General features: G+C 60.7%; 40 protein-coding genes and 11 pseudogenes (1 of these 51 running past the window's edge). 15 read left to right on the top strand and 36 right to left on the bottom strand.

Going from position 1 to position 57671, the window contains the following annotated elements; translation table 11 throughout:
* Positions 1 to 358, top strand: partial view of a DNA ligase D gene (gene ligD, locus EN869_RS27575; protein WP_126101818.1) — the final stretch only. It extends 1583 nt beyond the left edge of the window; 358 of the gene's 1941 nt are visible here — the last part of the coding sequence; its start codon lies beyond the left edge, outside the window; it ends in the stop codon at positions 356 to 358.
* A 12-nt stretch (positions 359 to 370) separates the two neighbouring features.
* Here ligD and dinB read toward each other — a convergent pair whose 3' ends face one another.
* Positions 371 to 1444 carry a DNA polymerase IV gene (gene dinB, locus EN869_RS27570; RefSeq protein ID WP_245460077.1) on the bottom strand — a complete coding sequence of 358 codons (1074 nt, stop codon included), beginning with the start codon at positions 1442 to 1444 and terminating at the stop codon, positions 371 to 373.
* 237 nt (positions 1445 to 1681) lie between these two features.
* Between dinB and EN869_RS27565 the strand changes: the two genes are divergently transcribed.
* The 3 genes and pseudogenes from EN869_RS27565 to EN869_RS27555 form a co-directional block, all read left to right on the top strand.
* Entirely contained in the window at positions 1682 to 2443 is a 762-nt protein-coding gene (locus EN869_RS27565) for an ImuA family protein (protein WP_126101820.1), read from the top strand.
* Positions 2358 to 3676 (top strand): annotated as a pseudogene (locus EN869_RS27560) (DUF6504 family protein). The gene EN869_RS27565 and the pseudogene EN869_RS27560 overlap by 86 nt, the downstream one beginning before the upstream one ends.
* Positions 3673 to 6815 (top strand): annotated as a pseudogene (locus tag EN869_RS27555) (error-prone DNA polymerase); the annotation flags it as partial. The pseudogenes EN869_RS27560 and EN869_RS27555, both read left to right, overlap by 4 nt.
* Before the next feature lie 120 nt (positions 6816 to 6935).
* On the opposite strand, the gene EN869_RS27550 reads toward EN869_RS27555, so the two are convergent.
* From EN869_RS27550 to EN869_RS35570, 22 genes and pseudogenes are all read right to left on the bottom strand, one after another.
* A complete protein-coding gene (locus tag EN869_RS27550; RefSeq protein WP_126101821.1) occupies positions 6936 to 7667 on the bottom strand; it encodes an AbiV family abortive infection protein in 732 nt (243 codons plus the stop codon).
* Between the two features lie 73 nt (positions 7668 to 7740).
* The gene (rlxS, locus tag EN869_RS27545) at positions 7741 to 9711 is read right to left on the bottom strand and encodes a relaxase/mobilization nuclease RlxS (protein ID WP_126101822.1); all 1971 of its coding nucleotides are present in this window, start codon (positions 9709 to 9711) and stop codon (positions 7741 to 7743) included.
* A 180-nt stretch (positions 9712 to 9891) separates the two neighbouring features.
* Positions 9892 to 10575, bottom strand: a complete 684-nt coding sequence (locus EN869_RS27540; protein ID WP_126101823.1) for a lytic transglycosylase domain-containing protein — start codon at positions 10573 to 10575, stop codon at positions 9892 to 9894.
* The gene (locus EN869_RS27535) at positions 10563 to 11111 is read right to left on the bottom strand and encodes a S26 family signal peptidase (protein WP_126101824.1); all 549 of its coding nucleotides are present in this window, start codon (positions 11109 to 11111) and stop codon (positions 10563 to 10565) included. Before EN869_RS27535 ends, EN869_RS27540 begins: the two co-directional genes overlap by 13 nt.
* On the bottom strand, positions 11108 to 11368 hold the full coding sequence (locus EN869_RS27530; protein ID WP_126101825.1) for a helix-turn-helix domain-containing protein: 261 nt from the start codon (positions 11366 to 11368) through the stop codon (positions 11108 to 11110). Before EN869_RS27530 ends, EN869_RS27535 begins: the two co-directional genes overlap by 4 nt.
* Before the next feature lie 151 nt (positions 11369 to 11519).
* Positions 11520 to 11843: a DUF736 domain-containing protein gene (locus EN869_RS27525; protein WP_126101826.1), complete on the bottom strand. Its 324-nt coding sequence runs from the start codon at positions 11841 to 11843 to the stop codon at positions 11520 to 11522.
* A gap of 535 nt (positions 11844 to 12378) precedes the next feature.
* The gene (locus EN869_RS27520) at positions 12379 to 14109 is read right to left on the bottom strand and encodes a ParB/RepB/Spo0J family partition protein (RefSeq protein ID WP_127229475.1); all 1731 of its coding nucleotides are present in this window, start codon (positions 14107 to 14109) and stop codon (positions 12379 to 12381) included.
* Between the two features lie 79 nt (positions 14110 to 14188).
* The gene (locus EN869_RS27515) at positions 14189 to 14608 is read right to left on the bottom strand and encodes a DUF2958 domain-containing protein (protein WP_126101827.1); all 420 of its coding nucleotides are present in this window, start codon (positions 14606 to 14608) and stop codon (positions 14189 to 14191) included.
* A gap of 213 nt (positions 14609 to 14821) precedes the next feature.
* Positions 14822 to 15784: a zincin-like metallopeptidase domain-containing protein gene (locus EN869_RS27510; protein ID WP_126101828.1), complete on the bottom strand. Its 963-nt coding sequence runs from the start codon at positions 15782 to 15784 to the stop codon at positions 14822 to 14824.
* A 787-nt stretch (positions 15785 to 16571) separates the two neighbouring features.
* Positions 16572 to 17723 carry a porin gene (locus EN869_RS27505; protein WP_126101829.1) on the bottom strand — a complete coding sequence of 384 codons (1152 nt, stop codon included), beginning with the start codon at positions 17721 to 17723 and terminating at the stop codon, positions 16572 to 16574.
* A gap of 316 nt (positions 17724 to 18039) precedes the next feature.
* Positions 18040 to 18696 (bottom strand): hypothetical protein, encoded by a 657-nt coding sequence (locus EN869_RS27500; protein ID WP_127229476.1) that lies wholly within the window; start codon positions 18694 to 18696, stop codon positions 18040 to 18042.
* Between the two features lie 1093 nt (positions 18697 to 19789).
* Positions 19790 to 20923, bottom strand: a pseudogene (locus tag EN869_RS27495) (CaiB/BaiF CoA-transferase family protein); the annotation flags it as partial.
* Between the two features lie 15 nt (positions 20924 to 20938).
* Complete coding sequence (locus EN869_RS27490; protein WP_126101831.1) at positions 20939 to 22192, bottom strand: methylaspartate ammonia-lyase; 1254 nt, start codon at positions 22190 to 22192, stop codon at positions 20939 to 20941.
* A 336-nt stretch (positions 22193 to 22528) separates the two neighbouring features.
* Entirely contained in the window at positions 22529 to 23692 is a 1164-nt protein-coding gene (locus tag EN869_RS27485; protein WP_126101832.1) for a M20 aminoacylase family protein, read from the bottom strand.
* 139 nt (positions 23693 to 23831) lie between these two features.
* Positions 23832 to 24170, bottom strand: coding sequence for a hypothetical protein (locus EN869_RS34840; RefSeq protein ID WP_135897370.1), 339 nt, complete (start codon positions 24168 to 24170; stop codon positions 23832 to 23834).
* Between the two features lie 242 nt (positions 24171 to 24412).
* Positions 24413 to 25066, bottom strand: a pseudogene (locus tag EN869_RS34830) (hydantoinase B/oxoprolinase family protein).
* Positions 25067 to 25174: 108 nt separating this feature from the next.
* Positions 25175 to 25501 carry a hypothetical protein gene (locus tag EN869_RS34820; RefSeq protein ID WP_210211891.1) on the bottom strand — a complete coding sequence of 109 codons (327 nt, stop codon included), beginning with the start codon at positions 25499 to 25501 and terminating at the stop codon, positions 25175 to 25177.
* Positions 25498 to 27025: pseudogene (locus tag EN869_RS27475) on the bottom strand (hydantoinase B/oxoprolinase family protein). The gene EN869_RS34820 and the pseudogene EN869_RS27475 overlap by 4 nt, the downstream one beginning before the upstream one ends.
* 62 nt (positions 27026 to 27087) lie before the next feature.
* Entirely contained in the window at positions 27088 to 27579 is a 492-nt protein-coding gene (locus EN869_RS35250; RefSeq protein WP_245460082.1) for a hypothetical protein, read from the bottom strand.
* 28 nt (positions 27580 to 27607) lie between these two features.
* The gene (locus EN869_RS35245; RefSeq protein WP_245460083.1) at positions 27608 to 28192 is read right to left on the bottom strand and encodes a hydantoinase/oxoprolinase family protein; all 585 of its coding nucleotides are present in this window, start codon (positions 28190 to 28192) and stop codon (positions 27608 to 27610) included.
* 193 nt (positions 28193 to 28385) lie between these two features.
* A pseudogene (locus EN869_RS35575) lies at positions 28386 to 28490 on the bottom strand (hypothetical protein); the annotation flags it as partial.
* Positions 28491 to 28600: 110 nt separating this feature from the next.
* A pseudogene (locus EN869_RS35570) lies at positions 28601 to 28879 on the bottom strand (hydantoinase/oxoprolinase N-terminal domain-containing protein); the annotation flags it as partial.
* 131 nt (positions 28880 to 29010) lie between these two features.
* Between EN869_RS35570 and EN869_RS27465 the strand changes: the two are divergent.
* The gene (locus EN869_RS27465) at positions 29011 to 29676 is read left to right on the top strand and encodes a TetR/AcrR family transcriptional regulator (RefSeq protein ID WP_126101833.1); all 666 of its coding nucleotides are present in this window, start codon (positions 29011 to 29013) and stop codon (positions 29674 to 29676) included.
* A 76-nt stretch (positions 29677 to 29752) separates the two neighbouring features.
* Here the strand turns inward: EN869_RS27465 and EN869_RS27460 are convergent, their stop codons facing one another.
* Positions 29753 to 30919 (bottom strand): Xaa-Pro peptidase family protein, encoded by a 1167-nt coding sequence (locus tag EN869_RS27460; RefSeq protein ID WP_126101834.1) that lies wholly within the window; start codon positions 30917 to 30919, stop codon positions 29753 to 29755.
* Between the two features lie 1143 nt (positions 30920 to 32062).
* Entirely contained in the window at positions 32063 to 32455 is a 393-nt protein-coding gene (locus tag EN869_RS27455) for an ABC transporter permease subunit (protein WP_245490130.1), read from the bottom strand.
* On the opposite strand from EN869_RS27455, the pseudogene EN869_RS27450 reads away from it, so the two are divergent.
* Positions 32454 to 33672 (top strand): annotated as a pseudogene (locus EN869_RS27450) (IS256 family transposase). The gene EN869_RS27455 and the pseudogene EN869_RS27450 overlap by 2 nt on opposite strands.
* Positions 33673 to 33703: 31 nt before the next feature.
* Positions 33704 to 34045 (top strand): annotated as a pseudogene (locus EN869_RS27445) (transposase); the annotation flags it as partial.
* 414 nt (positions 34046 to 34459) lie between these two features.
* Here the strand turns inward: EN869_RS27445 and EN869_RS35235 are convergent.
* Positions 34460 to 34780: an amidase family protein gene (locus EN869_RS35235; protein ID WP_245490127.1), complete on the bottom strand. Its 321-nt coding sequence runs from the start codon at positions 34778 to 34780 to the stop codon at positions 34460 to 34462.
* 698 nt (positions 34781 to 35478) lie between these two features.
* Here EN869_RS35235 and EN869_RS27435 point away from each other — a divergent pair.
* Positions 35479 to 36288: an IclR family transcriptional regulator gene (locus EN869_RS27435; protein WP_127229477.1), complete on the top strand. Its 810-nt coding sequence runs from the start codon at positions 35479 to 35481 to the stop codon at positions 36286 to 36288.
* 400 nt (positions 36289 to 36688) lie between these two features.
* Here the strand turns inward: EN869_RS27435 and EN869_RS27430 are convergent, their stop codons facing one another.
* The 6 genes from EN869_RS27430 to EN869_RS27400 form a co-directional block, all read right to left on the bottom strand.
* The gene (locus EN869_RS27430) at positions 36689 to 38803 is read right to left on the bottom strand and encodes a S9 family peptidase (RefSeq protein WP_126101837.1); all 2115 of its coding nucleotides are present in this window, start codon (positions 38801 to 38803) and stop codon (positions 36689 to 36691) included.
* Between the two features lie 1190 nt (positions 38804 to 39993).
* Positions 39994 to 40995 (bottom strand): ABC transporter ATP-binding protein, encoded by a 1002-nt coding sequence (locus EN869_RS27420; protein ID WP_126101838.1) that lies wholly within the window; start codon positions 40993 to 40995, stop codon positions 39994 to 39996.
* Positions 40988 to 41998 carry an ABC transporter ATP-binding protein gene (locus EN869_RS27415; RefSeq protein ID WP_126101839.1) on the bottom strand — a complete coding sequence of 337 codons (1011 nt, stop codon included), beginning with the start codon at positions 41996 to 41998 and terminating at the stop codon, positions 40988 to 40990. Before EN869_RS27415 ends, EN869_RS27420 begins: the two co-directional genes overlap by 8 nt.
* A complete protein-coding gene (locus EN869_RS27410; protein WP_126101840.1) occupies positions 41995 to 42927 on the bottom strand; it encodes an ABC transporter permease in 933 nt (310 codons plus the stop codon). The genes EN869_RS27415 and EN869_RS27410 overlap by 4 nt, the downstream gene beginning before the upstream one ends.
* The gene (locus EN869_RS27405; protein ID WP_126101841.1) at positions 42924 to 43919 is read right to left on the bottom strand and encodes an ABC transporter permease; all 996 of its coding nucleotides are present in this window, start codon (positions 43917 to 43919) and stop codon (positions 42924 to 42926) included. The genes EN869_RS27410 and EN869_RS27405 overlap by 4 nt, the downstream gene beginning before the upstream one ends.
* A gap of 1 nt (position 43920) precedes the next feature.
* Positions 43921 to 45591: an ABC transporter substrate-binding protein gene (locus EN869_RS27400; RefSeq protein WP_126101842.1), complete on the bottom strand. Its 1671-nt coding sequence runs from the start codon at positions 45589 to 45591 to the stop codon at positions 43921 to 43923.
* Positions 45592 to 46191: 600 nt separating this feature from the next.
* Between EN869_RS27400 and EN869_RS27395 the strand changes: the two genes are divergently transcribed.
* The 4 genes from EN869_RS27395 (at position 46192) to EN869_RS27380 (ending at position 48869) form a co-directional block, all read left to right on the top strand.
* Complete coding sequence (locus tag EN869_RS27395; protein WP_126101843.1) at positions 46192 to 46545, top strand: transposase; 354 nt, start codon at positions 46192 to 46194, stop codon at positions 46543 to 46545.
* Positions 46542 to 46889, top strand: coding sequence for an IS66 family insertion sequence element accessory protein TnpB (gene tnpB, locus EN869_RS27390; RefSeq protein WP_126101844.1), 348 nt, complete (start codon positions 46542 to 46544; stop codon positions 46887 to 46889). Before EN869_RS27395 ends, tnpB begins: the two co-directional genes overlap by 4 nt.
* Positions 46890 to 46955: 66 nt before the next feature.
* Positions 46956 to 48633, top strand: a protein-coding gene (locus tag EN869_RS27385) for an IS66 family transposase (protein ID WP_127229478.1) whose coding sequence is annotated in 2 segments (ribosomal slippage) — positions 46956 to 48269 and positions 48271 to 48633 — 1677 coding nt in all. Because the reading frame shifts where the segments join, the coding sequence is not laid out codon by codon here.
* Positions 48634 to 48635: 2 nt separating this feature from the next.
* Positions 48636 to 48869, top strand: coding sequence for a hypothetical protein (locus tag EN869_RS27380; RefSeq protein ID WP_126101846.1), 234 nt, complete (start codon positions 48636 to 48638; stop codon positions 48867 to 48869).
* 384 nt (positions 48870 to 49253) lie between these two features.
* On the opposite strand, the gene EN869_RS34620 is transcribed toward EN869_RS27380, so the two are convergent.
* Entirely contained in the window at positions 49254 to 49520 is a 267-nt protein-coding gene (locus tag EN869_RS34620; RefSeq protein ID WP_167498733.1) for a hypothetical protein, read from the bottom strand.
* Between the two features lie 81 nt (positions 49521 to 49601).
* Here EN869_RS34620 and EN869_RS27365 point away from each other — a divergent pair, with 81 nt between their 5' ends.
* From EN869_RS27365 to EN869_RS27355, 3 genes are all read left to right on the top strand, one after another.
* Positions 49602 to 50507 carry a LysR family transcriptional regulator gene (locus tag EN869_RS27365; protein ID WP_126101848.1) on the top strand — a complete coding sequence of 302 codons (906 nt, stop codon included), beginning with the start codon at positions 49602 to 49604 and terminating at the stop codon, positions 50505 to 50507.
* Positions 50508 to 50587: 80 nt separating this feature from the next.
* Complete coding sequence (locus EN869_RS27360) at positions 50588 to 52669, top strand: hydantoinase/oxoprolinase family protein (protein WP_126101849.1); 2082 nt, start codon at positions 50588 to 50590, stop codon at positions 52667 to 52669.
* Complete coding sequence (locus EN869_RS27355; RefSeq protein WP_126101850.1) at positions 52669 to 54417, top strand: hydantoinase B/oxoprolinase family protein; 1749 nt, start codon at positions 52669 to 52671, stop codon at positions 54415 to 54417. Before EN869_RS27360 ends, EN869_RS27355 begins: the two co-directional genes overlap by 1 nt.
* Positions 54418 to 54689: 272 nt before the next feature.
* Here the strand turns inward: EN869_RS27355 and EN869_RS35230 are convergent.
* The 3 genes and pseudogenes from EN869_RS35230 to EN869_RS27335 form a co-directional block, all read right to left on the bottom strand.
* Positions 54690 to 55178 (bottom strand): annotated as a pseudogene (locus EN869_RS35230) (IS21 family transposase); the annotation flags it as partial.
* A 219-nt stretch (positions 55179 to 55397) separates the two neighbouring features.
* A pseudogene (locus EN869_RS27345) lies at positions 55398 to 55682 on the bottom strand (transposase); the annotation flags it as partial.
* 574 nt (positions 55683 to 56256) lie between these two features.
* Positions 56257 to 57366 (bottom strand): succinylglutamate desuccinylase/aspartoacylase family protein, encoded by a 1110-nt coding sequence (locus EN869_RS27335; RefSeq protein WP_245460084.1) that lies wholly within the window; start codon positions 57364 to 57366, stop codon positions 56257 to 56259.
* Positions 57367 to 57671: the final 305 nt, after the last annotated feature.

Raw genomic sequence — 57671 nt, 5'->3', positions numbered from 1 at the left:
AGCCGACTGGGAAGAGGTCAAGAGCTTCTGCCAGGACTTCGCCGAATTGCTGGCCCGCACGGATCCGGCCCGCTTCGTCGCGAACATGAGCAAGGCGAGGCGCAAGGGCCGTATGTTCCTCGATTATCTGCGCAATGGCCAGGGTGCCACGGCAATATGTCCCTGGTCGACCCGAGCCCGGTCTGGAGCGTCCTGTGCCGTACCCGTCACCTGGGATGAATTGCCGGCCTTCAAAAGCGCCAGCGCCTTTGACGTCTACGCGTCCGCTGCGCGAGCTCGGCAGTCCGACGACGCGTGGGAAGGCTATTTCGACGTCGAACAAACCCTGACCGAGCGGATCCGAAAAGCAGTCCGGTAACAGCAGCCAGTCCTAGATGGTCAGCGACATCTGGCCGTCTGCCTCTGCTCGCGTTCCGCTCAAGTTCGAAAGCGTCACCCCAAGCAGGCGTATCCCCTTGGTGACGGGAAACACCTGTTCGAGGAGTGTGCCGCTGACGGTCGCCAGGTCCGTCTCCGTCTCGATGACGCCACCGATCGTTCGGCTGCGTGTGATCTGCTGAAAGTCGGCGAACTTCACCTTGAGCGTCACGGTCCGGCCATGGATCGATCGCTCCGCACAATAGCGCCAGACCTTTCGGACCAATGGCGCCAGTTCCCTGCGAGCACTTTCGAGGTCAAACAAATCGTTCACGAAGGTGTCCTCGGCCCCCACCGACTTGCGCTCGCGATCGGCCCGCACCGGACGCTCGTCGATGCCGCGGGCTATCCAGTAATAGTACGGGCCTGCCTTCCCGAACTTCTCCTCCAGGAACACCAGGCTCTGCGCACGCAGGTCAGCGCCTGTCTCGATGCCGAGCCGGGCCATCTTGTCGGCGGTCGCCGGGCCAACGCCATGAAACTTCCGCACGGGCAATGCCTCGACAAAAGCCGGCCCCATTTTCGGAGTGATGACGAACAGCCCATCTGGCTTGTTCTGGCCAGAGGCGAGCTTGGCCAGGAACTTGTTGTAGCTGACGCCGGCTGACGCTGTCAGACCGGTCTCGGACTTGATCTTCGTGCGGATCATCTCCGCGATCGTCGTGGCGACCGGGATGCCCTGAAGATTGTCGGTGACGTCCAGATAGGCTTCGTCGAGCGAAAGCGGCTCGATCAGTGGCGTGTGCTCGGCGAAGATCGCGTGTATCTGCTGTGAGACGGCCCGGTAGGCGTCAAACCGCGGCGGCACGAAGATCAGTTCGGGACATTTGCGCTTCGCGGTGATCGAGGGCATGGCCGATCGCACCCCGAACTTTCTGGCCTCATAGCTGGCGGCGGCCACGCCCCCCCGCGCCGCCGAGCCACCAACCGCCACAGGCTTGCCACGCAGGTCCGGTTTGTCGCGCTGCTCGACCGAGGCGAAGAAGGCATCCATATCGACATGGATGATCTTGCGAAGAATGGCCATGCCTTTCGCCTTCGGCGCATCAGCTTCTTGGCCGTTGTCAATTCGCTCGCCCATAACGCCCTTTCCCGCATCGCCTGCCGCATATGAAAATAGACCGCAACGCGATGGAGTGCAGTCTGCGATCCAACTTTCGAAGCGACGCAACGACCCCGATCGACTCATCAGCCCCAAGAGAACAAATAAGGAACATATCAGCCCCGAAATTCGTTGGGAAGACAGTTTGAGAGTGGTTCGTCCATGGGTCAGCCGGCCGCCAGCCCTGCTATCGCCGCGCTTCGCGAGCGAATCGCGCGCCTCGAGGGCGGGCCGACGCGTAACCGTGCGTCGCTTCCCTTCGGCGTTCCCGCCATCGACAAGGTCCTGCCGGGAGGCGGGCTGGCGCTCGGCGCGCTGCACGAGATCGCCGGCGGCCGAAACGGAGCGATCGATGGCGCCGCGGCGGCGCTTTTTGCCGCCGGCATTACCGCTCGAACCAAGGGCAAGGTGCTGTGGTGCGTTACGCGGCAGGATCTCTTTGCGCCCGCCCTCGCCCAGGCCGGTCTGCTCCCAGGCCGCGTCGTCTATGTCGAGGCCGGCGACGAAGCTTCCGTGCTCGCCTGTTTCGAGGAAGGGCTTCGCCATGGCGGGCTCGGGGCCGTCGTTGCCGAACTGGCTCGGCTCTCAATGACCGCCTCCCGCCGACTGCAACTTGCCGCCGAAACCTCCGGCGCCATCGGCATCGCCATCCGCCGTTGGCGCCGACAGACCGAGGCGACCGATTTTGGACAACCAACCGCTGCGGTCACCCGCTGGCGGGTCACCGCGCTCCCCTCCCGCCCCCTGCCGGTCCCCGGTATCGGCCGCGCTCGCTGGCAGCTCGAGCTGATCCGGGTGCGGGCTGGAGAAAGCGCCGATTTTGAAGTGGAAGCCTGCGATGACAAGGGTCGTCTCGCTCTATTTTCCGACCTGGCCGACCGATCGCCTGCGGCGCGCCATGGGCCAATCCGCGCCCTCGGTTGAAACCCCGGTCATCATGCTCGGCCGGCAGGGAAACCGGCGGCTCGTGCTGGCCACCGATGCGGGGGCGCGCGCGGCCGGCCTGCGCGTCGGCATGCCGGCGAGCAAGGCCCAGGTGCTGGTGCCCAACGTGCAGAGCTTCGACCTGGATGCCGCCGGCGATAACGCGGCACTCGATAGAATGGCGCTCTGGTCGCTGCGCTATGCGCCAATCGTCGCCGCCGATCCGCCCGATGGCCTGATCATCGACACCACGGGCACCGACCATCTGCATGGCGGTGAGGACGCCATGCTCGAGGGACTCGTCTCGCGCATGGCGTCCTCCGGTATCGAGGCGCGCGCCTCTCTCACCCTGCGCTTCGGGCCCGAACTCGGCCGTCGCCTGGACCAGGCCATGGGGCGGCGAAGCGAACCCTTCGAGCCCGCCCGCTCTCCCGAACTCATCGAGGTTCGCCGGGCCTTCGGCGAGCCTATCGGCGCCGCCGAGACCATAGCCCGCTATATCGGCAAGCTCGTCGCGGCGCTTTGCGAAGCGCTCGAGGCCAAGGGGCTCGGCCACGCCGGCTAGACCTCCTGTTTCATCGTGTCGACAACCGCATCGAGGCCATTCGCGTCGGCACCGCCGTGCCAGTGCGCGATGTCAAACGGCTGACCCGTCTCCTTACCGACCGGATCGAGAGCGTCGATCCCGGTTTCGGCATCGAGGTGATGACCCTGGCCGCAACGCTCGCCGAGCCCTTCGGAGCCAAGCAGATCATCTCCTCACTGGTCGAGGAGCCGGAGCCCGACATTACCGATCTCATCGACGTGCTTGCCAACCGTATCGGCGAGCAGCGGCTCTACCGCTTTGCCCCGGTCGAGAGTGACGTGCCCGAACGCTCAGTCCGCCGCATCGCACCGAATGCGCCGGACGACGGGACGAGTTCGCCCAGTGACTGGCCTCGCCCGGCGCGTCTGCTGACCCACCCCGAACCCATTGAGACCATGGCGCTGCTACCCGACCATCCGCCGGTCTGGTTCAGTTGGCGCGGCATCCGGCATCGCGTCGCGCGGGCAGACGGTCCCGAACGCGTTTTCGGTGAATGGTGGCAGCGCGACGCCGAACTAATCGCCGTGCGCGACTATTTCCAGGTGGAGGACGAGTCCGGCGAGCGCTTCTGGATCTACCGCGCCGGTGACGGCGAGGATCGCGAGACCGGCTCGCACAAATGGTTCCTGCACGGGGTCTTCGCATGACCACCCCGCGCTATGCCGAATTGCAGGTGACCAGCCATTTCTCGTTCCTGCGCGGCGCCAGCTCTTGCGTTGAGCTGTTCGCGCAGGCGGCGGCGCTCGGCATTGAGGCCTTGGCTGTAGTCGACCGAAATTCTCTAGCCGGCATTGTGCGGGCACATCAGGCCGCCAAGGACACCGGCGTCAGGCTCGTCGTCGGCTGTCGCCTCGATCTCGTCGACGGCATGTCCCTGCTCGTCTATCCCACCGATCGGGCCGCCTATTCGCGTCTGTGCCGGCTGCTGACCCTCGGCAAGAAACGCGGCGGCAAGGCCCAATGCCATCTCGAATGGAGCGACCTGGCCGACTATGCCGAGGGCCTGATCGCCGTTCTCGTTCCCGATCGGGCTGACGACAACTGCGCGATGCAACTGCGTCGCCTGCGGGAGACCTTCAGCGATCGCGCCTATCTGGCCCTCACCTTGCGTCGCCGACCCAATGACCAGGTCCGGCTGCACGAACTCGCAAACCTTGCCGTCCAAATGAGGGTGCCGACGGTGGTGACGAACGACGCTCTGTTTCACGAGCCCGGCCGGCGCATCCTCCAGGACGTAGTGACCGCCATTCGCCACAACATCACCATCGACGAGTTGGGGTTTCGGCGCGAGCGCCACGCCGACCGCTATCTCAAGCCGCCCGAGGAGATGGAACGCCTGTTTTCGCGCTATCCGGAGGCGCTTGCGCGTACGGTCGAGATTGCCCGGCAGTGCCGCTTCTCGCTCGACGAACTCGCCTACCAGTATCCCGAGGAAAAGATGCTGCCCGGGCTGACGGCGCAGCAGGCGCTCGAAAAGCTCACCTGGGAAGGCGCGGAGCGCCGCTATCCCGAGGGCGTCCCCGACAAGGTGGTGGCTGTCATCAAGCATGAACTGCGCCTGATCGAGATCCTGCAATACGCCCCATACTTCCTGACCGTGAACGCCATCGTGCAGTTCGCGCGCAGCAGGGACATCCTGTGCCAGGGCAGAGGGTCGGCAGCGAACTCCGCCGTGTGCTACGTGCTTGGCATCACCAGCATCGATCCCGAGCGCAACAATCTCCTTTTCGAGCGCTTTGTCTCGCAGGAGCGCAACGAGCCCCCGGATATCGATGTCGTTTTCGAGCATGAGCGGCGCGAAATCGTCATGCAGTGGGTCTATGAGACCTATGGCCGCGACCACAGTGCCCTCTGCTCGACCGTGGTGCGCTATCACACCAAAGGTGCGGTCCGCGACATTGGCAAGGCTCTCGGCCTGCCCGAGGACGTCACCAAGTTGCTCTCGCCCCAGGTCTGGGGCCACGGCGAAGGCATCGACGAGACGCGCGCTCGAGAGCTCAATTTCAACGTGGCCGATCGGAGGCTGCGGCTGACGCTCGAACTGGCGCAACAGCTCGAGGGCACGCCCCCGCATCTGTCACAGCATCCCGGCGGCTTCGTTCTGACCAATGACCGGCTCGACGACTTGGTGCCGATCGAGCCCGCCCGCATGGCCGATCGCCAGGTCATCGAGTGGGACAAGGACGACATCGACATTCTCAAATTCATGAAGGTCGACGTCCTGGCGCTTGGCATGCTCACCTGTATGAAACGCAGCTTCGATCTGCTGGCCGAGCACAAGGGCATGACCCTCGACTTGGCCACCATCCCGGCCGAAGATCCGGCGACCTACGCCATGATCCGCAAGGCGGACACGATCGGGGTCTTCCAGATCGAGAGCCGCGCCCAGATGTCGATGCTGCCCCGCATCAAGCCGCGCACCTTCTATGACCTGGTGGTCGAGGTCGCCATCGTCCGCCCCGGTCCGATTCAGGGCGACATGGTCCACCCCTATCTGCGCCGCCGGGAGGGCAAGGAGCCGGTCGAGTTCCCGACCCCCGAGCTCGAGCGCGTGCTCGGCAAGACCTTGGGCGTCCCTCTGTTCCAGGAGCAGGCCATGCAGGTCGCCATGGTCTGCGCCGGCTTCAGTGCCGGCGAGGCCGACCAGCTGCGCCGCGCCATGGCGACCTTCAAGCACACTGGCGGCGTAAGCAGATTTCGCGACAAGCTGATCGGCGGCATGATCGCCAACGGCTATACGCCGGAATTCGCCGCGACCACCTTCAAGCAGCTCGAAGGCTTTGGCAGCTACGGCTTTCCCGAAAGCCATGCTGCCAGCTTCGCGCTCATCGCCTATGCCTCGAGCTGGATGAAATGCCACCATCCCGAGGTCTTCTGCTGTGCGCTGCTCAATTCCCAGCCAATGGGCTTTTACCTGCCGGCCCAGATCGTGCGCGATGCCCAGGCCCACGGGGTTGAGATCCGGCCGGTCTGCATCAATGCGAGCCGGTGGGATTGCACGCTGGAGCCGATTGGCGAGGACGGACGCTTCGCCGTCCGCCTCGGCCTGCGCCTCGTCAAAGGGCTAGCCAATGCGGACGCGGCGGCGATCGTAGCAGCCCGGACTGACGAGCCCTTCGCATCCATCGACGATCTCTGGCATCGCGCTGGCATGCCGTCGGCAGCTCTGGTCCAACTGGCCGAGGCGGATGCCTTCCGTTCCAGCCTCGGTCTCGCGCGCCGCGAAGCTCTATGGGCACTCAAGGGGTTGCGCGACGAACCCCTGCCCCTCTTTGCCGCCGCCTCGGCGCGCGAACAGAAGACAGTCTCGGAAATCCATGAGCCCGCTTTGTCGCTTCGGCCGATGACGGCCGGTCGGGAAGTGGTCGAGGATTACGGCATGTCGGTCTCACCCTGCGCAACCATCCGCTCTCGTTCCTGCGCAGTGACCTTGCCCGGCGCGCCATCGTCACCTGCAGGGAAGCGATGCAGGCGCGCGACGGACGCTGGCTGGAGGCGGCCGGCCTTGTTCTTGTCCGTCAGCGGCCCGGCTCGGCCAAGGGCGTGATGTTCCTGACGATGGAAGACGAGACCGGCTCTGCCAATGTCGTCGTCTGGGTCAAGGTTTTCGAGAAGTATCGCCGCGTGCTGCTCTCCTCCTCTATGCTCAGCGTTCGCGGCAAGATTCAGCGTGAGGGCGAAGTGGTCCATCTCGTTGCACACCAACTCATCGACCTTTCGGGGGACCTTGCCAGTGTGGGCAACCGCGAGACGCCGTTTCCCCTTCCGCATGGGCGAGGCGACGAAGCTCGTCACAGGGGACCGGGAGTCGATCCGCGGAGCTTACCCAGGGGCTTCAGACCACGTGACCTCGTTGACCCCACGTTGCAAATAGGTGAGGAGCCGGGATTTTCACTAAGCGACGCCCTAGCCCTTCAGTTCGCGCATGCCGGCTTCAAGGAAGCTCGACAGCAATGCCTCCATCGCTTCCATTGGGTTGTCCTGCTTTTCCTCGCGGAGCTTTTCGACCTGCTCAACGAACCCCGAAAGCAGGCCTCGCATCTTGTCTGGCGATTCTTCCAAACGTCTCAGCATCTTCAGCGAATTGTGGCTGTTACCGAGAAACTCTGCGTTCCTTTCAGTGATCTCGGCCAGCATCTCCTTGCTGATGCGTTCACTCGGGGCGGCAAACTCACCGTCGATCCAGTCGACGTAAAGTGAGGCGTTCTTGGCTTGATTTGATCTCTCGTGAAACGCCTCCTGGCTGTCCTTGAATGCCGCCATCGCGCCGTCCCAGTCACCACGCAATCTGGCCTCACTCTCCGCCTCGGATGCCTTGAGCATATACGCATTGGACTTGTTCTTCGACGCATGACGCGCGAAGGCGGACAGGACCTTCTTCTGATCGACGTCAAAACCGACAACCAGGCTGACTGCCCAGGCACCGAGGCTGTCGACCTTCGAGCATTCCTCGAGCGATATCTGATGCAGACACAGCGCCCGTGCCACAGCGCCTGCTTTCGCCAAGAGCTCCGCCTCGACAAAAAGGCGTTCCGCGTTGTCGAATGTCTTTTCGGCTCCTCGGACGAGAATGTTCAACGATACCCGATCCGACTTCGCCGCTTTCTCCACTATGCCGTCCCGCTCTTTATCGCTCATCCCTTGTCCAGCTTATTCCAGTCCGCCGCGCCCGTCACTTCGGGCGCGCCGGCGACGATTCCGTGCAGCCATGTCACGATACAGTAGGCCCGCTCCTCTGCCGGCCGATGGTCCATGAAATCCCCTCCCCGCTCACGATCCCGGAAACCTCCTTGCCGATGTGCCGCTCGAGCACCGGCCGCCATGGCACCAGCGTGAACTCTCGCGACTTTTCAAGGACGGCATTATTTTCCGCTGGCAAGCTCGACGGAGCGACGGAGCCTACCCTCCACTCGTCTCCAGACCGGGCTTCGACATAAGACAGTCCAAGCTCCTCCGACAGCTGCCCGGCAACACGGTTCAGTTCGCGCTGCCGTAACATCGAAAGCATGTTGGCGCGATAGACGATCCGATCCTGCTCTTCATGCGCGAGGCCTTGCGCGATCAGCCACTGCCGCCGGCGGGCTTGCGCCTCGCGAACCTCACGCCCGAACCCAGAGTCGCGCAACGCCTCCGGTCTCTCCGCACCCAGCTCCCGGTCGAGCCAGGTGGCGCCGTCGAAGGTAACTTGGCGCTCCAGCGGCATTGATGAGAGCTTGTCGACAACGACAGGCTCGGCCCTGGCCCGCTGGCGCTCGTATTCCGTGACACGATCGAGATGGTCTGGCGAGACGAGCCAGGTGCCGTTCGGCTCTCGCTCGACGCCGCCGGTCGCGCGGCGGATCGCCTCCAGCCGCCGTACATGCGTTTGCGCAAAGCTCTCGGTGGCGGATGTATCATGCCTCAGATGGATATCGACGTTGTAGCGACCGCCATGCGCGCCGGCGACTTCGGCGACGGTGCGGTCAACCCGCCTCGGCTCGGTGTTCCTCGGCGCGACACGCACGATGCAGCCATCAGGCATCGGTTCTATCGCCTCGCCTCTGCCGATGTCGATCCAATGGCTCTTGCCGTCGACGCCCTCGACGATCAGGTAATGCCGGTCATTGATTTCGTCGGCCAGCCCGCGCGCGACGACGCGACCGACGAGAAGTTGGATCGGCTCGCCGGATCGATCGTGGATTGCCCAATCGGCGGCACTGCGGGCGAGCCCCTTGCCGCTCAGCTCGCGGTGCATGGTCTTGATGATGTCGCCGCGCTCGCCAATACGGCGCAGCGTCGTTTCGAGCTCATCACCGAGACGCCAGGCGCCAGCGCCGACTTCCTCGGCCAGCCCCATGCGCTCGAGCTTGCGCAGGCGGCCTTGGTGCAGCGTCTGCCGAAAGGCGTCGCCGCTCGCCGGCGAGACCAGGCCGTCATCATCCCGAATGCTGAGCAGCCGACGGTCGATGCTGGTAAAGCGTTCCTGCTCGATTTCCTGGCGCAGGCGCTGCTCGATCTCGCGATCGGTGCGTGGACCAAGATCGAGGCTGACCAGCTCGGCGGCGCGCTCGCGGATGCCGCTCGAAATATACTCACGCGCGATGACGAGATTGTCGCCGCGGTCGTCCTTGCCGCGAACGATGATATGGCTGTGCGGATGGCCGGTGTTGAAATGGTCGACGGCCACCCAGTCGAGCTTCGTGCCGAGGTCTTCTTGCATCTGCGCCATAAGGCGCCGGGTGAGCGGCTTGAGGTCCTCGTACTCGATGCCGTCCTCGGGTGCCACGATAAAGCGGAACTGATGCCGGTCGCCGTTTGCGCGATCGAGGAACGCCTTGCCGTCGACGCGGTCGCTGTCGGCGCCATAGAGCTCGCCAGGTTCGCCCTCGCGGGTGACGCCGTCGCGCTGCAGATAGCGCAGGTGCGCACGCGCCCCGTCCGCGCCCTTGCCGGCGAGCTTGACGATCCGCGCCTTGACGACGACCCGCCGCTGCCGGAAGGCGGCATAACGATCGCGCGATTTAAGCAGCGCCGCGGCGGCCCCGCCGCGCCCTGCCCGGCTTCCGGTGAAGCGTCCGCCGTGCTGCGGCCGGCCGCCGGCCCTGTTGATCGCCGCACGGAGCTGGCCGGCATAGCGTTTGCCGGCCTTGGAGCCGCGGGCGCCTATCTTGCCGAGCTTCGGTCGGAACTCGTCATCCTTCATGCCCAGCCTCCGGCCGCAACAGAGTCGAATCAGCCACTTGCGGGTCCCTGCTCTCCTGACGCAGGAGGGAGCCTCCAGTAAAAACGATGTGCAGACAACGACTTGGCCGGCTCGTGGAGGCGGTGCCTTTATCTTGCCTTACGCGCCCCGCCCCCTCTGGACGCGCCCCGCCCGCCACCGCTAGTGATCCGGCTCTTTCGGCAGCCCGCCTTCCTTGCCGAGCGGGACGAAGAGATCCGCGTTTCGCGCGCGGGCGCGAATACCATCCTGGAGGAAGAACAGCGACCGTCCGGAGGGAGCGTTTTGCGCCTTTGGAGCGACAGATTTGCCGTTGGACTTGTCGATGTCGTCGCCTGAAACTCCGGCCGCCTTGAGCTGTTTGAGATAGTCGACGGTCTCCCTTGGCAGGAGTTTTCCATGCTGCAAATGGTCGTCGTAGCGCGCGGGGCCTGCGTTGTAGGCGGCAAACAGGCCTGGAAATCCGAAGCGGTCATACATGGCGCGCAGATAGGCTGTTCCGGCGAGAATATTGTCGCGCGGATCGTGCGGATCAGGCCCAAGGCCGTGTTCGACCCGCATCTCCGCATAGGTGCCGGGCATCACCTGCATGAGGCCGACCGCGCCGGCGCTCGAGGTGATGGGGTGGCCATCGCGCATCGTGTTGCCGCCGCTTTCGGCATCCATGACGGCGTAGATCCAGGCCTTGGGAAGACGAAAACGCCGGCTCGCTTCCGCCACGAACTCCTGCCAGTTTCGCAGCTGCGGAGTTTGGGAGATGGCGACCGGCTCGGCGCCGGTCGAGGCGGAACAGGCGCATGGCGCGATAGCGAGCACGCCGAACAGCAGGAGGGTCACTCGGTCCATAGCGGCACGAGCCTCCCGATGACATTTTCGGCCGACACCGGCCCGAAATAGCGACTATCGAAGGAGTGATTTGTCTCACTGCCGAGCAGGAACACCTCGTTATGGCCGAGCGCCCGGCAGCCATTCCACCAGGGCAAAGTTCGGCCCTTGGCGTCGACCTTGAGCCGGCGCGCGACGATGTCGCCGCCGATGATGATCGCGTCGTGGAAGGCGCAGACATGCTCGCCGGGCAGCGCGGCAAGGCGTTTAACCAGCGGTATACTGCGGGGCAGATAGCCGCGTTGGTCGGCGAGATAGGCCACGAAATCGGGCGTGCGGACGAGCACGAGATCGTCGCGCGCGGGGGCTCCGGCAGCGACTCGATAAAGCCCGACCGGCGCACTGGCGGAGGCGTTCCAGACCAGCAAGGGCGTGGGTTTTGCGAGCGTGGTGAAGCCCAGAAGGCCGAGGCCAATCGCGGCAATGGCGATCGTCTTGCGGGCGCGAACGCGCCGCAAGGCGCTGCCGATCAGACGGATGGAAGGGCTCCGGTTCACGACTGGCCTCCCTCGTCGGACGGCGCGGAACCGTGCTCGGAAGTAGCGTCCTGGGGATGGCCTTTCGACCATTCGTCGAGCTCGTCGATGTGATAGCGGACATAGCGGCCGTGCTTGCGGAATTTCGGGCCGCCGCCCTTGAGCCGCATCTTTTCGAGCGTGCGTTGGGAGAGCCCGATATAGAAGGCGGCTTGCGCTGTGTTCAGAAACGGGCTGCCCTTCTTGGCGCGGGCGGCGCGTTCGTTTTCGTCGTCCATGATGATCCTCGTGTCTTCAAGGAGAAGCGACGGCGAGGATGGGCGAGCGGGATCGCGTCGGGGACGGGCGAAGAGTCGGGGGCGAGTTTTCGCCGCTTTTTTTGAGGTGAGCCCCGCGCCGGCTGCGGCGCGAGGCTCCAGTGTCCGCCGTTCAGTCGACGGGATTCCAGATAATGGCGTAGGTGTCGTCATCGTCCTGGCCGGCGGCGCGGCCGAGATTGGCGTAGAGCTTGCGCGGGCCGAACTCCGGGGCGGCGATGGAGAGGCTCACATAGTCCTTGCCGGAAGCCTCGCCGATGCGGATCCAGCCGGCGCCGACTTCGACGCCTTGGGTCAGCACCCGGAAGTCGGGATGGGTGTCGGCGCTCTTGGCCTGGTTGGGCACGATGTCGATGTCGGCGCGGACGCTGAGCGTCTTGAGCTGGCCCTTGTAGCCGCCATTGTCCTGCTTGGTGACGTATCCGATCGCGGTCATGTTGGTCTCCTGTTTTGCTGTCGCCGGGGACCATTCCCCTGCGATGGCGGACCGTGATGGGCGCATCCGGCCCGCCTGAACCCGATAGGGCCGCAGCGGCAGCGAAGGACCCGAGCGGGCGGCTTTTTTGAAGCGAAGCGGCGCGAGGAGCCGCCGCAGGCGGCGGGGAAAAAAGCCGCCGGCCGAGGGTTTCGGGCGGGCCGGATCGCCCATAGGTCGACAAGCCAGCCGCAGGGAAATGGTCCTAAAACACGCTTGGGAGACAGTTGCGCGATCGGCTGACACGGCAAGCAGGCGGCGCGGCGGGTACCGAGCTTGGCACGGCTTCAGACACCGCAGCCAGCGGGGACGTGCTTATCCGAGATGCGCCTCTGCGAGCATTCCCACGTGGCGCAGGGCTGGCGAGATGCATCGAACTGACGTCGAGATTGCGCGTACGGTGCGCACCGAAAAGTCCCAAAAGTGCGGCCGGTACCGCCCGAGAAGGTGCCCCAAGCGGCGGCTCTCGAAGTGCCGCCGCCTGGGGCTTGGTCGATTATTCCGACACGAACAGGTGCCGTACCTTGGCCCACTGGTCGGCGGTGCGGAAGCCGCCGCGATTGGTGTAGCTTTGGGCAGGGAATTTCATCCAGCGCGGCAGCCAGGCGTCGACTTTTTCCCTGCCGTTCTCGCCCGCGAGAAAGTCGCGGATGATCTTCTTTTGCGTCTTCACCTTCTCCGAAACATTGCCGTCGGCGACAGGCTTGCCGCCGATATCGGCGAGCATCAGATTGGCGATTTCCCTGTCGCGCAACAACTCGAAAAACGCGTCGTCGGCCTGCCAGCAAGCGGACATGTCGACATTCAGATGATTGCCGAGCGCCTCGATGACGGCGCTGCCGGCTTCGAGCGTCTCGGCCATGACGATGGCGAGAACGCGCAAGACATCGTCGTCGGAGAGCGCCACCAGCTTTGCTAAGACGCTGGCGAGGGCGAAGGCGTCGCCATTGCCGCCTGCGACCGCGCCGTCCTCGTCCGGTTGCCCGAGCAGCGCCAAAACCTCGCGCCGCTTTTCGGCAAAGGCGGCTTCGGCCTTGCAGGCCGCCACGCTGGCGCCGACCGTCTCGTTGGCGGCGCGCTGCGGCTCGCAGCGCACCTGCCACAGGCTTGAACCGGCAATCGCATGCGCCACCATGAGGCGCAGGGCAATGGCGGGATGGTCGAGCAACGCGGTGCGCACGGCGGCATGACGGTGCAGGTCGACATAGTTCTGCATCGGTCCGGTGAGTTCAGGTCGTGACGGCTTTGCGACCTGTTCTTCCTGCTCGCCGCCCCCTTCATTGGCGCGGGCGCGGCGCGCTTCCTTGCGCGACAGCCAGCCCTCGTGACACTCGACCTCGCCGCGATGCGAGACGGTAATGACGACCTTGCCGCCCTTTTTCTTCGGCGTCTTTTCGTGGTCCCATGAGTGGAAATACTGGCCGGGTTCGAGCACGTTCACTTGCGCCCATCCGGCCTCAAGATAGGCGTCGCGTCGGGCGGCAATCGCCTCGTTCTGCTTTAGCCAGAACAGGTCGGCATCGGCAAAATAGCTGTCCTCGCCGAACAGGTCGGAGACGATGAGGCCGGGATAGTCCTCTATGGCGAACAGCGCCACCTTGGTGGAGATCGACTGGCCGCCGAACAGCCATTGCTTCAACTGGAAGCCGCGCGGCGCGTATTGTTCGGGATCGGCATAAAGCGCCAGCCAGTCCTTCTGCTGCGCTTTGGACGCCATGGTGAGATAGCGCGCCGTCTCGGCGTCAATTTCCTCGCGGCGGTAGGCTTCGCGAATTTTGGGCAGAAGCTCGCCGAGCGCCAGAACGCGTTTCACCTGAAGCTCGGTGAGGCCGAAGGTGGCTGCGATGTCGGCAATGGCGCGGCCTTCGCGGATCAGACGGGAGAAGGTTTCCCATTGCGAGACTTCGTCGGGATCGAGGCGGGCGATGTTTTCGATGAGCGAGGCTTCGAGCGCATCGGCGTCGTCGCCATCCTCCATGATGGCGCAGGGCAAGGCATCGCTTTCGCCGCGCTCGTCGGCGAGCGATTTGGCGGCGAAATAGCGTCGCCGTCCGGCGACGATCTCGAAGGTTTCGGGCGAACCGTTGGGCCGCACCAGAAGCGGCACGAGGACGCCGCGCGCGCGAACGGACGGCAGGATATCGGAGATATCCGGCGCGCGTTTGCCGTGGCGCATGTTGAGTGCGGAAATGTTCAACCGATCAATTGGGATATGGGCAAGCTGCATGATTTGTCTCCTTCGGTTTGGTTGAGGTTTCCCCGCCGCAAAGGCCACGAGGCCGGCGCGGGCGGGACGGTTTTCGCACCTAGCGGCGCGTCTGTTCCGCCGTATCCGGCGGAAGCTCGGAATGGGGTTTTGCAAGCCCGTCTGCTGCCTGTTGCAGCAGACGCTCCTCCTCGGTGATGTGGCCGGCGTGGCGCGCGGCTTCGGCATAGACAGAGAGCGGAAACCGCCCCTGAAAATAGAGGTCGCGCTCGATGCCGAGCCCAAGCCGGCCCTTGACGCTTTCAAGTTCGGCAAGGCTGACGTTGCCGAGTTCCGGAAAGCCGAATCCGAGGTCGCAAAGCCCGAACAGTGTGTCGCCGTCCATATCGAGTTCGGTCAGAAGCCAGGTCGCCGGCCCGGTCGGATCGAACAGTTTCAGCACCGGAACATGGTCGTTTTCCTTGTCGGCCGCGCCATTGGCGAGCAGTTGGGCGCAAAGGTCGTCGGTGATCAGGATCATGGCAAAGTTCCTTGTCAGAACAGGTCGGTTTGGTTGCGTATGCACTCGTCCAAGAGGCCGAGATCGGGTGATTTCTGCTCCGCGCGCGGGCGCATCGGCGCGTTCGTGAGAAGGCAAAATCGGTCGCGCGTGTTGACGGGCCGCTCACCGGAATGAGGGTCTCGTCGCCTTCCGGCGTCGTCTCGGTCGGCAGCGTTTGGGGATTGCGCGCACTCATGCCGCGATCTCCTGCTGATCGCTGCCTTGGGCATCGGCGTTAGCGCCGAGCAGGAAATCGGCGGCTTTCGAGGCGTAGCTGGCGGCGCGGAAGATGGCGCGGTTGTCCTCGCGCAGCACCGTCAGCCATGAGCCGATGTAGTCGGCATGGCGCACGGTCGGCTCGATGCCGAGCGTGGTACAGACAAAGGCGGCGGCGATTTCGGCGACCAGTTCCTCGCGCGCATAGGCCTTGCAGCCGAACGAACCGGAAAGATCGCGCGCAAGCCGCGTCGGGTGTCCGGTCCAGTGGCCAAGCTCGTGGAAGCAGCTGCGGTAATAGTCGATCTGGTGGAAGAAAGCGGGCTGCGGCGGCACCTGAATGAAGTCGCTGCCCGGCATGTAGAAAGCGCGATCGCAGCCGATGCGAAAGTCAGCGCCGGTTGCATGAATCAGCGCCTCGGCCTGCGGGATCATCTCGCGTTCTGGCAGCGGTTGGGCGGCGGCATAGAGGTGGTCGGGCAGGTTGTCGCACTGCGCGACATTGAAGACGGTGAAGCGCTTCAGATAAGGCACCGCCTGCGGCTCGTCACCATCGGCCTTGGCGCGTTCCTTCTCGTCCTTGGGAACAAAGCGGTCGGCATGGACGATGGTGGTGCCGTGTTCGCCCTTCCTGACATTGCCGCCAAGCGCAAGCGCCTGGCGGAAGGTGAGCCAGTTCTGGCTACAGAAACCGCGCTCGATGACCGCGCCCCAAAGGATCAGGATATTGATGCCGGAATAGGCGCGCCCGCTGGCCGCGTTCTTCGGCAGGCCGAGGCCGGCCTTTGCGCTGCCCCATGGCTTGACCCATGGCACGGTGCCGCGCTCCAGTTCGGCGATGATGCGGTCGGTGATTTCCTGATAAAGGCTGGCACCCGTGCGCCCGCCGCTGCCCGCGCCAGCCTTTCGGCTGCCGGAACGCTTGCTGTTTGCACGCATCGTCTGGTCCTCCGCTCTTCAATTCCGCGCCCTCCCCGGAAGCGGGGTGGGCGGCGAAAGCGACCGGAAAGGCCCGACGTCAAAGGCGAACCGCATCCGAAGGACCGGAACGAAGAGGAGGACCCGGAGCGGCAAGCGAAGGGTTGCGGGATGCCGCGGCGGGCCTAGAAGGGAGTGCCGCCCACCCCGCGCCACCGGGGAAGGCCAGCACAAAAAACCACGCCGGCCGAGAGGCCGGCGACCGTCAGCAGCCGAAAGGCTGCCTCTCGCCAGGGGGCGAAGCCGCAGGGCCGAGACCGCCTGAGCTTGCCGAAGACAAGCGGGCTCGGTTCACGAGCACCCGGCGCGCGCCACAAGGCGCGCGGGCGCCCCTATGCCGGCTAGTTGCAAATGTCCCTTCGGCGCGGTGGTTTATGAGGTCGCAAGCTCGGCCAGATGGCAAAGATCGCCGAGAAAACCAGTGCCACTCGTCCAAATCTGACGGACCAGGCATGGGAACTGATCTGAGCGTTGAGCCGTCCGCTCGAGGGTGAGGTGATCAATGCGATGCGCTACCGGCTTGCGGCCGGATGCTGCCGATCTGTCTCGCTCACGCGAGTCTGATGACGACCCGCAAAAAAAGGGCGCCCGGGAACAGGGCGCCCCTTCTCATCGACGAAATGCTCGGATTGGAGGTCCGTGATCAAGCACTTCCCCGACAATTTCTTCAAGCCTCACCACAATGGTTCAGCCACAAATTGAAGGCTCGCAGTTACCGCTTCGAACGCGGCGAACGGCCCTTCAATCCTCAGAACGAGCGCTGGAAGCGGAGGAGGCCGCCGATGCTGTTCTTCTTGTCGGCAGCGGTCCAGTTGCCGAACGGCGTGCCGTCGTTGAAGTGACCGTAGTGATCGTAGTCAACTTCCGCGGTGACCGTGAGACCGGGGACGACGTCGTAAGCGACGTTAGCCGCCACGCCATAGTTCTTGTCCTGGTCACCCGAAACCTGCAGGTTGAACGACGTCTTGGGATTGAACTTGTAGGTACCGCCGGCCCACCAGGCCCAGTGACCGCCCCACTGCTTGTAGAAGTCGCGACCGCTTGCGAAATCGAGCGAATTCTTGTCGGTGCCGTAGCCGAACATGGCGAACAGCGACAGCTCGCTGGTCACGTTGAAGTCAGCTCGAACCTTGCCGGCCCATTCTTCGTAGTTGCTGTCATAGGCGACGACGCCGGCGATGGCACCCCAGCCCTGCGTGTACTTCACACCGCCGACGACATGCGGAACATAGCTGTCGATCGTGCCCACGTAGAAGACATTATTGACGTCGACCGAACCTTCTTCGAGCGAGATCACGGCCGAGAAGCCGTTGCCGGCATCAAAGTTGTACTGGATGAGGTTCGTGGAGAAATCACCATAAGGAACGATGGTGTCGTTGAGAACGTTGCCGGCATAGCCGATGAACGAGTCAAAGGCCGAATCATCCAAACCGACCCGGAGCCCACCAAGCTGGATCCAGGCAAAATCCATCGTAACGCCCTTGTTGTGGGCCTGATTGCCGTCTTCGCCAGCGTAGTAGGCGCTGTTGCCGAAGTTGAATTTCGTCTGGGTGTAGGTCTTCAACGTGCCGAGCTCAGTTTCCTGGCCGGTCCAGGTCTTCAGCGCGAAGCGGGCGTTCTTGTGCCAGGTGCCCTGGTCCTTGCCGTTGAGAACGTCTGTCGAACGTGCGCCATCGAAGCTGCCGACATCGCCAGCGCTGATGTCGTAACGGACATAGCCGCCAATGCGCAGGCAGGTTTCGGTGCCGGGGATGTAGAAGTAGCCAGCGCCGTAGACGTCGCAGATCTTGACGTATTCAGCCGGTTCCGGCTCGGCGACGACGACGGCGTCGGCGGCGCGCGCACCGGAAACTGCGATCAGGGCCGCAGCGGAGCCGAGAAGTAGGCTCTTGATGTTCATACTTGATCTCCTTGAATGATTTGAAAAGGGCGAGGACGTCGATAGACGAACCGTTCCCTATCCCCACGATCGAAAAAGATGCGCATCGCGATGCATCCTTCCCGGTTCGAACGCTATTCACCGGGCGGAATAGCGCAAGTTCAAATTCCGTTCCACTGCAATATGTACCAGTATTAGTTGTATTTTTATCACTAAATAGCCGTTATTACTTGCACAAATTGAACAACTATACATTTGTACAAACCGCACAATTGGCACATTCACTGCTTGCGGCCACATCGAGCGTGCGCGAACAGCCAACGACGCCGACGAATCGTCAGATAGATCCAATCAGAGAAATAGCCTGGGCGGCCGACGCAACAGCTTCTGTGTTCATGCCTTCCCTGAGCAATTCGACAGGAACACGACCCTTGAGCAGAGGCGACGGGCTGATCAGCCACAGCCAAGCCAGTCTGGGATCGGAGATCGAGGAAAGGACCTCCCGGATTCCGGGCATAGGCCTGCCGTCGATGAACTGAGCCAGGGGAAATACATGCTTGCGGGAGCCTCTGCGAAAGGCAACCACATCATTGTGCCGCTGCCACCAATGTAGCGTTGACCGCGGTATTCCAAAACGTCTCTCGAGATGCGTCGACCCCGCAACTGGACCGGCCCACTCAGCAATGCGGGCGCCTTCTCTGGGATGATCTTTCAGAAGCGGATGCCCAAGGGGATGATCGGCGGGCCGCGGTCGCGAAGCGATCTCACACGCCTGAGCATCCAGCCGTCGCGCTGCTTCGGCCTCGAGTCTGCCAAGAAATTCGGCGACCACGGCGGTCGAGTTGTCGGAAGGAGAACCCGAAAGCGCGCCAGCAGCCTTGTCGCCCTGCTTTGCCTCATCGCATTGGGCAAGAATGCGCTGCACCTCCTTCAAGACAAAGCTTGAAAGCTCGCTCTGGCGTTTTTCATCCGCAAGATCACTCGGTCCGGACATAGGTGGCTTTCCCAATAGGATTCCCTCAACAGGCCGCCGAAAGAGCGTTGAAGACATGAAGTTTGGAGAACTGCGATGTATTGCGTTTTCGCACGCATGCGAACTAGCAGCCGTCTCGCGGCCTCAACCTGGTGCCTCTCAACAAAAAGGGGAAGAACGTCGATTGACGACCATCTTTGCCCCGACGACCGAAACGGACGCACATCGCAGTGCATTCTTCGCAGCGCGAAGCTACCCATGGCTCCCATTTGCGCAAGGGCAAAGTTTATCTTTCAGAGCTATATAAATTAGACGTTGCTTTTATGCAACTATGTCTCGAATTTTACTTGGACAAATTGAACGTTTGCACATTTATAGGTACTATTTTCCATATAAACTTTGTATATGGCATTTAACAGCGCATACATGCTTCACTGTTGCCGAATTACCTTGGTCAGTGCGCGGCACCTCTCTCATGCCAAACGTAAAAGCCGGTCCTCAGGACTTCTCATCATGCCAGATCGCTCGATCCACTCATGCGGGCTTCCCCGGCAGCGAGAGCAGGTTTTTCCGGTGCTTCAGCGGTCTGGGTCTGCAACCAAAGGACCAAGCGAGGCTTCCTCATTCACCAGCAGGACCCATGCTCACGCCAGTCACATCGAGATCGAAGGTAAGATGTGGCATTTCGCTTATTGCAGGCGCCGGAGCATATCTCTGCGGGCGGGCGTTTGTCCCGCTAGCTGCGAGTATGCGCGACGTGGTGTTCAGTTCGCCAATATAAAATTCTGGACGATATCATCGCGTTTGCAGATGGCCCGTCCCTAGGAAACCGCGCTGCTTCGCCGCTCGCAAGGTCGTCCTGAATGAAACACTCTCCCGCGCCGCGCGAACGACGCTCAGCGCCGTCTCGTAAGTTGGTTCATGGTGGTACAGCGAGGAGGGAAATATATGACACCGGCGGCCGGAGAAGGTCCTCTGGGTCTCCAGGTGATGATCTCATGGTTAAGGGCTGGGCCCCGAGCCGCCCGACTTCCTTCGCTAGCCCCTCGGCCGCGCAACGCTTGGTATTTTCCCGCATGGCCGAGACCGCAGAGCTGCCAGAAACGTGGCCCGTATCGCGCAAACGCCCCAGAACCTCTTCCCGGATAGTCTCTGTATGCGCGCCAAGACCCGGCACTGGGCGCAGCGAGGGGCGCTCCGAGTTGAAGATCGCCGCAGGCGCTATCGTCTCGACAGTTCCTTCGGGTGTGACGACCTCGACCCTGCGAAGATGGGGATGCTTTGAAAGATCCGCCACTTCGTTCAGTCGGCCATATGCCAAACCGGCTGCCTCAAGCTCCTGCATTGCTTCGTGGCAGGATAGTTCGGAAAAACGCAGTTCAATGATCTCATCAAGTTGCGCCCCGTGACCGAGGCGCTCCATATTATCGGCAAAACCAGGTGCGCGCGTGAGCGCCGGCTGCTTCAGGAATTTCTCGCAGAAATTTACCCATTCGCGGTCATTCTGAACCGAAAAGATGACGTCTTTGCCATCGGCACAACGATAGGCGCCATACGGCGCAAGCGACGGGTGTTTCACGCCAGCGCGTGCCGTGTGGTAGCCGCTATAGTCATGTTGCAGAACCGGCACGTTCATCCAGTCGGCGACGGCATCGAACAGTGACACCTGAATGCTGGTCCCTTTGCCGGTAACCTCGCGGTAATAGAGTGCCTGAAGAATGGCACTATGCGCCGTCATGCCCGCCGAGATGTCGCAAACCGAGACCCCTACACGCGCCGGTCCCTGTTGGGTGCCGGTGATCGCGCACAGACCTGTTTCAGCCTGGACGATGAGATCATAAGCCTTCAAATGGGCATACGGGCCTTTCTCCCCGAAACCAGAGATGTCGCAGGTGATCAGCCGCGAAAAACGACGACGGAGATCCGCAGACCCGAAACCCAGTTTTTCGATGCTGCCCGGCTTCAGATTCTGGATAAAAACGTCAGCACTGGCAACGAGCGTGTCCAGGACGGCGCGGTCCGCCTCCGACCTCAGGTCCAGACAGACCGACTCCTTACCCCGGTTGAGCCAGACGAAGTAAGCGCTCTGTTCCCGCACCAGTTTGTCGTAGTTGCGCGCGAAGTCCCCTTCGGGCCTTTCGACTTTGATCACCCGGGCGCCGGCATCGGCAAGGCGAGACGATGCATAAGGCGCGGCCACGGCCTGCTCCACGGCTACGACAGTGATCCCCTCAAGAGCGTTTTGCATGCGACACCGTGCTTTTCATCCAACGTTTATGGCTTGAGACCGGCGACGGTCCAGCATCGCAAGCAACCGGCTTTGTTCGTTCCCGACAATTGAGAATGCCTCGTCGACACCCATTCCGGGCTTTGCAAGCATCATGTCGGCCTGGGTTGCCACGGATACGTGGACAGAAGCTTGGGCGGAGAGATCTGTCTCGGTACAGCTTCCTCCGACATACGCTCCGACCTTGTTTTTCTTGCAGAGGAGAACGGCCCGCGCTGTGTCGGCAATTGAACCGACATCGGGCGTCTTGATCTGGACAAGATGCGTGGCTTTCGCTTCTGCGAAGAGCCGAATATCTTCAAGCGTATTGCATCTCTCATCCACGACAAGGCGTGCGTTGGAGCCCCGGTTGTCCAAGATCGATACGATCTTGGCGTAGTTCTCAATTTGAGCTTGCGTCGAACCAAAATCCGCCGGGGACTCGATGTTGAGCGTGAAATCCGGGACCGTATCTGCAACCTTGCAGATAAAGTCGGCGATGCTTTGCGGCTCCAGGCCGATTTCCTGGCCGATCCAGCCATACACATCGAAATGCAGCACCGGATGATACCCCGGGCGGCCGATTTGGCGCGTACGCGTTGCAACCCACTTCACGAACTCCATGAAGGCTTGCCCGTCGATGCCGAATTTCTGCCGTGAGTTGATCAGACCGTGGGGAAGCACATCCACGGCTTTCAAAACCATTTTGTCGACGTTGATTTCTCGCGAGTCACCGCTCTGGCAGTAAATTGGGACTCGGGACGTGGGTAACTGCAGCCCGAACTCACTACATATGATCTCTGCCATCGTCTTACGGTGGAGATGGGCGGCTGCGCGAAGAAGAGCTTGGCTGACGCCATACTCTATAGCCAGAGGTAGACGCCGATGTTCGACGAGCTGAAAAGCGTTCGTGCAGGAATCACGAAACTGAGTGGCATCGACATCAAGAAGCCGCGGTACGACAGCGCGTGAGGTAAGATCCGAGATTTGATTGGTGTCGAACACAAGGCCGCGTCCACCTGCACCGGAGTACTGGACGTTCATCATGTCGCCCCAAACGACGGTTTCGTCGGTAAGAACCAGCCCGACACTGAGCGACGATGCCGGAATGCGAATTCGATCAAACCCAGGCGTAGTCGGTGTGCCGACATAGATGAAGCCGTCCTGGGTCGCGCCGGACCTAATGGCAGCTTGATCGTCATAAAAGAACGCGCCGTTGCCAGGCGCAAGAAGGACGTCTTTGATCTGCACTTCACTTCGCTCGATTCATTTAGAGCCATTGATGGGCGCACACACCAGCTGAACGCTAAGTATGCGCTACTTGGGGCAGAGTTCGCCAATATAGAGTCCGGGACGGCACTATCGCGTTTTCAGATGGACACGTCCACCCGCTGCTTTGGCCTGAGAGTAGCGAGCGCGCATTTGGAGATGCGTCAGACATCTCTTTCCATGCATCCAAGGTCTCATTCCGAGCCGTTTGCCAGACACCCATCCGGGTCCACGTTATCTTTGTCGAGAGTTTGGTCGATGGCTCTGGATCTTGACTACCGCTCCGATCAATTCTGGGCAGTGGTCAGCTACAGGGGTTCATGCCTTCAATGTCGTCTCGACGAGGCTTATCCAGTAGCCAATCCCGTAAGGGAGGGCTTCGTCGTTGAAGTCGTAAGCCGGGTTGTGTACGGCTGCTGTCGATCCGTTCCCGAGCCATATCATCGCGCCAGGCCGCGCTTCGAGCATATAGGCGAAATCTTCTGAGCCCATTAGAGGCTTGACCTTGTCATTCACGGCACCCGAGCCGACGAGGTTTCGAGCAGCCGCGACTGCCAGACTAGTCTGCTCGGTATGATTGATGGTCATCGGTTCGAGGCGCCGGTATTTCAGCTCAACATCTGCGCCGAACCCCTGCGCGATGCCTCGAGCGGACGCCAGAATCTGATGCTCGACGAAGTCTCGCATGCTCGGCAGCAGCGTCCTAACAGTGCCCGACAACTCGACCGTATCGGGGATGATGTTGTAGGCCTGCGCGGCGCTCAGTTTTGTGACGGAAATGACGAGCGATTCCGTGGGATCTGTGTAGCGAGACACCAAGGTCTGCAGCCCGAGAATGATCTGCGCTCCAATAACGACCGGATCGATTGTAAGATGTGGGATTGCCGCATGCCCCCCTCTACCCCTTATCGTAATATCGAACTCATCGAGCGCAGCCAATATTGGCCCATCAGCGATGGCGAATTTCCCGACGTCGAGACCCGGCGAGTTGTGCATGCCAAAGACCTGTGAGATGCCAAAGCGGTCCATAATCCCTTCCTGCACCATCTTCTGACCGCCTCGCCCATCTTCTTCAGCTGGCTGGAAGATCAAGGCGACCGTGCCTTTGAAGTTCCGCGTTTTAGCAAGATGCTTTGCTGCCCCAAGAAGCATAGCTGTATGGCCATCATGGCCGCAGGCATGCATCTTGCCGGGCACCCGGGAGGACCACGGCTTGTTTGATGCTTCTGCAATCGGTAAGGCGTCCATATCTGCCCTCAGGCCGACAGTCGGACCCTCTCCGCCTTCGCCTTGGATCAGTGCGACGACCCCAGTCTCAGCAATCCCGGTTTCGATGTGATTGATACCGAAAGAAGCCAGCTTCTCTGCAACGAAGTTGGCCGTGTTATGCAATCGATAATCGAGCTCTGGGTATTGATGCAGATGACGTCGCCACCCGGCGACCTCAGATTGCAATTCTCTCAAATTTTCAAACTTCTGCATCTATCAAGTCCTGGCTGGGTTGGCCGCCGCACATTCGTTACAGAGGACCATCAATCGGCCAACAACGTGCGTCAAACGCAGTTTGTATATCGTAGTCATCTAGGAGCGAGATTGTTCACGGAACAGATTTTGGGGTGCCTTAAGTCGGGGGGTGAGCACGTCTGCCGGTATTTCGGGCCGATCGCCTAGGGGCGGCGCCACGAGCCGAGACGCCCTGGGTGCTCTTTGCCTGGGCTATTGCCCGCTCGCTGCGCAAGCGGGCACGCGCGGCAGACGTTTTGGCGGCATCGACCTCGCCGTCGGTGAAGATCACGCCGTATTTCGCCTCAAGGTGAGCGCGCATGCTGTAGCCTTCGAGCAGATCGTAGCGGATGTCGTCGAGCGATCGATCGAGCGGATCGCCATAGCCACCGCCCGACGGCGAAACGTGACGGAAGATATCGCCCTTCAGCAGTTCATAGGGCTCGGTCACGAGCACCGGCAGGCGGATCCGCTCGCGCCGTCCTTGCGCGACAACGTGCTGTCCGGGCCGGCACCGACCTCACCACCGAAGAGACCATGCGGCGGGAAGGCGAGCTTGTCGGACCGCAGCGACAAAATGCCATCCTCGCCAAGGAATTCATATTCGCGAATGAAGGAGTTGCCACCGCGCTGGCGACGGCACCGCCGGTGTCGGAGACCGTGCCGTAGTTGCGGATGCGGAGGGGTAACTCGCCTCGATCATCTCGATCGGCACATTCGCCTGGTTGCGCCCATGTGCGGTACCCCGACCTGGCCATCATGCGACTGACCAGCGCCCCAGGTGCCCATGACCGTCTCGGTGAAGACATAGGGGCTTGCCGTTATGCCAGCCACCGAAGGTCGGGACGCTCGATCCGCCCATCCCGTCGGCGGTGAAGCGATCGGGCAACGGAGCCGCGAGTGCCCCGAACATCGCATCGATAATTCGGTAGCCGGTAATTCCGCGCGCGCCGCAGGGCGCGGGATGCACGGAATTGCGGCGGTGCCAAGCGGCGCGGCGACGACTATGGCGCGCTCGAAGCCGCGACAGTTCGGTATTTCCGACTTCATCACCGAGCGCAGCGCGGTATAGACACTTGCTTTGGTAAAGGGGAGCGGGGTGTTGATGCCGTCCTTGACCGGCTTCGACGATCCAGCGAAGTCGACCGACAGTCGATTGCCGTTGATCGTGACCGCCAACTTGATGATGATCGGCTCGGGCGTTTTGCCGAGCCCGTCGATGTGATCGGTGAATGTGTAAACGCCATCGGGTAGCTCGGTGATCTAAGCGCGCGTGAGCCGCTCGGCGTAATTATGAAGTTCCTCCGCGTAGGCAAGGATTTCCGTCAGGCCATAATGCCCGAGCAACTCCATGAAGGACCGGCGACCGGCCGTGCAGGCAGCCATTTGTGCCTTTCAGATCGCCTAGGACAATACCTGGGACGCGGACGTTGAAGCCGATAATCTCCCAGATCGCCTCGTTCAGGACGCCGCCGTCGTAGAGCTTAAGAACGGCAAGCGGAGCCTTCCTGGAAAATCTCGGTCGCACCGAGCGCATTCGAGCCCGATTGCGTTCTCCTTGTGGAGTTGCTCAGACGGATGGACAGTGACGATGAGATCGCCGCCGGAATACTCCTCGACCTGTTCGGCGAAGACTTTGTGTGTCTTGCCCTCGGAGCTGTCGGGCTGTTTCGTGGCCAAACACCACCCGGTCGGTGTGTGAGCCGCAGCCGAGAACGCTTGCGAAACGGCCATGAACGACAGCGCCCGGATTTTCGCTGCGGCAATGTCAAAGCCCTTCAAATTCATTCCTTCGGTTCTCTTCTACCGGTCGGAGCTCCCCAACCACCTCCCCCAGGCGTTTCCAGGATGACCGCATCTCCAGCGTCGAGGGTCATCGTTCCCTTGCTGGGCGCCCTCGTGAGCTCTCCCTTTTTTTCTATCCAATTGCGTTCTGTCGCCCCCACCATGCCACCATGCAGGCCATAGGGGTTGAACCGGCGACGATCGGTCTGCAACGAGACACGCGCTTCGTGCCCGATGACACGCAGCGAGCGGATGACGCCGTCACCGCCACGATTGGCGCCTTCTCCCCCAGAGTTTTCGCGCAGCTCGTAGCGTTCCACCCTCATCGGGTAGCTGATTTCTAGCGCCTCGATCGGCGTGTTGAGCGTGTTCGACATGTTGGCGTGCACCGCGCTCATGCCAGGGCCCATCGGCCGCCCGCCCTGGCCGCCGCAGATTGTCTCAATGTAAGTGTACGGTTTGCCGTTGCGCGGGTCGACCGCCGACGCCGACGAGGTTCATCGTCCCTTGGCTCGCGGCGGCGATCCGGTCCGGCGCGAATTGCGAGAACGCCTTCAGTACCGTGTCGGCCAGACGCTGCGTCGTCTCGGTGTTGGCGGCGCAAACGGCGGCCGGCATCTTTGCGTCGAGAAACGAGCCCTCAGGAATCAGGATCGTGACCGGGCGCATGACGCCGGAATTCGGCGGCAGCGTCGGGTCCATCAGGATCTTGATGGAGTAGAAGACCGATGAATGAACCATCGCCTGGACGGCGTTGATGTTACCGCGCCGCAAGCGCGAAGACCCGGTGAAGTCAAGCACCATCTTATCAGGCATGACATCCACGCGCAGTTTGATCACGACCGGATCGTCGCTCGAGCCGTCGTCGTCGAGGCAGTCCTCCGACGTCCAGCTGCCGCTCGGAAGTTCGGCTAGCCGCTTCAGCACGCGACGTTCCGTGTAGTCGAGAATGGCAGCGAAGCCGTCTTCGAGCGTTTGAGAGCCGATGCGATGGGCCAGTTCGTCAATGCGGCGAATGCCGATCCGGAGCGCTGCGAGCTGGGCGTTGATGTCGCCCTTACGCTCTTCCGGCGTCCGCACGTTGGCGAGGATCATTGCCATAATGTCGGTCTGCTCGGTACCCTGACGATAGAGGCGAACGGGCGGAATGATGAGGCCTTCCTGGAAAATCTCGGTCGAGCGGCCCGGCATCGAGCCCGGCTCCATGCCGCCGACGTCGGAGTGATGCGCGCGGGTTGCGACATAGGCGATGCAGCGGCCTTCGACGAACACGGGAGCGACTAGCGTGATGTCGGGCAGATGCGCGCCACCGACGTAGGGGTCGTTGAGAATGACGACGTCACCCTGTGCCAGTGGTTCAATGAGGGCGAGGGTCGGACCAACCGCCCTCAGCATCGAGCCCAGATGGACGGGCACGTGCTCAGCCTGCGCAACGAGTTGCGCCTTGGCATCGAAGATCGCGCAGGAGGCATCCATGCGTTCCTTGATGTTCGGCGAGAATGATGTCAGCTTCAGGACGACACCCATTTCCTGAGCCGTCGCTTCAAGGCCGTTTTTGAGGACTTCGAGGCGGAGGGGATCAAACCCGGTCATTGCGCAACCTCAACGATCATGTTGCCGGACACATGGACGGTCAATCGGTCGCCGGGATAAAGAATGGTCGTCGCCGAGATTTCCTCAACCACCGCAGGACCGCAAATCGTGTTGCCGGCCAGAAGCGCGGCGCGATCGTAGATCGGCGCGTCCTGGAATTCGCCCCTTTCGAGCTGATTGAACGGCTCGAAATAGATCTTGCGCGATCCCTTGAGTGCGGCTGGAGGCGGTAGCGACATTCCCTCGGCGAGCTTCGGCAAGACCGGCGTGTCGATCCGGCCGATGCCGGTCACGCCGATACCCACGATTTCGATCGGGTTCGAGGGATCCGCATGGCCGAAGCGTGCAGCGTGGGCGGCGTGGAAGTTGTCCGGAAGCTTGTCCCAGAAATGCTTATCGGTTATGTCGACGAGGATCGGCAGGTCGTAGCTCTGGCCGAGGTAGCGCACGTCGATCTTGACCTCGATGTCGCGCTTTTCCTGCCGCACGCCGTCATGGTCGAGATGCGCGTTCGCCTTAGCAACCTGCGAGCGGATGATGGTCGATCGGGTTGGCGATCTTTTCCTCGATAACCTTGCGCGCAGCCGCCAGATCGAGACCGAGATCGCCACCGAGTCGCGACTTCTCGTCGAAGCGACCGAGCACGAGATTGGCGTCGGTAACGGTTGGCAGGATCCCGCCGCGGCCGTAGCAGACTGGCCACGGCACGGCTTCCGCACTCATCGGACCGACGCGCAACGCGCCGCCGTCGTCGATCCAGGCGATTGAGCCACCGCCCGCGCCGATTGCATTGATATCGATGACCGGTAGCCGGATAGGCACTGTCTCCAGGCTCGCCGAACGCGTGATTTCCGGGCGCCCGTTGCGGATGAGGCTGATGTCGGTCGAGGTGCCGCCGATATCCATGGTGATGATGTCAGGAATCCCGGCGAGTTGGGCCACATGGGCACTGGCGACGACGCCGCCGGCCGGCCCGGACAGGACTGTGTGCACTGGCTTTATCCGCGCGCTGTCGAGGCTCATGAGACCGCCTGCCGCGTCCATGACCATCATTGGCTTTTCGCTGGAAAGCGCGAGCCCCTCCCGCGCATCTACGAGCATACCGTGCAGCGACTCCAGGTATTTTCTGCATAACGGGGCGGAGATAGGCGTTCAGGACCGTCGTCGACGCCCGCTCGTACTCGCGGAATTCCGAATTGATCTCGGTGGAGATGCAGATGGCGACGCCAGGAAGCGACTCTTCGAGGATCTTGCGTACGCGCTCCTCGTGAGTCGGATTGGCATAGGAGTGCAGGAACAGGACGCCGACAGCCTCTACATTGGCCGCCTTGATCGCAGCGGCGACCTCATGCACATCCGCCTCGTTGAGCGGCTCGATTTCCGTGCCGCCCGGCGCCAGACGACCGCGGACGGTGAAGCAGAGGTCCCGCGGTACCAGTTGCTCGGGCGGACGATTGTAATGTCGAACAGTGTCGGTCGATTCTGCCGGCCGATCAGAAGGATATCACGGAAGCCGCGATTGGTCACGAAGGCCGTGCGCGCTCCCTTGCGCTGAATGACGGCGTTCGTCGCCGTGGTCATGCCATGGCCGACGTAAACGACCTCACTCCCGGTGCCGCCCTGCAGAAGAAGAGCCCGCTTCAGCCCGGTCACGGTGCCCTGCGCACGATTGACAGGCGTGGTCGACACCTTGGAAACCGTTATGGTCTGGGTAGCCTCGTCGTATGCGATGCTGTCGGTGAATGTGCCACCGACGTCCGATGCACACGAATGCGCCTGCTCATTCACCGCTTTGTAACGATAACGTTTCCGTTACCGTAAGCAATGCTGTATGGTCTGGCAAGACATATTATGGGCAGGCCTCGCAGTTTTCTTTTAGGAAACAAACTAAGTTTTCGTCCGATTCGAAAGGCAAACGTATGATCGTAGCACGTGCCAACGTAGGCCAGCCGCAAGTCGCTGAAGGTCATGGCATATCGGAAAAGAGCTCGCGCACGCGCGCCGCCATTCTGGCCGCTGCCGAGGCGGAGTTCGTCGCGAATGGCCTGAGCGGTACGAAGATGGAAAGTATCGCCAAGGCGGCCAGAGTGAACAAGGCGTTAGTTTATCGCCATTTTGAGCGCAAGGAACTGTTGTTTCAGAGGGTACTCGTCAACGCCTATCGGCGAATGCGCGAGGCCGAAGCCGTGCTCACAATCTCCGCCGACCCGATGGTCGCGCTCGATCAGCTATGCGAGTTCACGCTCACTTACTATCGGAAAAATCCTGGGTTCCTTGTGCTGGTTGGAATCGCGAATCTCCATCATGGCGACAATTTGCGCTCAGTGCCGCGCTCAGAATTGGCAATCGACAAGCTCATGACGCTCGTGGGTGGCATTATTGCCCGCGGCGAGGCGACCGGCGTGTTTCGGAAGAACCTCAATCCAGCTGATTTGTGGATCTCCCTATCGAGCCAGTGCTGGTTCAGCGTAGCCACGGCCTATACGGTCGAAGTGTCATTCGGCAAGAGCATTCTGGAAGACCAGGAAGCAGACAGGCGGCTGGCGACGATCAAGGAAGTGATCCGCCGCTACGTGCTCGCGTGAACGCTGAGTCCCGCGTAGTGTCGCTCCGCCCGCCCGATCTTCTTTTCAAAGATGGGAGGTGCGCGGCAAACTGTAATCAGATTTCGAAGATTGTTCGTGGCAAGCGAGAGAATGTTTCGGCGCCGCTTTCGGTCACGCGGAAGCTTTCACTGATCACATAGCCGAAGTCTTCGTCTATCCAGTTTCCGAGCATCAGGTGAAAAGTCATGTTCGGCCGAAGCACGGTCAGGTCATCTTCCTTGAGACTCGCCGTTGGTTCCAGCCACTCGATTCCTTGGGCGTAGCCGCATCTGGTTTCTTTCGCAAAACCGTGCTTTTTCAGCGTTTTATTGAAAGCCATAGCGACTTCGGCACAAGTGGCACCTGGCTTGACCGCGGCAAGCGCAGCTTCCAGTCCTGCTACCTCTCCCTCGTGCACTCGACGCAACTGCTCCGACGATTTGCCGATTGACAGAGTTCGCATCAGCCCAGAGGTATACCCATGACGCACGCCGCTAAACTCGAGGTTGATCTGCGAACCGTCGTGGAAAACATCTTCTGCCCACCTGATATGCGGCGTGGAGGAACGCGGTGAAGCACATAAAAGAAAGTGCGACAAATCCGTGCTTGGCTTGCCATTCGCACCTCGGATCAACGTCGAGATGATCTCTGCCGCAGCATCAGCTTCTCTAACGCCGGGCCGGATTACCTCTACCGCTCGCAACATTCCCGCATCAGTGATCGCCGCTGCCTCCCGCATCATAGCGATTTCAAGGTCGGATTTAATTAGCCGGATCCAAGCGACTGCTTTGCTAAAATCTACGATTTTGGCGTCCGGCATCCGGGTCCTGAATTTCTCTACCGATTCCGGCCTGAGGGATTTAATTTCCATCCCCACCCGCCCCGCAAGGCCACCTTCATGCAGGAAATCAATTATTGCATCATAGCCATCTTTGTCAGGGTTTGCGATAAGCGCTTCTGGATAGCCAATAACTCGATTGCTATCGAAGAACATCTGATGAACAGCGCCCGGCGCATCACAACGGCGCGTCACAAAGGTCGGCTCCTCATCTTTCAAGGAAACGATCAGCGCTTCCGGGATGTAGCCAGATTTGGCAGTGTATCCGGAAAGATAGGTGATATCCGCCGAAGTGCTTACCAATAAGGCATCGATCTCGCGTTTTTCCATTTCCGCCTTAACTACGGACAGCCGTCGCAGATATTCAGCCCGGGGAAACGCTTGTGGTCCTTTTGGCATCGCCATTGGTTTTAACTCCTTGCCTGGTGTGGGGCCGTCCGTCGGTAGGGTAATTTAGGGCAACAGCACGCGCCCAAGTGTCCGAAAAGCGTAAAGCGCGGGGGAACTAGAGGGGTAGAATCGTCTGCCTCTATGAATGGGATTGTCAGCAATTGAGAGATACTGACGAAGGCCACGATGTCTCTTGGATGATTGTGGCTGCGTACCCCATTTCAACGGATCGAAAGATCAGGGCAACTCAGCCTCTGGCGTTGTGTGCAGTCTCCGGATGTTTGGATGGCGCGTTGTTCAGCCGACATCCGAGGTTAGGACCTTTGTGGCGCCAAGCTCTGCAGATGCCGGAAAGTTTCGCCTCTGTGCATACGTCGCCTATTGATCCTCTAACTGTCGATCTCAAGTTGCGTCAAATTCAGTTTGCATATGTCATGATCTAGAAGCGAGATGCTCCCCCAGGAACAATCCTCGGCGTGGCCCATCCGCTGCCCTTGCGGTGCTTTTGGGTTGCTTTTGCGGGTGCCACCCTTCCCATGTCTTCGCCAAGCGGGTGGTAGGCCACGACCGGATTTGAACCAACGCTTGATGCGCGGCGCTAATGAACCGCTTTCTTCCAGGCGGCGGGCCTGAGGTTGGAAGCATGGAAGCGGAGTCACTCATGGACCCATGCATCCAATCCGCAGAAGGTTTCTCTCAACGGCCCTGACCTAAGACCCTGAAGCTCCCCCAATTTTTGACGGACGAAAAAGGCTCCACGGTGGTGCGTAGGTTCGCCCGGCATAGTGGGGCAAGCCGTTCTGCCCGCACAACCTCCCCAGGTGCGCGGTGAACCGCTTCACCTGCGGCGCCACCGCTCCGACGTGCACTGTTCCTGTTGCAGCTCCATCTTCGGTCACGACACTTACAGACACAACCTACTATCTCGCTTGCCGCGCGGAATGCTTGCCATCTAGGCGGAACGCGCTCCCTTGAATGAAAGTGCGGCATGGGGAACGATTGCACATGACACCGCTTCGCGATCTTAAATTGACTGGCGCCCGACCTGCAAGAGAACCGGATCCCGCCGTCGGCAGCGATTGCAATGCCCTGACCATACTATCGCTTTTGCCGCCTCGCTGCGAAGAACAGAGTATTCTTTGTGGGCCTTGCCGGCACTTAAATCGCCGCATGAGACGATGTTTTTTCCTTCATTGAGCGCCACCACGTAAAATAAATGGCGACCACCCAAAGGACAGGCAGGAGCATTAACAGAGAGGAAACCGCGGCGATTGTAGGATCAATCGAATGACTAATGTTCTCCCGCATCTTTAGCGGTAAGGTCTTGATTGAGTAACCGCGTACCAATGAGGTTATCACCACTTCGTCAAATGAATGAATGAAGGCAAAAACGGCCCCTCCCAGGATACCAGGCAGAATCAAAGGCAGAGTTACTCGTCGGAAGGTCTGGACGGGACCCGCCCCCATGCTCATGGCAGCTTGCTCTAAACGTCTATCAAAGTTGGCTAAAGTCGCTGAGACAATCACGACTACGTAGCTTGTAGCCCCAATGCTCTGCGCCAGGATTAAAGAGCCTGCGATCCAAATGATCTTCTCGACCAGCTTCTGGCAGGAGGCGCAGCCAGTGCAGCCTTCGAACAGGGCGGCCTGCTGGATACGCTCAAGAAGGCTCTGACCGAGCGCGCCTTGAACGCGGAGATGGACCATCATCTGGCGAGCGGCGAAGGCGCTGGCAATACGCGTAACTGCTACGGCCGCAAGACCGTGACGACGGAAACCGGACATACCGCGTGATCGCCACGCCAGTTTCCATCCGCAACTAATCGCCAAGTATCAGCGTCGCTTACCCGGCTTCGACGAAAAGATCGTGTCAATGTATGCGCGCGGCATGAGCACCCGGGAGATTACCGGGCACCTGCATGATCTGTATGGCGTCGACGTGTCGCCGGATCTGATCAGCACGGTGACGGACGCCGTGCTCGATGAAGTCGCCACTTGGCAACAGCGCTCGCTCGATCCGGTTTATCCGCTCATTTTCTTCGAACCCGATCCGGGTCAAGACCCGGGACGAAGGGATGGTTCGCAACAAAACCATCCATATCGCGTTGGGCGTCCGCGCCGCTGGCGCCAAGGAGGTACTCGGCCTGGCTCGAGCAGAATGAAGGCGCCAAGTTCTGGCTGCCGGTGATGAACGAGCTCAAGAACCGCGGCGTCGATGATATCCTGCTGGCCGTCATCGATGGCCTGAAAGGCTTCCCCGACGCGATCACCGCCGTTTCCCGGAGGCGATCGTTCAGACCTGCATCGTCCACCTGCTGCGCAACTCCATGGACTTCGTCTCCTGGAAAGACCGCAAAGGGCTTGCGACAGCGCTCAAGGACATCTACCGCGCCGTCTATGCCGATGCTGCCGAAAAGGCGCTGACGGCGTTCGAGGCCGGCCCATGGGGCCAGCGCTATCCCGCCATCGGCCAGAGCTGGCGGCGTGCCTGGGGCGAGGTCATCCCGTTCTTTGCGTTCCCTGACGAAGTCCGCCGGATCGTCTACACCACAAACGCGATCGAGGCGCTGAACTCGAAGCTCAGGCGGGCTGTCAGGGCCAGGGGCCACTTCCCCAGCGATGGCGCGGCCACCAAGCTGCTCTACCTGATCTTGAACCGGTCCGAAAAGAGTGGAAAATGCCGCCACGTGAGTGGTCCATGGCCAAGGCCCAGTTTGCCGTCATCTTCGGCGAATCGCTTCATCAAAGCCATGGCGGCACAATGTTGAACCGCCCACCCGCACACGGAATTCCTGACAGTCCCCCATGGCCGATGATTTGATCCGTGGCGACGAGAAGAGGGTGTGGGCGGACGCCGCTTACGACACCCATGCCCGCCGCGCCCGGCTCAAGGCCGAGGGCAAGAAGGTGCGCATTGCGCGCCGCCCCAACAAGCATCATCCGCAGTTGCCGCCGCGGCTCAAGCACTACAATCGCCTGATCGCCAGACGCCGGGCGACGGTCGAGACCACCTTCGCCACGCTCAAGAACCGTATGAGATTGACCGCAATCCCCTATGTCGGGCTGGCCAAGGCGACCGCCCAGGTAACGATGGCGGCGATCGCATTCAACATGCGCCGATGGACCGCCATCACGGGATAGGTGCGCCTACAATCCGGCCGCAAGAGGCCGCACCGCCGCCAACCCCCACCCAAGGCGACAGAGCTCAAGAATACGAGCGAAACCCCCTGCAATCCGATCCCTTCAAACATCCCTCCGCTACTGCGCAACAGGCCCCTATTTAGGCAGAAAATCGGAACGAAAGGGCCTCGCAGCCTGCGCCTTTGGGCACAACGAGGAAACCTATGCTCACGCCAGGCGCTTCGAGATCGAATGTAAGGTGTGGTGCTCCGGTCATTGATCTATCTCCATTATGGAAGTAATTTCGCGCATTCTGTGCACTGCAACTCGTCACAATTCTACAGCTTGGCAGAGAGCGCTTCGCACACGGCTGGCAGCCCGACCGACGCGATGACTTCTAACCCGCGGTTGTCGCCATGTGCAAAGTCATTCCAGCTAGACCATGATATAAACGGATCTCCAGGATGAGGGTCCGAAAGGACGTCTAATGCGGCGGCCATGTCGCGCACCGTTCGACAGAAAACAAATTCGCGAGTGCGACCAAATGAGCGTCTTGGACCTGAAATCCGTCCGCGGGATCGGAATGAGCCCGAAAAGACCGCACCAGGATGCAGGAATGCGAATTGACCCGCCGCCGTCGCTGGCATGTGCAAGGGGGTGATGTCGGCAGCGACCGTCGCGGCAGCGCCGATGAGGACCCCCTGCAGATCGTTCCAGATTCCATGGATTGGCGGTAATGCCATTGAGTTCACTCATACCTGAGGTACCCAACTCCGGGCATGTTGTTCTCCCATGGTACGGAGCCCTGCGTCTCGCGCGCGGCGATAATAATGGCTGTCGGTTCGGGGCCGATATCCTTTGAAGAGACGGCTCCCCTGTTCTTGAGGGCGCCGAGATGCGGTAGCGCCAATATCCTTGCGAAGGAAAGGTACTCCGCCCAAGATGCCTTCGTCCGAGACGACAACTGTCTCGACAGTCTATGACGGCGTTGATGCGTCGATTGACCTCGTCATGGCCGTCACTTCGGCCGCCTTCACGAGAGAGGCCAAATCGGTAGCATCGTGGTCGGCATATTCGCTCATTCTCATTCGACAGATCCTTACTCACCAACTGCTCTATTGATGGCTGTCGCAGTTGCGTTCCCAACCTGCCCGGTTTGCCAATGCCGAAGCGTACCCGTGACATCACTCTCAATAGCGATCGGATCGACGGCACGCAGGTCTCCAGAACGATGGAACTGTGCGGTCGGCTGGTGAAATCGCCATTGTTCAGTCCCCAATTGAGAACAAGGAGGATCCAAGGAGGAGGTGTGGCCCGTGAGAATGACCGGACTTCAGCACGAATTTACCTCGTCGAGACCTCGTCCGTGTTGCAGATAATGCAACTGTATTGCAACTAGGTTTGAAACGTGACAGGGGTGTGAACACTTGTCCAGTGGAGCTGAGGAGTCATCGATGAATTCTGTCAAACATCCCCCGAGCGCCCGTGACCGAGCCCGTGGTGAGGTTACAACCGTGCAACGGGCATTGAATCTGCTGAGGATCGTCGGCGCGAGTGAAAGGCCGATCGGAGTAAATGAGATCGCGCGGCGGCTAGAACAGCATGCAAGCGCGGTTTCCAGGACACTGTCGACGCTTGAGCACAACGGATTCGTCGAGCGCGATGAAGAGACTGGACGGTTTGTGCTCGGAGTTGAGCTCATCGCGCTGGCGAGCAGGCTTCTTGCTGAACTTGACGTGGTCCGGGTGGCGCGACCCTATCTGGAGGAACTTGCCGAGAGCACGAGGGAAACGGCCTCGCTCAGTCTTTGGAACAAGACGGAGGCCATCAACATCGAGCACGTACTTGGTCCTGGGTCGATCAAGCACATCGCGGCACCGGGGCGCCGCAATCCGGCGCATTGCACGGCTACTGGAAAAGCCATGCTGTCGCAGATGCCTGGGTCAACCCTGGAAGAGGTTTTGGCGCTCGGGCTAGAGCGCTACACGGACCGCACGATCACCGAGGGGAACGCGCTTGAACGCGAGCTGCGTTGCGTGCGCGAACGAGGATACGCGCTGAATGTGGGGGAGTTCATTCCCGAAACCGCCGCCATCGCGGCCGTGATCCACGATCGGAGGGGGAGAGTTGTGGCCGCAATTGCCGTTACGATGCCGGTTTTTCATTTCACCCAGCAAAGTGAACGCCAGCTGGCGCCTCTTGTCATGAATGCGGCGGCAACCATCTCGCGGCGTCTAGGACATCACGGTGCTCAGACGATATGATCAGCAAAGCAACATGCCCAGTGACCTGAGCACATCGGTATTCGCTTCATGTGGCGCTACGGCGAGGTCCGAAAGTCTCTCGCGTCTGCCGTCGATGACATCTTTCGTTCAAAAGAGCAACGGCAGCAATTACGCCCTCCACGCCCCGGCGGGCTTTGCGGCGGCGTGGACCCGGCCCGGCCCCGCAGACGAGCCAAGGTGATTTATGCGAGGTACACTTCAGGCTCGGCTGCCGGTTGTCCCTGTCCCGAAATTGCCGACGCAAGCGCCGAGAGCTGGACGAAGGCGGGTCCACAAATCGGCTGCTTAACTTGTCGGCCGCCCGAGCGCCCACATAATCATAGGCGACGACAAACTTTCCGTCTGACCACAATCCGTGAGGACTTGTGACAGCATCAGTTCAGCTGCTTGTTCGTCGGAGCTGGTCGAGCGTCCAGGCAATGCGAAATGCTGTTTCCTCGGCTACACCAGGCCCATGTGAAGCGCCGCTGTGGCCGCCCACCATCCGCATGCGGAAGACAAGCTCGGGATCGCGATCGGCCGCGCAGGACCGACGCTGCGCCACGTAGCGAGCGGGCTGGTAATAGAGCACCTGGCCGTCGTCGAGCGCGGCGTCGATGTACGTCGGCGGAAGTGGGCGATCAGCGCTGAGGTTGTAGTACGGGTCGTAGCTGCGCAGGTACCGATACTCGTGGGCGATGTGGGGATCTCCGTACTCCGCCGTTTCATGTAGCGCGTACGGCATCGTGAAGTCCAGTTCGGTATCTAGGATGTCGGCGACTGGAACCTCGGCGAGCACGGCGCGGAACAAGTCGGGCCGCAAGCCGGCCGTGGCAAGCACGGTACCCCCGCCACCGCTCTTTCCCTCAATGACGATGCCGTCGCGGATGGCAATCCCCCGCTGAACGAGCCCCTCTGCAGCGGCGATCAAGTCTGTGTGGGTAATGCGCTTTTGATCGCGGGTAGCCGCCTCGTGCCATGGACGTCCGAGCTCACCGCCCCCTCGTACGTGCACGATGCCGAAAGCAACTCCGCGATCGAGCAGGCTCAAGCGCTTTGTTATGGATGAGGGCCACGAGAAGAACGAGGGCCATCTCGGTATTCCGTAACAGCCGTACACATTCAATAGTACCGGCCCCGGGCTTGTTCGATCGCGCCGCGCGACCAAGGAGATCGGGACCTGCACCCCGTCTTCCGCCTCCGCCATGACCACCGTCGCCACATATTGAGCCGCGTCATATCCCGGAATTCGGGCCTGGTACAGGACTGCCGATCGGTCGTCGACAAGATCATGCTCGATGACGGTGTCCGGCGTCACAAACGAGCTAACCGAGTAGGTCAACTTCGAGCTTCGGAACGGATGCCGTGCGACCGAACAGTGCCCCCCTGCCGACAGGCCGACCATTAGAGTGCAGCTCGGCTGGTCGGGAACGATCGTGGCCCCAACCCGCCCGCTTCCGTTACGCGAGATCAGGCGAGGACGAAGACCTTCTCGTTCCAGGACAACCAGATGCTGTTCGAGCACGTGGACCTCCTCGAGGGTCACGCCGTTCCGATGTGGTATGACTTCTTCCCAGCGCGATGGCGACGGGTCGTCAATCGGCGCACACACGAGCCGCCAGTACGGTCCAGCATCGTCCACCCGAAACAGGAACCTGTCGCCCCAGTGCTCGGCATAGATCTCGTGCCCAAGTTCACGCTTCACGATCCGGCGCCACTTGCCCTGCGGCTCGTCGGACGGAAGACACCACACCTCTACAGCGCCTTGCTGAACGCTGAAGGAATAGGTCGTAACTACGTCGAGGAACAACCAGGCGCCGCTATCAGAACGCCGAACCAGCACCGCCAGTCGCTCATTGGCCTCCTCGAACACCACCTCGAAGTTTCCGACGTCTACGTCCAAGCGGACAATCTGATCGACATGCCGCCGATCACTCCGCTCCCGTGTAAGAAAGAGCGTGTGATTGTCGGCGGCCCAGACAACGCGCCGGGCGCGACCCGAGTCGCGCCATATGTCACGGCCGGCGGCCATGTCCCGCACTCTCAACTCGTAGCGCTCGTCGCCGATGAGATCAAAGCTGAACGCCACGTAACGCCCATCGTCGCTCGGCTCGAACACACCGAGCTGATAGAAGACCTCGGCCCCAGCAATCGCGTTCGGATCGAGAACAAGCTCGGCCGAGCCTCCGGTCACCGGCCGGCGCCACCATGCGGGATGACACAAGCCCCGCTCGTGACTTTGGAAGTACTCGAAAGGTCCAACCTGGAACGCTGGTGCGGCGACGCCCTCGCAGGTCTGACGACCTTCGATCTCGGCGATGAGTTCCGCCTTGAGCCCCTTCAGGTGAGCTGTCGCTTGCTCCGCATAGCTGTTCTCGGCTTCCAGATAAGCGCGGACATCGGGATTCTCCCGGTGTTGAAGCCATCGATACCGGTCTATTGTTACGTCGTCATGAAGCACCCTGATCCGCGGCTCGGAATGGGGAAGCGGCGGCTGTAGGCGTTTGTCTCCCATCACACTTCCCTCACGTGGAAGCAAAAGTAAGGATTGCCGCGGCAGCCCTCAAAAATATAGTTTCTTCACTAATGCCCCCCGCCCGACTAGCGAGCAAACCGCTCAAGAAATCATGACCCATGAGATGCCTCATTGTTTTTCTCTTTCCGATTTTGACAGCATAGCGTTCAGCACGACGCAGAACTTGCTTACAATAGCGACGTGCATGCTATTCTCAGCCATCATTAATAACATGAACTGCAAAAAATCCGCTGTTACATAGTCATAAACACGCGGGCGACCGTTTCAGCTACCTAGATGATGGCCCTGCAGCTCGCTTGCTTTGCTATTGATTAGACCTTCAAGCTTATGCCGGAATTGACAAGCATAGAATTAAGCTATCAGCTATCGCGAATCCAGATGCTCAATGCTCGCCGGCGGCGGGGACAGGCCGGTGCGGTGCACGGCCAGGCAACGTCGATCGCGTCGAATCGAAGTTATGGCCAGTTGTACGCTCGAGGTGGGGGCCGAAAAGCAAGCGCCTGTGAACCGCGCATGGCCGCGAGCGAAGGTTAAACGTTGGCGCCTTACGCAACTGACTGGCTCTGTGTTCTCAACGGACCGATTGACGGCCAGTGCCTCCGCACTATCTCGAGCAGCAGCTTGTGCCCAACTGGCGAGTTCGCTCGACCAGGCCGTATTGGCGCCGCTGGATTTCGCGGTTGTTCATGACTTGGCAGCTTGTCAACTGCCGGATGTAGACGATGGTCGGCAAAGGTGCTCAGCGGTGATCTTGCTCATTGCCCGCCTCCTTCAGGTTCGCGGATCGACTGTCCGTCGGCTGGCACGGACGCCGCTTCGATGAGTAGCGATTGCAACAGAGCCACTCGCTTCAGCCGATCGTCGGTCGGACATGTCGGTTGGTGGCGCAGCGGGCGCGAACAAATCCAGTTGAATGCGCAGTGGGATCTTCATCCGCATGTCCTCCTCCAGAGATCAAGTCTCTCGGAAGAGAAGCTACGAGATGATCGACAAGCGGGCGAAGTTCGAGGAGGTATTTGGGGGACGATGGGCTCGGCAACGACCCAGCAAGGCGACAAACGCCCGCAACCGCCGCCTGGAGCCCGCCCATAAACAGCATACCAGTCGATGATTTGCACGGGGTTGGAGTATCAACCACTGAGCCCTTACTGACCGGCATTGGCTGACCTTCACTTTGTCAGCCAACACGCGGACATATGCTGTGGTCCCACTTCGAGGGCCGGCGGCTCCTCCTCCTTGCAGCGGTCGAAGGCAAGCGGGCAGCGCGGATGGAAACGACAGCCCTTCGGCACGCGTGCGGCACTTGGAACCTCGCCCTGCAGGGCCGGTAGCTTGCTGCGATCTGCGTCGCCGCGAATCTGCGGCGTGGCGTTGCGCAGCGCGACGGTATACGGATGGCGGGGGTTGAACGTGATCTGATCCGCTGTGCCGATTTCCACCAGTCGCCCAAGATACAACACCGCAATCCGGTCGGCGATCAACCACGCGAGCGGCAGGTCGTGGGTGATGAACAGCAGCGCCATGTGGTGTTTGTCACGCAAATCCACCAGGACCTGAAGAATCTGTGCGCGTATCGAGACATCGAGCATCGACACAGGTTCATCGGCGACGATGAGTTCCGGCTTCACGGCAAGCGCTCCGGCAATCACGACCCGCTGTCGCTGCCCGCCGGACAGTTCGTGCGGGAAGCGGGGAAAGAAATCGCCGGAAGGATTAAGCCCGGCTGCCGCAAGCGCTTCGCTGACCCTCTCCGTAAGTTGGGAATGGTTCTCGACCAACCGCAGGGAGCGCAACGGCTCCGCCACGATATCGAATACGGTGTGTCGCGGATTGAGCGCCTGATAGGCGTCCTGGAAGATCATCTGCACGCGACGCCGGTAAGGACGCAGGGTCGAGGAGCCTCGCTCCGACGTCATGTCTCGGCCTTCGAACAGCAACCTGCCGCCTGTCGGCTGAGCAAGTTTGGTGATGACGCGGCCCACTGTCGTCTTGCCGCTCCCCGATTCCCCGACCAGGGCAACGATTTCACCCTGTCCGACGTTCAAGTCGATCCCGTCCACCGCACGCACTGCACCGGCAGGTCGGCCCAGAACACGGTCGAAGAATCCGCCACGGATCGGGAAGTGGACCTGCAGGCTTTCCAGACGCAGGATGTCGGCAGTGTCAGGCATGAATTGCGACCTTGTCCTCTTGCGTCAAGGGCCGGTGAAGGTGACAGGCGACGCGGCCCCGCCGGACTTCGTCGAGGCTGGGGACTTCGGTCGCGCATACCGTCATTGCAGACGGGCAACGTGAATGGAAGGCGCAGCCTGAGGGTCGATTCACCAAGTTGGGAGGATCACCGGGGATAGGCCGGATCATCCGTTTGCCGTTTGCTGGGTTTGGTATCGATTCGATCAGCAGCTGGGTATAGGGATGCTTGGGTTGCGCGAAGACATCGGCGACAGTGCCATCCTCGACGATGCGGCCAGCGTACATAATCATCACGCGATCACAAGTCTCGGCAACAACAGAAAGGTCGTGGGTAATCAAAATCAGGGCAAGGTTAAGCTTCGATCGCAAGTCCCCAAAGAGCTTGAGAATCTGAGCCTGTGTAATGACATCGAGCGCCGTGGTGGGCTCGTCGCCGATGACAATCGAGGGGCGACATGCGAGTGCCATCGCAATCATCACCCTTTGACGCATCCCACCCGACAGTTCGTGAGGATAGGCTGCACCGCGGTCCGCCGGAATGCCGACCAGTTCGAGCAGCTCCCTTGCCCGCACGGTGGCCTCGCTGCGCGACAAACCGAGCCGCAGGATGCATGGCTCGGCGATCTGCTTGGTGATGCGGTGAACGGGATTGAGCGCATTCATCGCGCCCTGAAAGACGACGGACGTCTCGCTCCAGCGGTGTGGCCGCATGGCGACATCGTCATTGATAGGCAGTCGCTCTCCGCGATAGCGTACCTCGCCCTCGCTTACCCGCGCGTTGGGCGATAGCAGACCCGCAATCGCCATTGCGGTCGTGGTCTTTCCACTGCCCGATTCACCGACGAGGGCAACGGCCTCTCCGGCTCGAAGCGCAAAGCTTACGCCATCGATTGCACGCGATGAAAGGCCCTTGAGCTTGTAGTCAACAGAGAGCCCGTCGACGTTCAGAAGCAACGCCGTGCTCCGGGAGGGTTCTGTCATGGGATCACCCTCCGGCGTGGATTGAACGTATCGTCGAGGGCATTGCCAATCAGGACGAAGCTAAGCGCAACCGTAAGCGCGCACAGCCCGGGGGCGCCAAGATACCACCAGGCTCCAGCACTGGCGGCGCCGGCGCGCTGAGCGAGCGATAGCAACGTGCCCCATGAAGGCTGCAAGGGATCGCCAAGCCCAAGGAACGAGAGTGAAGTCTCGATATAGATTGCGCCGGAGACGACCAAGGCGCCATTGGCTGCAATTTGCGGCACGAGATTGGGCAGGATGTGCTGTACCATGATGCTGAAATCGCTGCTTCCCACCACCCGGGCACGATCAACGAATGTTCGCTCCTTAAGCGAGAGTGTCTGGCTGCGAACGATACGAGCAACGAACGCCCAGCTGGTCATGCCGATGACAACAATGATCACAAAAAGAGAAGGGCGGAAGCCAAGGATGTCTCCACCGCGCCCCATCACCTCAAGGACCACAGGCGTGATGACCAGCGCGAGCACGAATGAAGGCATAACAAAAAAGAAATCTGTGATGCGCATCAGCCAGACATCCACCCAGCCACCAAAGTAGCCCGAGGTCATTCCGACCGTGGTGCCGACGATGAGGCTGATTACAGTCGCCAGCAGCGCGATCGTGAGTGATATCCGGGCACCATGGACGACCAGATTGAGCACGTCTCGCCCCACCTCATCCGTCCCCAGCAGATGCTGGCTTGATGGTGGTGCGAGGAAGTCGCCGGTTGCATTGATCGCAGTCTGCAGAGGTCCCACCAGAATATTCGGCACCGCTGCCAGCACAAAAAAGAAGATAAGGCATACTATACCCAGCTGAGCCCCGCCATGACCAAGAAATTGACGCAGAAAGTCTTTGATAGCCCGCTCTCGGCTGCGCTTAGAATATTGAACAGTATTTTCACTCATTGCCTAACTCTTGGATCGAGAAGACCGTAAGTAAGATCAGCGACGAGGTTCGCGACAACGATCGACACACCAAGCAATAGGAATATCCCTTGCAGAACTGGATAGTCTCTCGCGTTGAGTGCCTCAACAGTTAAGTTGCCTATGCCTGGCCATGCGAATACAGATTCGACGGTAATAGCACCCGCCACTACATAACCAAGATTTAGCGTCACCAAGGTCATGACTGGTAGCATTGCATTGCGAAAGGCGTGACGCATCAACATTTGGAGGTCAGTCAGCCCCTTAGCCCGGGCAGTTACCATGTAGTCCTCGGCGACAACATCGCTCATAGCAGCACGAGAAACCACAACGTATTGCCCGATCAGACCAAGAGCCACTGCGGACACGGGAAGTACGAGATGCCGCAGATAATCTAACAATAAGTCAAGAGAACCCTTAAGCGCGCCCGGAGAATATCCACCGTAGCCAGGTAGCCAGCCCAATGCCGTGCTAAAGATGACCACCAGAAGCATGCCGACCCAGAACGATGGCGTTGAATAGAGGGCGAGAGAGGCACCCGTCGTGATATGATCGACGACTCCTCCCCTGCGCCAGCCCGCATACATGCCGAGCGTGACCCCCACAACGATTGCGATGAGCTGAGCGATGCCGACCAGTGCAATAGTGGCCGGCAGCCGCTCCAAGAGCAGGCCTGCGACCCGCCTGCCCCTGAACTTGAAACTATAACCGAGGTCGCCATGAAGCGTTGCTGACACGTAGTCGACAAGCTGGTCCGGCACCAGCGGCCGCTCAAGGCCCCAACTCTTCCGCTGCGCTTCCAACTGCTCAGCGGTCACAGAAACTCGTGCCCCGCCCAATAGCAATTTAGCGGGGTCGCCCGGAATGACTCTGAATAAAATGAAGTTCAGAATTACTACCATCGAAAGCGTTACGGCTGCTCTGAGAAGGGCATGCCCAATGTGCCGCGTGGTCCGGCCACCATTGGCAGCCATGTCAGATTGACCTCAAGCGATCGAACGGAAAATAGGTCCACATCGACACCATGTCCTGTGTCCCCCAGCCCTCGAAACAATCTGTGCGATGGGCGTCGAGCACGAGGGGATAGCATAGCATGATATAGGGTGCTTCGCGATAAATGAGGCGCGCCGCCTCATCGACCAGTTCCTGGCTCTTCTTAGGGTCGACGGTACTGTCGACCTCGGACAAGAGCTTTTCGAAGTTGTCATCGGTCCAGTATGACATGTTTGGGTTGCCGATGGCCTTGCTGCTCCCCATCCTAAGCAGGTCGTGAGGTGTGGGAGATGGCCAGTTGCTGGCTACGAGCAAATCCCAGCCTCCGCCGCCATCCGCCGGCGCCGCCGTGCGGGCAGTGAGCGCGCCGGAGTCGAGTTGGGTAACCGATAAAGGTATGCCGACTTGTTGCAGCCAGCCAGCGATAAGCTGCACGACCGCAATCGGCATCTCGAGGACACCCGAGAACTTTCCGGTAATCAGATCGAGCTGGAAGCTGTTGCCCTCCTTGTCCTCCCGGACGCCGTCTCCATTCTTGTCGCGATAGCCGGCGGCATCGAGTCGGCGGCCTGCCTCGGCGAAATCGAAGTGGCGCCTGATGTCGTTTAGGTCCGAATAGTAATCGGCCGCCACCGGCATTACCAGTCCCACGCCAGGGTCCGCGTGCCCGCGGTAAGCTCGGTCGACGATGGCCTTCTGGTCGATCGCATAGCCGATCGCGTCGCGAAAAGCCGGGTCCTGCAGGGCCTTGGTGCTGCCTGCCCCCTTCTCCGAGAGAGTGTTAAAGGCCAAATAATTACGCTGCTCAACGCGCGATTCACCGACCTTTATGTTGGGATCCTTTGAGAGGTCGGCCCATTGGGCGGCCGTGAGACCGCTGCCGTAATCGAGGTCGCCGCTCTTCAAACCCTGCGCGACTGAATCGATTGTCGTGACGTATTGCAATATCATGCCGGCAGTTTTTGGCTGTCCTGTACGGAAATAAGGATTTGGCGTGAGGCGATCAAACTGACCTTGTTTAAACTCCGCAACGATCATAGGTCCAGTTCCCACCAGCGGGGGATTATTGCGGAAAGTGCCGCGAGCATCGGCGTAGCTGATATCCTTCCAAATGTGCTCGGGGACAATTAGAAGGTAGTTGTCAATTGGCCAGCGCGTAGGAGCCTTCGTTACTATTTGCAAAGTCTCATCATCAACAGCCTCTATGAGATCGATTTGGTCCATGCCGTCGGTGTTGTTGAGACCCCGATTTAGTTCGTCGGGCTTGCCAATGGAGTCGCGTAGATAATTATAGGTGAACGCAGCGTCCCTGGCCGTCGCAGGCTGACCATCCGACCACTTCATGCCAGGCCAGATCTTAAAGGTCCAGGTGAGCTTGTCGTCAGCGACGGACCACTCCTTCGCAAACCCCTTCCGATCCTCGTGGCGCTGCGCGTCCATACCCACCAAGCAGTCATAGGAGAAAACCAGGGGCCAGAAGGAACCATAACTCGCAAAAGGGTTCATCGTGTCCGGGGTGCCCATTGTGCCGAAGCGCACGATATGATCACCACACGACGAGGCAAACGCGTTTGAGTGCATGATCCAAGGCGCGGTTGATCCCGCAAGCATAGCCTTCATCATGGCACGGCGGTTGAGCTGCCACTCGTTCATTCTGTCCTCCCTTTAAATTCTAGTGCACCGCAATTTCAAACCGAACGCGCATAGCCTAGGCCATGTCTTGGCGTGATGCAGCGGTTCCCTTCGTTTGCGTTGAAGATGATGGTCGCGGGCAAAGACGGAATGCAAGAACAGAATCAATATCGCAGGTATCTAGGATTTAGATGGGGTTCTCTGATCGTGGAGCTGATTGCAAGCTCCTGTCGGCGTATCCATGTTCCTGCCGGCTCTGTGGTTCTCTTCGCGGTTAACACTGGGTCGCCGCATTTAGCGTTCAAGACGTGGGTGCCTCAATGTAATCGACGCAGTAGTACCTTAAGTTAGGGCTGCCTCCCCATCCACGAGATCACGACGCCATCATCCCGGCAGGGACATTCACCGCCGAAAGGGCGGATCTTGCTTAATGCTTAGCTGGTGATCGCGGTCGCCTCCTCCTTCGACCAGCGGAATTCGCTGACGTCGATCCAGATCCGATGCATGATCACAGCCAGTCTGCAGGGTACGCCTCCGGCGGAGGCCGCCTTGCGAGAAGATGGCACGGTAGCGAGGCTGCGCTCTTAAGGTCGTCCTTACGAGCGTGGTTAGCAGCACAACATGAGCCATGTGACGTTATTGACCGGGCCGGAGCGGCGGCGCCGTTGGAGTGAAGCGGATCAGTGCCGGATACTGGCCGCGGCATTCGCGCCTGGGGCCACAGTGGCGGCGGTGGCGCGTCAGTACGATGTCGCGACCAGCCTGATCTACAAGTGGCGCCGCACGGTGAGAGCCCGCGAGACGGGCTTTGCCGAAGTTGTCGTGGCTCCCGATGAGCCTGTCGCCGTTTCGCGGCCGGCGGCATCCCCAGCGGTGATCGAGCTGGAGGTCGCCGGCAAGGTGCGGCTGCGGATTCCGCTGACCACGCCGCCAACACTGGCGGCGGCGATGGTGAAGGCGCTAGGGGTTTCATGATCCCGGTTCCGAGCCAGGTGCGTATCTGGTTGGCAGTCGGCCAGACCGATATGCGTCGCGGAATGCAGGGTCTCGCTCTACAAGTTCAGGAGACGTTGGGCCGGGATCCGCATGCCGGCGATCTTTATGTCTTCCGCGGCCGCAGCGGCAACCTGATCAAGATTATCTGGCATGATGGGCTCGGCATGTCGCTGTATGCTAAACGGCTCGAGAAGGGCCGGTTTCTATGGGCGTCGCCGGCGGACGGCACGGTTTCGATATCACGGGCGCAGCTTGCCTACATGCTCGACGGGATCGATTGGCGCAACCCGCGTCACACGTTCCGACCGCAGCGCGCGGGCTGAGTTTTTCTTTGAGTTTGCGCCATTTTCCGCGAGTCAGCGGACTCGTTTTATGATTCACTCCAAGGCATGGTTGCCACCGCCCAGGGTGCTGTGCCGGACGATATTGGCGCGCTGAGAGCGGCGCTGATCGCGGCGCTGGCCAGAGCCGAAGACAAGGCCGCGCGCGCTGCGCTGGTCGAGGCCGAACTGGCGGTCGCCAGAGCCAAGGCATCGGATGATGCAGCGCTGATCGCACATCAGGATCTGACGATCCGGAAGCTGCAGCGGGCGCTGCATGGTCAGAGTTCTGAACGCTCAGCCCGCCTGCACGACCAGATGGAACTCATCTTCGAGGAACTCCAGAGCACCGCGACGGAAGACGAGATCGCCGCCGAACAGGCTGCGGCCCGGACCACCGAGGTGGCGCCTTATGTGCGCAAGCGACCCGCGCGCCAGCCATTTCCCGAGCATCTGCCGCGCGAACGCATGGTCGAGCCCGCGCCGACTGCTTGTCACTGCTGCGGCGGTCATCGGCTACGCAAGTTGGGTGAGGATATCACCGAGACGCTGGAGGTGGTGCCGCGGCAATGGAAGGTGATCCAGCACGTGCGGGAGAAGTTCACCTGCCGCGACTCCGAGGCGATCAGCCGGGCTCCGGCGCCGTTCCACGCCATTCCGCGTGGCTGGGCCGGTCCCGGCCTGCTGGCGATGATCCTGTTCGAGAAGTTCGGCCAGCATCAGCCGCTCAACCGCCAGGCTGAACGCTATGCGCGCGAAGGCGTGCCGCTCAGCCTGTCGACGCTCGCCGACCAGGTCGGGGCCGGCGCCGCGGCGCTGATGCCGCTGTTCAAGCAGCTCGAAGCCCATGTGCTGGCCGCTTCACGTCTGCACGGCGACGACACAACGGTGCCGGTCCTGGCCAAGGGCAAGACCGATACCGGCCGTTTATGGACCTATGTGCGCGATGACCGACCGTTCGGCGGCGCCGATCCGCCGGCGGCGGTATTCTATTATTCCCGCGATCGTCGAGGCGAACATCCCGCGGCGCATCTCGCCGGCTGGAGCGGCATTCTGCAGGCCGATGCCTTTGGCGGTTATGGCGATCTCTATGCGACGGGTCGTCAGCCGGCGCCTGTTATGGAAGCCAGCTGCTGGGCCCACAGCCGGCGCAAAATGTTCGAGCTGGCCGATATCGAAGCGGCGGCGCGCAAGAAGGCGCGCAGCGAGAAGCCCAACCTGGTCTATCCACTGGCGGTCGAAGCCGTGAAGCGCATCGATGCCCTGTTCGATATCGAACGCGCGATCAACGGCCTGTCGCCAGCCCAACGCCACGCCGTGCGCCAGGAGCGGAGCGCGCCGCTGCTCACCGAGCTCGAGCGCTGGATGATCGAGACGCGCGACAAAGCTCTCGCGCGGACACGACCTGAGCAAGGCCTTCAACTACATGCTGCGCCGCTGGTCATCCTTCACCCGGTTCCTCGACGATGGGCGGATCTGCCTATCGAACAGTGCAGCCGAGCGAGCCCTGCGCGGCATCGCTCTCGGCAGAAAGTCCTGGCTGTTCTGCGGTTCCGATCGCGGCGGACAGCGCGCTGCCGTTCTCTACAGCCTGATCGTCAGCGCCAAGATGAACGATATCGACCCGCAGGCCTGGCTCGCCGACGTCCTCGCCCGACTGCCCGCCTATCCGGCCCATCGGATCGATGATCTGCTGCCGTGGAATTGGAGGTCCGCAAAACTGCGGACCCAACCAGCTGCCGCCTGATCATGCAGCGCAATAAGGTGCATCACGTCTACACCGTCGGCCGTGTCGCCAGCGACCTCGGCGTCAGCGAAGCGCTCATCCACGAACTGACCCTCGGTCTCGAGCCGGAGGACGGCGTCATCTGGGTGTACGGCACCAACGATGACGACGGGATCTTGGCCTTCACCGATGAAGGCATCGAGGAGGTCAAACTCCTCCTCGAAGAATATCATCGGGTCTCCTCATCGAAAGCTTGACCCCAGCACTCCGGTGCTCAGGTCCTCACGGTCACCAGATACGCACGTCTGCGGACTTCACCGGATGGGTACTCTGCAGGCGACGGCCACTCGGGCTTTCTTGCTGCCAATCCGGCGCGCCAGACGCGCGCCCACGCTTTCAGTGCAGACCATCTGGCGACCCGTGCCAACAGAGTGCCCGCAGCTCGAAGAGATAGATAGGTGCCTGTGAGCGTGTCGTCGCATTTTGACACCGACCCGTCACGATCGACTTCCCGATTGATACCGTCTCGGCGTCAGGCCGAAATGGGCGCCAACACCCGATGAGCGAACAAAGCGCGCTAAATCATCCACCGCGGTGACGAAGCGGATTGGCCGTCAAGACGCCAATGCCGGGTACGGTCATCACGGCGGCACGGATCCCTGTGTGGCGAACCCGAGAATGTGCTCCTCCAACATTCTGATTTTTTGCTCAATGCGTGCGCGGGCAGCTTCGATGCCGTTGGATATCGGCGTACTAACGGCGACGGAATTCGGGAAGACAAGGAGGGAAACAGCTTGCAGCTCCAGCTGATCACTGTAGCCGGCGCAGGCGTCGGCGAGATCGAAGTGGCGCCTTTCGTCGTTTAGGTCCGAGTAGTAGTCGTTTGCCACCGGCATCATCAGTCCCACGCGAGGGTCCGCGTGCCATCACGGGGCTGGCCGGCTCGCCAAGGCGCTTGCAGAACCGCCGACGCCGACCGATAAAGCTGCATGACCTTTGACCAGATCAAAAGCTTCTATCTTGTAGCGGTGCTCGGGACCTTTGCCAAGGCTGCGGAGCAACTGAACACAACACAGCCAACCATTTCAGCGCGTATCGCGGCGCTCGAAGATCGGCTGGGCGTCAGTCTTTTCGATCGCTCGGGCCATCGGGTTGCGCTCACTCCGCAGGGCCGCAGCTTTCTTCGCAGCGCCGAGAAGCTACTGGAAATCCAAGCCAAGGCCCTCAAACGCTACGGCAAAGGCGAGCTGCGTGGAATCGTGCGTATCGGGGCTTCAGACACGATGGCAGTCATCTGGATCCCGCCCTTCCTTGCGGCCTTGCGCGCGGCAAATCCGGATGCCGAGTTCGAGCTTCACATCGGTCCATCCTATCGACTGCGCGACGAATTGCTTGCCCGACAAATCGATATCGGGTTCATTGTGGGTCCCATCTCCAATCCGCAGATGATCAACCATCTGCTCTGTGACTGTCCCATGGTATTCGCAGCCGCACCGTCGCTCGGCCTGCACGGCAGGAAGCTAACACCGGCCGAAATCGACCGCATGGACATCTTCACCTTCGAGCGGATGACTAGGCCACACCAGGATCTGCTGCGCGATCTTCGCAAAGCCGATATTGCGCCCAGGCTGAACCCGATCAACTCGCTTCAGACAACCATTTTGATGGTTCGCAAGGGCTTGGGGATAGGCGCGGTGCCTCTCGGCTCTATCGAGGAGGAAGTCGCTACCGGCAGCCTTGTCGTCGTCGATACCGAATTCAAGCTCACCGATGTCCGCTTCACGGTCTGCTACCCGCAGGGGCCGGACACGCATGTCCCCGAGACGCTCACCGAACGTGCCATAGAGTTCTTGAAGGCACGCGGCTCATCGGACTCGATAAAATTACTTTATTGATCTCCAGCGTAAATTGCGATTTGCATCTATGGGGCGCTCCTTTCTATGTTTCGTCAAATTGGTGGAGCAGGGAGGGTTCGATGAAAGGCTGGCGTTTGGCGTCCGACATTGGTGGTACATTCACCGATATTGCCTTTATAGCCGAGGACGGGCTGCTAAGTACGATTAAGGTGCCATCGACACCCCAGAATTATGCCAGCGGAGTGATCGAAGGTGCGAAAGCCCTCGCATCGGCCCGAGATCTTCGGATCGAGACGATGGCCGAAATGGCGCACGGATGCACCGTCGCTACAAACGCGATTCTGGAGGGCAAGGGTGCCCGCGTCGCGCTGCTCACAACGGCGGGATTTCGTGATGTGCTTGAATTGCGGCGCATCCGTGTGCCTAAGCTCTACGAGCCGCTCTACGTCAAACCTCTTCCTTTGGCGGCGCGCGACCTGAGGCTTGAAGTTCGTGAGCGCGTCGGAGCCGATGGCAGCGTCGTTGTGCCGCTGGTTGAGGATGATGTGTGCAAGGCCGCCGAGGTCATCGCCAGGTCGGGGGCGGAGGCTGTCGCCGTCTGCTTCCTGCACTCCTATCGCTTTCCCGACCACGAACGCCGCGCCGGCGCGCTCCTCCGGAAATTGCTCCCCGGCTGCTTCGTAACCCTTTCGGTCGACGTGCTCCCGCAGATTCGTGAATACGAACGTACCAGCACGACGGTGGTAAACGCCTATGTCGGCCCTCCGGTTAAGCGCTACCTGGAAGGGATGGAAGCCGATCTCGCTGCGGCCGGTTGCAACGCCCGCATATCAGTCATGCAGTCCTCCGGAGGCTCGATCTCCTCCGATGCGGTGAAGGACAAGCCGGCCCAGATCGTGGAATGCGGGCCGGCGGCGGGTGTCGTCGGCGCCGCCCATCTGGCCCGCCTTCTGCGTATCCGGAACGCCATAACGTTCGACATGGGCGGCACCACCGCGAAAGGTTCCCTGATCGAGGATGGCGATGTCATCTTCGCCGAAAACTACGAGATCGGCGCTTCGATGAGCACCGCGGGTGCGATCGCCGGCGGCGGCGGATACGCGCTCAAGCTTCCGGTCATCGACATCGCTGAGGTTGGCGCTGGTGGCGGCTCCATCGTGCGGCTGGACCGGGCAGGGGCTATCAAAGTCGGCCCTGACAGCGCCGGCGCGGCGCCGGGTCCGGCCGCATACGGGCTGGGCGGTGAGGAGCCGACCGTTACGGATGCGAATATCGTGCTCGGCTTCTTGAATCAGCAGTCTCTGGCCGGCGGAACAGTAAGGATCGATGCCGGCTTGTCGCGCGCATCTCTTGAGAGGACGATCGCCTCCCCGCTCGGAATGTCCGTGCATGAAGCCGCATACGGCGTGCATGAGGTTGCGAATGCGACGATGGTGCGGGCCATCAAGGCGGTGACGACCTATCGCGGGCGCAATCCGCGCGATTTCGCCATGTTCGCTTTTGGAGGCAATGGCGGCGTGCATGGGGCGTCCATTGCGCGAAGCTTGGAGATCGGCCGCATATATGTTCCTGCAGCAGCGGGCGTTTTCAGTGCCGTGGGTCTGCTTCTGGCCGAAAAGTCAGTAGCTGTCGCATCAGCCTTCGTCGCACGACTGGACGAGCTCGATTATACGGCAGCTGAACAGGCTTACGTTCAGCTCCAGCGTGAGGCGGAGCGCCTTCTGGGTGTTTCCGGGAAGGCCAGGTGCATGCGCCAGGTAGAGATGCGCTACCTTGGGCAGGCATTCGAGCTGATTATTGATCTCGATGATGGGCACCTATCCACCGAGGCGCGCAGCGAGCTGCGCGCCCGCTTCGACGCCGAGCATGAGCGACGGTTTGGTCACCGTTTCGATGAGCACAACGCAGTCGAGATCGTCGCGTTGCGTCTCAGGGCATCCGACCCGGACCATGTCGTGCCTGCTCGCCTACGGCACGCACTCAAGCCAAGCGAGACCACTTCAAGGCCGGTGTGGTTCGGAAAGAGGTACGGCTTCATTGAGACGGCTGTCGTGGGACGCGCGGAAGTCACGCGGGAGAGGCAGGCCGGGCCGGTTATCGTGGAAGAATATGAAGGGACGACGGTTGTGCCGCCAGACGCTTCCGTCTTCCGAGACGAATTTGACAACCTGGTCGTCGATCTGCAACGAGGAGTCGCGTGATGCGAAACCGCAAGACAGACCCGTTTTTGCTCGAGATATTCAAGAACGCGTTCGACACGATCGCCGATGAGATGACGCTTACGATCGTTCGTACCGCTTACTCCCAGATCGTTCGCGACTCATTGGATTTCTCGACGGCCCTCTGCGATGCGACCGGGCGTACAATCGCTCAAGGCGTGTGCACGCCCATGCATCTAGGCAGCTTCTATGATGCGCTACAGACGATGCTGTGGAAAATCGGCGACGACATCCATCCGGACGACGTGCTGATCATGAACGACCCGTACGCGGCAGCGGGCCAGCACCTTCCCGACATCTATATCGTCCGCCCTATTTTTTACGAGAATGTCCTGCGTGGCTGGGCGACGACACTGGCGCACCATTCGGACGTCGGCGGCATCGTGGCGGGCTCTAACGCTCTCGGCGCTCACGAAATATTTCAGGAGGGCCTGCGCATCCCTGTCCTCAAGCTTGTGGATCGAGGGCGCCGCAACGCCACTCTGTGGGATATGATAGCGATCAACGTGCGTACGCCCGATCTCGTCCTGGGCGATCTTCAGGCACAGATGGCCGCCGGAGCGACGGGTGCGCGGGCAATGGTGCGTCTCTTCGATCGCTATGGCGCCGATACGGTTCTGCAGGCGATAGAGGATCTGAACGACTACGCACGTGAGCTGGCAGAAGCTGAGATCGGCGATCTTCCCGACGGCGTCTATCACTTCACCGACCATATTGACGGGATCGGCGAGAATCCTGAGCCGATCCTTCTCAAGGTTCAGGTCGAGATTAAGGGCAGCCGGGTTGTGATAGACTGGGACGGGTCCTCGCCTCAGGTCGCCGGCGGCGTAAACGCCACTTTCCCCTTCACCAAGGCCTGTGCCTACGCAGCCCTACGATCCGTGATGAAGGCGGACGTTCCCAACTGCCACGGGTTCACCGAGATCATCGAGGTCAGGGCTCCGGAAGGCACCGTGGTCCGTCCCGTATCGCCAGCCCCCTGCGGCGCGCGCGGCATTACCGGCTACAGAATGATCGACTGCCTCTTCGGCGCGCTTTCGCAGGCTGCTCCCGACCGGGTAACGGCCGACGGATCCGGCGGCTCGACTTTGCCTACCATTGCGGGCCTGCATGGGGGCAACCAGTTCGTCTTCTGTGAAACGGTTATGGGAACCTGGGGAGCCAGCCTAGCGAATGACGGGCTGGACGGTGGCCCACATATCGGCGCCAACCAGTCGAACGTGCCGGTTGAGATGATCGAGCAGACCTATCCTATCCGCATCGAGCAATACGGCTTCGTCCCCGACACAGGGGGTCCGGGACGCCGTAGGGGTGGGCTCGCCATCCGGCGCGATTATCGGCTCCTTGCGAGCTCAGCGACCTTGAATATCCGTTCCGATAAGCGTGCCTATCCGCCGCATGGCCTCTTTGGGGGCTGCGAAGGCAAGCCGTCGATGAACCGTCTGATCTCGGGCGACAATGCCATCGTGCTGCCGGTGCTCCTTAAGGAGCCGGTACCAATGAAGAAAAACGACCTGTTCTGCCACGTGATGCCATCGGGGGGTGGGTACGGCCCAGCATCCGAACGGGAGCCGGAGCGCGTGCTGGAAGACTGTCGTCTCGGCAAGATCAGCATAGAAGGTGCGCGGCGCGACTACGCCGTAGTCCTCACGAAGAGTGAAGCGGGCATCGTCATCGATCTCGACGCCACGCAACAACTGCGGCAGGCAAGATCTCGTGCGGCGGAATAAGTCATTTCAAGCGGAGGACGAGAAATAAGGATTTGAACCCGGCTCGACCTAGCAGGATGTTGAAACAGGCGCTCGCCCTTGGGCTGCGGCCGTGATTCATTTTCCTTGAATGGATTCGGAGGATGAATCGTGCGATAGTCGGACTGGTGAACTGTTCAGATCCGATCTGGGCAAGGACCGGGGCCTCCCGGCGGAAGATTTCTTTCGCGTTCGAGTTCCGAAACCGCATTCGCGATCTCTAAAACCCACTCTGCCGAATCCGTCTTCGGAAAAACCAGTGCGTCAACGCCTGCCATCACGGCTGCAAGCCGGAATAGGCGAGCCGCGAATGATAGAGACGGTGATCGAGCGGCTGTCCGGCGATGGTGAGGCCGGTGCTGCTCATGATCGGTGAAATCCGACAGGCCGAGGCGGCCGGCTCGTGCGTTTGCCGGAAGATGACTTCCTGTTCCTCGCCATCGGACAGCGCGCCGGGATCGGACGCGACGCTGGCGAATGGCGTTGCCCAGCTCGGGATGACGCCGCAGCGTCTCCTCGAAGATTGCGACCGGCCGGATTCCCGGCGCAGCCCACAGCAGCGGCACGATCTCGGCGTCAAAATTGTCGGGCGAGCGGATCGGGCGGCGGCGTTGTCGCGGAACCTTCCTCTGCGAGGGCAGCCTCGAATCCTTCTCGATGCGATAGGCCGTGCCGTGCCGATCGACGCCTTCGCCGCCGCGACGGCCGTCGTATGGGTCTGCCGGAACTTCATGAAGCCTCATCTGGTGATCGGTTACGTGGCGGCCGGGCACTAAGTGATTCCTCCAATCCGACAAACCACTGGCGTACCCGGTCGGCCGCGATCGCCAGACAACGCTCCGAAAGGGAACGCCGCCGGCGGCATTCTCATCTTGATTGACGCTGCGCTCTCACTTGATTGCCGCGCCCCAGCGGGAACGTCGACGGATATCCGCAGACCCGAACCTAGTTTTTCGATACTAGCGCTCAAACAATTCGGTGGAGAAGCGGCCCGCCCGATCCTGCGGAACCCGCAGCTCAAGCTTGCCGACCCGCGTGACAAGGGTGCGGCCCTAGACTAATAGCCAGAGCGATAGCCGAGACGCTCCGGCGTGCGCTGGTTCTTCGCAGCACCCAGCGCCTCGTCCATCTCGGCCTCGAGCACCTCCTGCATCACAGCGCGGATCACCTCGTGCAATCCATCCGTATCCGGGTTCGAAAGCAGAATGTCTTTGACGGCCGGCGGATTTATCTTCAGTCTTGGTCATGGCGGCGTTCCTTCGCGGGAATCGGTGACGTGAACAATCATCAGCCTGCCATGACCGCCCTCTCTCAGCGAATTTGCAGAACTCTCAGCACACTACCAAGGCAGCCGGGTCAGCCAACTTCCGCGCTGGTTGCGCCGTGCGGCCCTGCCTACCGGAAAGGTCTAGCCCCGAGAATGGAAAGCACGACAACGGCGACCGCCAGAAGCGGTGACGGCCGAGGGCGACGCGCGCAAACTTACAGGAGGTCTGGACTGCGACGCCATGAAGGTCGACAGCATGGCGTCTCCCAACCCGCCGAGGGGCCGGCGTGATGTAAAAGCCGAGGCAGATCACAAACACCACAGGGAACCGCCGCGCACGCCCGGCAGGCTGAGCGGGAAGAAAACGCGAGAAGGCGGCAAAAAGGCGTCGCCCATGCTGCGGGCGGCCGCCATCAGAGATGACGCTGACCAGAGGCAGGATCATCATGGGCAGCATAATGTGGTCGGGTGTCCGGCGGCCGCGTGGGCGCTACTTGACAAGTACGCACACTCGGTATGTCGTTGTTGAGGCGAAATATCGATGCCCCTTAGATTCAGAGATTGAGCGGCCGCGCGAGGTACACTAAGCCATCGTTGACGTCGACCTGCATTCCGGTCCTTAATGAACAGACGATCGATGTGGTAGGCGCTCGAATTTCAATGGCCTTTGATGACCACGGATCCAACGGATGCAGGAGTCCTACAAGATCTCCTTCACTCAGCTCGTCCAACACCGAACAACGAGGTTCGAAGATGCCTCGTGCCGGCGATGTCAGTTGGTCCGACGTGAGCGACTCGAGTGTCAGGTTAGTCTTCATTTGACGGGGCGTCGGATACTCTGTCTTTCCTTCTACGAGCCCAAGCTCGATAATTGCGTTGCGTACCCCAGCTTCGGCGACCGCAAGAGCGTCGGCGCTCACGGTTCCACTGCCGAGCTCAGCACAAACGAATACCTTGCCTTGGCTTTGAACCAAGGTATCGAACATTCCTTGCGTTGGTCCATCCCAGGCCAGTGTCACTGGAAACTTGAAGGCCGCTGCCATGTTAAGCGTCTTTCGCATGAGATCGGCGTCGCCAATAGGGTGCGTTGTGGCTGCGGGGGGACAATCAAACTTGGGTCCGAAGCTGTGCAGATCAAAAACCATGTCAACCGTTGGTAACAGCAACTCCGACACTGCACTCGCAGTGCGTTCGGATATTGACCCGTTCGGCCGGCCGGGAAACACACGATTCAGGTCCAACCTATCTACTGGCGACCTGCGACTCCACGCTTCCAAAGCTGTCGGATTGAGCATCGGCGCAATGAGAACTCTCCCGCACGTTTGCGCTTCAATTAGCCAGTCAATGAGCCGAAGCGCGACAATTGGTCCTTCGAATTCATCGCCATGGATACCGGCGGTAATAAGGAGGCGCGGCCCCTCCCCTTTATTAAGGCTTAGAACTGGAAGCGGAAGAGCTTCCCTGTCCGTGCCCGTTGGGACTACAAGATAACCCTTGTTCACGCCAGGCTCGTCGAGGTCAAACGTAAGGTGCGGTTTTTGGCTCATTGACAAGGTTCCATTATCTATAAAACGTGGTGGATTAATCGTTGCCACAGTGTGCAGCTTGGCCGGCGGATTGACGAAGGCGACAATTATTTCTCCGCCAATGACCCCATCAGGCACTGCAGCCAGTGCTCCCAGTATTGAAATGTATGCAGATTATTCCTCGAAAATTTTTACTTTCAGTTAGGTCAAAAACAGGTTTCAAAATCCGTCTCGTACGATTTCCTTACAAGCCGACCACCATGACATCGTCTTATCTGGAATTGTGTTGAAATAGCTAGATCAGAGGAATCGAAGGTCGCGATCGCCGTTGCTCAGGACCTCCGCCCCTCCATCGGTCACCAGGATCGTCTCGCTGCAACCGATCGCGAAACGGCCCTCCTCGTCGGTCAGGAACAGCGGCATGTGCAGCGCCATGTTGGGCC

Origin of the sequence: Mesorhizobium sp. M2D.F.Ca.ET.226.01.1.1 (assembly GCF_004022705.2) — a bacterium.
Lineage (GTDB): Bacteria > Pseudomonadota > Alphaproteobacteria > Rhizobiales > Rhizobiaceae > Mesorhizobium.
This window is presented reverse-complemented; position numbering and strand designations above follow the sequence as displayed.

What these genes read in the sequence shown, in the direction of transcription:
- dinB (WP_245460077.1), bottom strand. Translation starts at nt 1,444, where the DNA reads ATGGCCATTCTTCGCAAGATCATCCATGTCGATATGGATGCCTTCTTC.
- EN869_RS27565 (WP_126101820.1), top strand. Translation starts at nt 1,682, where the DNA reads ATGGGTCAGCCGGCCGCCAGCCCTGCTATCGCCGCGCTTCGCGAGCGA.
- EN869_RS27550 (WP_126101821.1), bottom strand. Translation starts at nt 7,667, where the DNA reads ATGAGCGATAAAGAGCGGGACGGCATAGTGGAGAAAGCGGCGAAGTCG.
- rlxS (WP_126101822.1), bottom strand. Translation starts at nt 9,711, where the DNA reads ATGAAGGATGACGAGTTCCGACCGAAGCTCGGCAAGATAGGCGCCCGC.
- EN869_RS27540 (WP_126101823.1), bottom strand. Translation starts at nt 10,575, where the DNA reads ATGGACCGAGTGACCCTCCTGCTGTTCGGCGTGCTCGCTATCGCGCCA.
- EN869_RS27530 (WP_126101825.1), bottom strand. Translation starts at nt 11,368, where the DNA reads ATGGACGACGAAAACGAACGCGCCGCCCGCGCCAAGAAGGGCAGCCCG.
- EN869_RS27525 (WP_126101826.1), bottom strand. Translation starts at nt 11,843, where the DNA reads ATGACCGCGATCGGATACGTCACCAAGCAGGACAATGGCGGCTACAAG.
- EN869_RS27520 (WP_127229475.1), bottom strand. Translation starts at nt 14,109, where the DNA reads ATGCAGCTTGCCCATATCCCAATTGATCGGTTGAACATTTCCGCACTC.
- EN869_RS27515 (WP_126101827.1), bottom strand. Translation starts at nt 14,608, where the DNA reads ATGATCCTGATCACCGACGACCTTTGCGCCCAACTGCTCGCCAATGGC.
- EN869_RS27510 (WP_126101828.1), bottom strand. Translation starts at nt 15,784, where the DNA reads ATGCGTGCAAACAGCAAGCGTTCCGGCAGCCGAAAGGCTGGCGCGGGC.
- EN869_RS27505 (WP_126101829.1), bottom strand. Translation starts at nt 17,723, where the DNA reads ATGAACATCAAGAGCCTACTTCTCGGCTCCGCTGCGGCCCTGATCGCA.
- EN869_RS27500 (WP_127229476.1), bottom strand. Translation starts at nt 18,696, where the DNA reads ATGTCCGGACCGAGTGATCTTGCGGATGAAAAACGCCAGAGCGAGCTT.
- EN869_RS27485 (WP_126101832.1), bottom strand. Translation starts at nt 23,692, where the DNA reads ATGCAGAAGTTTGAAAATTTGAGAGAATTGCAATCTGAGGTCGCCGGG.
- EN869_RS34820 (WP_210211891.1), bottom strand. Translation starts at nt 25,501, where the DNA reads ATGAATTTGAAGGGCTTTGACATTGCCGCAGCGAAAATCCGGGCGCTG.
- EN869_RS35245 (WP_245460083.1), bottom strand. Translation starts at nt 28,192, where the DNA reads ATGCTCGTAGATGCGCGGGAGGGGCTCGCGCTTTCCAGCGAAAAGCCA.
- EN869_RS27465 (WP_126101833.1), top strand. Translation starts at nt 29,011, where the DNA reads ATGATCGTAGCACGTGCCAACGTAGGCCAGCCGCAAGTCGCTGAAGGT.
- EN869_RS27460 (WP_126101834.1), bottom strand. Translation starts at nt 30,919, where the DNA reads ATGGCGATGCCAAAAGGACCACAAGCGTTTCCCCGGGCTGAATATCTG.
- EN869_RS35235 (WP_245490127.1), bottom strand. Translation starts at nt 34,780, where the DNA reads ATGAGTGAACTCAATGGCATTACCGCCAATCCATGGAATCTGGAACGA.
- EN869_RS27435 (WP_127229477.1), top strand. Translation starts at nt 35,479, where the DNA reads ATGAATTCTGTCAAACATCCCCCGAGCGCCCGTGACCGAGCCCGTGGT.
- EN869_RS27430 (WP_126101837.1), bottom strand. Translation starts at nt 38,803, where the DNA reads ATGGGAGACAAACGCCTACAGCCGCCGCTTCCCCATTCCGAGCCGCGG.
- EN869_RS27420 (WP_126101838.1), bottom strand. Translation starts at nt 40,995, where the DNA reads ATGCCTGACACTGCCGACATCCTGCGTCTGGAAAGCCTGCAGGTCCAC.
- EN869_RS27415 (WP_126101839.1), bottom strand. Translation starts at nt 41,998, where the DNA reads ATGACAGAACCCTCCCGGAGCACGGCGTTGCTTCTGAACGTCGACGGG.
- EN869_RS27410 (WP_126101840.1), bottom strand. Translation starts at nt 42,927, where the DNA reads ATGAGTGAAAATACTGTTCAATATTCTAAGCGCAGCCGAGAGCGGGCT.
- EN869_RS27405 (WP_126101841.1), bottom strand. Translation starts at nt 43,919, where the DNA reads ATGGCTGCCAATGGTGGCCGGACCACGCGGCACATTGGGCATGCCCTT.
- EN869_RS27400 (WP_126101842.1), bottom strand. Translation starts at nt 45,591, where the DNA reads ATGAACGAGTGGCAGCTCAACCGCCGTGCCATGATGAAGGCTATGCTT.
- EN869_RS27395 (WP_126101843.1), top strand. Translation starts at nt 46,192, where the DNA reads ATGAGCCATGTGACGTTATTGACCGGGCCGGAGCGGCGGCGCCGTTGG.
- tnpB (WP_126101844.1), top strand. Translation starts at nt 46,542, where the DNA reads ATGATCCCGGTTCCGAGCCAGGTGCGTATCTGGTTGGCAGTCGGCCAG.
- EN869_RS27380 (WP_126101846.1), top strand. Translation starts at nt 48,636, where the DNA reads ATGCAGCGCAATAAGGTGCATCACGTCTACACCGTCGGCCGTGTCGCC.
- EN869_RS27365 (WP_126101848.1), top strand. Translation starts at nt 49,602, where the DNA reads ATGACCTTTGACCAGATCAAAAGCTTCTATCTTGTAGCGGTGCTCGGG.
- EN869_RS27360 (WP_126101849.1), top strand. Translation starts at nt 50,588, where the DNA reads ATGAAAGGCTGGCGTTTGGCGTCCGACATTGGTGGTACATTCACCGAT.
- EN869_RS27355 (WP_126101850.1), top strand. Translation starts at nt 52,669, where the DNA reads ATGCGAAACCGCAAGACAGACCCGTTTTTGCTCGAGATATTCAAGAAC.